This is a genomic window from Paenibacillus sp. FSL M8-0212 (genome assembly GCF_038004645.1).
Classification (GTDB): domain Bacteria; phylum Bacillota; class Bacilli; order Paenibacillales; family Paenibacillaceae; genus Paenibacillus.
The window spans coordinates 1,383,734-1,441,404 of sequence record NZ_JBBORP010000001.1 but is presented as its reverse complement, the minus strand read 5'-3'; the positions used below and the strand labels follow the sequence as shown (position 1 = coordinate 1,441,404).

Here is a 57,671-nt window from a genome sequence, read left to right as displayed (position 1 = left end):
CCACGCAAGACGGCAACCGCTGCCATTGCCGACCTTCATTTGCAGGTGAAACCTGGCATGGATGCTCTGCTGGCAGATAGCATGTTGAAGGTGATTATGGATGCCGGATTGGTGAAGCCTCATTTTATAGACCAACGAACGCATGGTTACGATCAATTGATACAAGGGTTGGCTGATCTGCAACTCGAACAGGCGGCACAAACGTGCGGGGTTGATCTGGCGCTGATTCGTCAGGCAGCGATGGCCTATGGTGAGGCAGAGACAGGCATGATCATGACAGCACGTGGTGTGGAGCAGCAGACGGATGGGCATATGGCCGTCAGGCACTTTCTGAACCTGGTGCTGGCGACTGGCAAAATTGGCCGAGAAGGCTGTGGATATGGTGCCATCACAGGTCAAGGCAATGGTCAGGGCGGACGGGAGCATGGGCAGAAGGCTGACCAGCTGCCGGGTTATCGATCCATTGAAAATGAAGCTGATCGTGCCTATGTGGCATCCGTCTGGGGTGTAGACCCTGCAAGTTTGCCAGGCAAAGGGGTATCCGCCTACGAGATGATGGAGAAGGTCCATGATCAGGAGATTCGGGCATTGCTTGTAATGGGCTCCAACCCGGTCGTATCCAATCCCAATGTGCGTTTGGTGGAAGAAGGTCTGCGCAAGCTGGACTTTCTGATCGTGGCAGACATGTTTCTATCCGAGACAGCGCGAATGGCTGATTTGGTTCTGCCGGTTACGTCTTACATGGAGAATGAAGGCACACTGACCAATCTGGAGGGGCGAGTTCTGCTTCGTGAACAGGGGCGGCCTGCGCCGGGAGAAACGCTCGATGATTGGGATATATTATGCCGGATTGCCGCGCAATTGGGTAAAGCTTCTTATTTTGAATATGACACTGCTGAGGATATCTTTAATGAGCTTCGGGTGGCGAGTCGTGGCGGAGTGGCTGATTACTATGGCATTACCTATGAGCGTTTGCGTAACGAGAAAGGGGTATACTGGCCGTGTTCTGCCCTGGATGATCAGGGAGAAGGACTGCTGTTCGGTGAACGATTCGCACACCCGGACGGCAAAGCGGCATTCACATTTGAATCCAGCCCGGGCTGGAATGATATATCTTCGGAGTTCCCCTTAATTCTCACCAATGGGCGTGTGTTGCCTCATTATCTTACAGGGGTGCAGACACATCGAAGTCCGGCATTGGCAGCTCGTGAATTGGAGAACTTTGTTGAACTTCACCCGGCTACCGCTGCCCGTTATCGTATTCACGATGGAGAGTGGGTGGAGATTCAATCGGTGTACGGAAGCTTCACGGTTCGTTCGCGCATCAAAGATTCGATTCGGGAGGATACCTTGTTCGTGCCGATGCATTGGGGCGGCATTCAGAATGTGAATCGGGCCACCAGACCAGAGCTAGATCCGTTCTGCCGGATGCCTGGGTTCAAGACAGCAGCTGTAACCATTCGACCTTTGCGCTTGGCCAGATGATTCATGCAGGTTTCAGTTTATAAAGGTTCTCAGGCGACATAAACTGTTCTAATGGTAGCTTAGCGGCTGCGCAGTCCATATTTATATGAGACTGTGCGGCTTTTTTTGCGTATATGTACGCAAGTAGGCCATAGTTCCGTGGTTCCACGTAAACATGAGGATTGGCTCATGAATATGGATTGAATTTTAGTTATGATGTTCATTAGGGGTACATATGTACGTATTTTTGATTTTATTTTGAGACAGATGGTCATTTTGAGTTTAGGTTATTTCGCATCGTGGTATAGATATCGGGGCTTATGGAAGCTTCTTCAAATAGGGCAGGACATAGGGGGGAACACGGTGAACGTATGGATAACGGTAAAAAGTCTGGGTAAGCGCAAGCCGGTACTTGCCAAGCAAGCTGCCGAACTTCCGGAAACAACTCATACGTTAAGGCAGCTCATTGAGAACATGGTGGCTCTGCAAGTGAAAGTCCTTCAGGACAAGAAGCAACAGGCAGAATTGCTCGCCTACCTGATGCCGGATGATATTAAGGCGCAAGGAGCGGCGGGGAAAGTCGGATTTGGCGCAGTATACAATGAGGGTGTTCCTGATCTGAATGTTGCGATGGAGACAGCTATAACCGCCTATGAGGATGGGTTATATAAAGTATTTCTCAACGATGATGAATTGCAGGAGCTGGATGAGTCACTTGTTGTAAAAGACGGAGATAACGTGGTATTTATTCGTTTTACAATGCTTGCCGGACGTCTGTGGTAGAGAGCGATGAAGGAGGAGAACAGGATGAATCAGGAAGATCAAGTACAGGTGTATATGGATGAATTGCAGGAAAGAGCCAAGTCATTAACAGGGGTACAGCTTGAGCTGGCAGGCTATGTTGTGGAGATCGCCGGGTCTACCTATTTGCGTGGAGATGAAAAGATGTTTTTGAATACTGATAAGCTGCTTGGAAGGCTGGCTGCAGAAACGCAGAAACCATTATTCCAGCCACTATTGGATGTACTCGAGCATCTGGCGAGCGAGTCATTGGTTGCACGATTCCGTTATATCGCAGAGCGTGCGACTCGTTTCCCATACAGTAACAACTATGAACGCCGGCCTTTCCGCACATCCGATCCGGAGCAGCATGTAGAACAAGTCATCCGTAAACTGATGGGATTGTTCCGTATGGAAATGAAAAATTTCTCCTTGGAAGAATATGTGTCACTACGTGAGTACAAGCTGGATTATCTGCATGAGATCCGTTGGGTCCTGGCCGATTGTATCGCTTATGAACTGGATCATCAGGGTGGAGATATGAAGCAGGCACTGCACGATATTATCTATGGTGACAATCAGACGGCGTTGTTAACCCATGAAATGATCAAAGGTATATTCATGAGCGATCAGGCAGATGCCTATCAGATGGTGGGTGAGTTGCTCGTTGCAGCAAGGTTGCAGGAAGGGCTGCGCCAAAGCATTGTGGAGCGGATGGATGAAGGAACACTGGAAGCCTATATTTACATATTAAAAATCATCATCGACAACAACCTGATCCGTTTCAGTTCGGTGGTAAGAGCACTCGCCGTATGGACGGGAATTGGTATAGAAGCAGCCAATCAGCGTGTTGCTGCACAGCTGATTGAACAGGCGTATGAGGCGCTTGTGCAACCAGAAGTGCGCGAATCCTGGCAGCAGGAAGCGAACGCCAACAAGCTCTTTATCAGCCTGTGGGCGACAGCGGTCATTGAAGAGAATGAACTGACGAGCAAGATCATCGAGATTATGGATCAAGGCCAATTATATCAGAAGATTGTTGCCCAATACGTACTGGCTAACAGCCAGAACAGAGAGCTTCGTTTGCACATTGCACGTCGTTATCTGGAGGCGCAGGATACCGAGTTGATGCACTGGATTGTGACCAACTATGATGCCATGTATATGTACAACTGGAGTTTCGAGAATGGAGAGAATCAGCGTAGTGTCTACGTGTGGCCATTGCCTGCGCTTGAAGATAAGGCATTGAGACGTCAGGACTTTGATAAATTCAAACAGATGTTGGCTGTCATTCCAAAAGGCGGATCAGGTGGACCATCGGGTGTACTTGAGTATGTTCACTACCGGATTGATACAGATGATGTAGTGAAGAAAATGTTATATCTGGCCGCTTATGATATGGACCCGGAATGGATCGGCGAAGTCATCGCAATCAAGGACCGTTTGAGCCCAGAACTGCGCGGGGAACTGTTGTCCCAGTTTGTTCAGCATCCCGATAATGAGGTGCAAAGACAGTTTGTGTTTGAGAGTTTGTCTGATAAAAGCATCAGTAATCGGGAAAGTGCGCTCTCCAAGGCGAAGCAGCTCACGTTGACGGTTGAAGAGATGAAACAGATGGAGGCGCTGATGAAGCTCAAGACAGGCTCACTTCGTCAGAAGGTCATCCATGTATTGTTACTACAACCCGTGGACCAATTGACGGTTTCACTGAAGCGACTTTTGCAGGCCAAGAGTGAGTTGCAGCGTCTAGGCGCGCTCGAATTGTTGACCGAGATTGCGGCAGATCCGGATCGGGCAGATCAGCAGGAGCAATTGCAGCCATTGGCACAGCTGATTGAGACGCCAACCGCGAAGGAACAGAAGTTGCTCGACAAGCTGACGGATCAGGGGAGTCGCTATACGGCCGCTAATGGGTTTAATTTATTCGATCCGAAGCGACGTGAGCCATTGCTGGAAGAGAAGCGTGACCTCAAAGGCCACAGTCCGAAGGATATCTTTACACTTTCTCTGGATAAGACCAGACCATTCCTGCAGGGGCTCGATGAATTAGTGCATGAACACAGGGATCATGAGTATGAAGTGGAGTACTATGCTGGCTACAAAGACACGTTGTTAGTCGGAGCGAGTCTTCGCTCCAAGGTTCCGTATGGAGAGCGGAATGAAATGAAGCAGATGGAACAGTTCCCGCTACATGACATATGGGAAAACTTTATTCAACATGCTGGGTTTAGCAGTGTGGAACTGATGCAGCTATACATGGTTATACAGCTCCGGGATTTCAATGGCAAATTGAGTGACCATTACAGTTACTTCCATGATCAGTATGACTATGAAGAACTGCAAAAGATTCCGTTATTGGAAGGCTGGCGCAAGTCGTTTGCCGACCAGATCTATCCTCTGGATGACATCGAAAAGCTACAGCAGATGCTGGATTCGTTAACGTATAAGGATCAGGTAGTGGCACTGATATCGGCGGCATTTCTGGATAGCGATCCGATCGACACGTTTGAAATAGCTGAGAAAACCTGGGCCTCCATCATCGCGAGTATGCCTGCTGATCGACTCGAGAAAGAGTCAGGCATGCTTCATATTCTGACTGGACCTTGGAATTATGTGGTTCGTGGCAAAATCCATGACGATAACAGCTTCAAACGTTTCTTCCAGACAGCCTACCAGTTCGCCAGTCTTGTAGAAAATAGTCAACCGTTGTCCTTGCTGTCACTTGAAGATTTCCTGCGTGCGTACCAGTTGAACCTGATTGATGAACAGGAGATATACCGACAGGTTCTGGTCGGTGGGAATCGTCTGATGTTTATTCGGGACTTAACATCCACTCGTACAGAAGTGATCGCAAGTGATCCCAAGCTGATTCATTTACGGGATACGGTCGTTAATCGGATTCTGGAGATCGAGCTGACCCGGGGAGAACTCTCTACAGAAGTAAGTACACTTGCCATGAAACTGGAACGAATTGAAGGCATGGAACACTGGGTACATCTGGTCTCGGCGATGGATCAGGATACATTTGTCCGTGGATATATCTACAGTTATGGGGACAACACAACACGTAAAGAGACGTTTAGCTATCTAATTCAGAATTGTCATCCACGGGATGGAGAAGATGAGAAGCGTCTTGGAGAATTGCTCCAGAAGTATCCGGTGAATGAGAAAAAATTGCTGGAAGCAGCTATGTACGCCCCGCAGTGGATGGAGATTGTTGCAAAACATCTGGAATGGGAAGGTCTCCGCAGTGCGGCATGGTACTTCCATGCTCATATCAATGAACGCTTTACTGCGGAGAAAGAAACCATCGTGGCCCACTATTCTCCAATCTCACCACAGGACTTTAATGAAGGTGCGTTTGATATCGCTTGGTTTGAAGAAGCCTATGCTGCTGTCGGTGAGGAACGGTTCAATCTGTTATACGATTGCGCCAAGTACATTTCCGGGGGAGCTAACCACCGCAGATCCCAATTGTTCGCAGATGCTGCACTGGGCAAGCTTCGATTGGACGATATGCGTGATTCCGTGTCAGACAAGCGAAACAAGGATCATTTGTTAACCTACAGTTTGATCCCATTCGCCGTAAATCGGGAACAGGATCTGCGTGAGCGATACGACTTCATTCAGAAGTTTCTGTTGCAGAGCAAGCAATTCGGTGCACAACGCCGTGCCAGTGAAGGTGTAGCATCACAGATTGCACTGGGCAATCTCGCTCGTAATGCAGGTTATGCTGATGTTACGCGGCTGATGTGGGACATGGAAGCACGTAAGTTGGATGAGATGAAATCCTTCTTTGAACCTCATGCATTAGATGCTGACACGACAGCACAATTGGTCATTGATGAGGAAGGCCAACCCGAAATGGTTATCGTTAGCAAAGGCAAGACACTCAAATCTGTACCTGCCCGGTTCAAAAAAGATGGATATATCGCTGAACTGAAAGAGCTCAAATCGGATCTGGTGGATCAGTATCGCCGGGCACGGCAGGAGCTGGAACGTTCGATGACTGCTGGAACATCCTTTACACGTGAGGAAATTACCAGTCTGATGCAAAATCCGGTTATACATCCGCTGGTAAGAACGCTTATATTCCAGTCAGGTGACAAGACGGGACGATTCGATGTATCATCCAATGGTTTGGTTGCTCCTGGGCCGGAGGGTACGAACCATGCACTATCGGAACAGGATCAACTGTTGATTGCTCATCCGCTTCATCTGTATCAGAGCGGAAGCTGGAGTGAATTCCAGCGGGATCTGTTCACCCGTCAGGAGCGTCAGCCCTTCAAGCAGGTATTCCGTGAGCTGTATCTTCCTAACGAGGACGAATTGGCTAATGGTACGGTGTCTCGTCGATACGCCGGATATCAGATTCAACCGAAAAAAGCAGTAGCTCTGCTTAAAGGACGCCAATGGACTGTCAGTTATGAGGAAGGTCTGCAGAAGGTAAGTTACGAGCACAATCTGATTGCGAATCTCTATGCCATGGCAGATTGGTTCTCACCTGCAGATACGGAGGCACCTACCTTGGAGACGGTGCAGTTCTACGATCGCAAGAGCTACAAACCTGTAGCGCTGCAAGATGTGCCGCTGACGTTCTTCTCGGAAGTTATGCGTGATATCGATCTGGTGGTCAGCGTTGCACATGTGGGAGGCGTAGATCCGGAAGCCAGCCTGACAACAATCGAGATGCGTCACGTCATTGTGAACGAGTCGTTGCGTCTGCTGAAGATCGACAATGTACGTTTGGACGGGAATTACGCACGAATTGATGGTGAATTGGGTGAGTATGCTGTTCATCTGGGGAGTGGTAATGTGTTCAAACAAGCTACAGGTGCACTTCATATTGTTCCGGTGCACAGTCAGCATCGGGGTCGAATCTTCCTGCCATTCCTGGATGAAGATCCGAGAACAGCTGAGATTTTGTCCAAGGTGATGTTGCTCGCCGAAGATAAAAAGATCAAGGACCCGCAGATTCTTGCACAATTACAGAACTAGAAGTGATTGAACAGAAGTGAGCCGCCCCTCTTGGGGCGGTTTTTTATTTGCTACTCCGATTTTAATGTAACTTCGAATCTCAATATAACGAGTGTAGAACAAGAATCATGGACGGAAAGTGGACAATATGGAGCAATTCCAACATAAAGGCAGCTGAAGAACCTGTTAAAAGGGACCTCAGTTGCTTTTATATTTTTGGATATTTCAATGGACCGGATTGGTTCCGTTTTCAAATAGACTTAGGACCCAGAGTGTGTCGACATATTCCTTAATCTGATAATTAATTGCATTAATTGGTTGATCGGGAGTGGGTCGAACCGACTGTTTTTAAAAGTAAAGAATTTGTTCGAAAGTAGTTACGGAAATGTAAATAATTCGTTTTCTTGTTTTGTTATCTGAATTGTTAATATGGTGATTCCAAAGAACTAGGCTTGTTCTAATCGGTCATTTACCAAATTTAAGGGGATGTAATTCATGATCATGTCGGCTATCGTTAGGAAGCGAAATCTGCTGACTTGCTTGCAGGCTGCAGTTTCAGAAGCCATGTGCAGGACAACCTGAATGCTTGAAAGACTGGGATCAAGCCAGTTTGCATTCCCTTGTATACATGTATTCAATATGTGCACAAGAAAAATGATCAAGAGAGAAGGAGAACTTACAACATGAACAGAAGACTCAATCTGATTTTCCTCAAACGATGGTTTATGTTATTAATCATCGTGGCGGTTGCGGCTATGCCGCTGCACGCCTTCGCCGCGGAGGCGGAATCTGGGGCCAATCGTCCTTGGATGAACAAATCCTTGTCTGCGGAGGAACGCACCGAGCTGCTGCTCAAGGAGATGACGCTGGAGGAGAAAGTTGGATTCGTAACCGGTAAAGTAAATAACTATTATGGTTTCTATAATGATGGATTGGAGCGCCTCGGCATTCCGGCATTACAGATGGCAGACGGACCTGCAGGGGTACGTGTGGCTAACCCGGATGTGCAGGACAAAAAGTCCACGGCACTGCCTGCACCCATCGCGCTTGCCGCTTCCTGGGATACCAATCTGGCCAAGAAATATGGCGATCTGATCGGTCAGGAAGCACATGATACAACACATAATGTAGTGCTTGGTCCTGGGCTTGATATTGCACGTACACCATGGGGTTCCCGGAACTTTGAATCGCTCGGGGAAGATCCATTGCTGGCTTCCGGCATGGGTGCAGCGTATGTGAACGGGATTCAAAGCAATCCGGTTATCGCTACAGCGAAGCACTACATCCTGAACAACCAGGAGACAGAGCGTTTTACCACCAATGCAACAGCCAGCGAACGTGCCATTCAGGAAGTCTATGCACGTCCATTCCAAGCGATTGTTGAAAAAGCGGATCTTGGTTCTGCAATGTGTTCATTTAACCAGGTGAACGGTACATACGCTTGTGAGAACAAGAAGATGCTGACCGATGTCCTTAAGGACCAGTTCGGCTTCGAAGGGTTCGTCATGAGTGACTACGGTGCAAACTTCAGCACAGCCAAATCCGCCAATGCGGGTCTGGATCTGGAGACACCTGGAGAGCCGTATGGCAAATGGGGAGACAAATTGCTGGAAGCCGTGAACAAAGGTGAAGTCAGCGAGCAAACCATTGATGAGAAGGTTAGACGTATTTTGCTTCAAATGTTCGATAAGGGGCTGTTCGATAACCCTGTAACGAATACACAAATCAATGCCAAGAAAGACGGCAAACAAGCACGTGAAATTGCAGAAGAGAGCATGGTTCTTTTGCAAAATAACGACAATGTGCTGCCGCTGTCCAAGAAAAACGTAAAATCCATCGCTGTCATCGGACCGGATGCAGATAACGCATCCGCAGCCGGTGGTGGTAGCAGTCTGGTTAATCCGACGTATACGGTGAGCCCGTTTGAAGGGATTCGTAACCGTGCAGGAAACGGTGTGGATGTAAAATATGCTGCCGGAACGGATCCTATCTCCGCAGGAGATGCATTTAATGGACCATCCGCCGTACCTTCTACTCTTTTATCACCAGCGGATGCTCAGGAGAGCGAAAGAGACTATGGTACAGATCGTGCGGAATATGGTCTGCGTGCTGAATACTGGACGAATAAAGATATGGAGGGTAATCCTTCTTTGGTCCGTACAGATAATCAGGTCAACATGAATCTTGGATTCTACAACTATGAAGGTTTTAACGCACAATCTTCCAAGCTTCCAGTGACACCAACGAAATTCAATGCCAAAATGTCTGCTCGTTGGACAGGGGCGATCACAGCACCTCAAACGGGTGAATATAAACTGTCCCTGACCAGTCTAGGTTCTGCGAAACTGTATGTGGATGATAAGTTACTCGTAGACAATCAAGGTGAAACATTGAGTACAACAAAGAAAGAGATCTCATTCAAAGAAGGCGAGTCCCACAATATTCGAATTGAGTATCGTACGGATTTCCCGGTACAGACCAATCATGATATGGGTGCACAGGTTCGTTTTGGCTGGGAAGCTCCAGAAGACGCTGTGGATATCAAAATGCAAAAAGCAGTTGATCTGGCGAAAAAATCCGATGTTGCCGTCGTGGTAACTCGTACGTATGACAGTGAAGGTTACGTCGACCGTTCCGACCTGGAGCTGCCGAATAACCAGGAGCAGCTGATCCGCAAGGTAGCAGCAGCCAATCCAAAAACGATCGTGGTGCAAATGAGTGGTCGCGCTGTTGAAATGGATTCCTGGCAAAAAGAAGTGCCATCCATCGTTCAGGCTTGGTATGCAGGTCAGGAACAAGGTAATGCAGTAGCACGTGTTCTGTTCGGCGATGTGAATCCATCCGGTAAGTTGCCGGTGACGTTCCCATCAGATGATTCCCAAACTCCGGTATCCACTGCGGAACAATTCCCGGGTGTGAATGGGGTGGGCAACTACTCCGAAGGTATCTTTGTAGGGTATAAAGGATATGACAAAGAAGGCATGACACCGGCGTTTGCCTTTGGACACGGACTGTCTTATACCGATTTTAATTATCGTAATCTGCATGTGAAAAACACAGGCAAAGGCGACAAAGCAACCGTAGAAGTATCCCTGAACTTACGTAACACCGGTAAAGTTTCCGGTGCAGAAGTTGTACAGGTCTATGTTGGCAATCTGCCAACTAAAGTTGAAACGCCAGAGAAGCAGCTTGCTGGTTGGGCGAAGGTAGATCTGAAAGCAGGCAAGCAGCAACGGGTCAACATTCAACTGGATCGCAGCGCATTGTCCTATTGGGATGAAACATCGCATGAATGGTTAATGCCTAAGGGTAAGGTTCAAGTGTATGTTGGTAGTGCATCCGATGATATTCGTCTGACAGGTAGTGTGAATATCGGAAGCAAGTCCGGTAAATAAAAGTGCAATAAGGGAGATCGAAAAGCTGTTCTTCCCATTGAATATATCTGTGTGAAATGCAGTTTGTTCTAATTTATATATATAGCGAAATGAGTCGTGGCCTAGTGGCCGCGGCTTTTTCCACAATGGAAGGAGAGTGAAACGTGATGAACATAGGCTGGCGAGAGCATCCCAAACGATGGATGATCCTGTTGATCGCAGCTGTTTGTAGTGTTGGTATAGGAATCTGGCTTATCTTCAACCGAGGTGAACAACCCGTACCGCCACCGGTTGCGGACAAGCAGAGAGCGGTCGAAGTCTGGTTAACCACGGGAGATCAGCGAAATCTGCTTACACCACAGAAGCCCATTCCAATTACAGATCACCATGATGCTGACCCAAGTTCTTCAGTTTTTTCAACGCAGGAGTCAGACACATCTTCGTCGGATTTCACCATACAGATTGACCCGGACAAGACGTATCAGACCATGGATGGATTTGGCGCAGCGATGACGGGTTCGTCGGTACATCTGATTAATCAGCTTCCAGAGGAGCAGCAAGAACAACTACTCAAGGAGATGTTCTCGACGGAAGGGCTAAACATGGATATGGTACGTCATACGATTGGTGCCTCCGATTATTCGGTAGATGAATCAGGCGCGGCTTCAAGTTATACCTATGATGATATCGAGTCCGGCACGGATTATGATATGGAACACTTTTCAATCGAAAAGGATCAGGAAGTCGTGAATATGCTGGAGCGTGTAGCTGGTTTGAAACCGGATCTTAACGTACTGGGCACACCGTGGACGGCCCCTGCCTGGATGAAGTATCGGGAGAAGACCACTAACGGTTGGTTTCTGGATTACAACGATCCCCAGGTGTATGAAGCGTACGCAAGATATTTTGTGAAATATATCAAAGCGTATCAGACAAAGGGCATTCCCATCTACGGGATCACGTTGCAAAATGAACCGGAGTTCACCTCGGATAAATATCCGAGTATGAGTATGGGGGCCGAAGAACAAGCCATGTTCATACGGGATTATCTCGGCCCGGCCCTACAGGATGCAGAACTGGACACGCGAATCATCGCGTATGATCATAACTGGGATCAGGCGGTTGAATATACCAGCAAGGTGCTTGGTGATGAGCAGGCTGCTGCACATATCGATGGATCTGCTTTTCACTGTTATGCAGGTGATCCATCTGCCATGTCGGAAGTGCATGAGCGCTTCCCAGACAAAAACATCTATTTTACCGAATGTAGTGGTGGGGAGTGGAGTCCTGATTTTGGCGAGAATCTGAGCTGGCAAATGTCCAATCTCATCATTGGTGCACCTCGCAACTGGGCGAAAAATGTGCTGCTCTGGAACATCGCACTCGATCCGCATGGTGGACCCACGAACGGTGGTTGTGAGAACTGTCGTGGGGTTGTGACGATTGACCCGGAGCGTGATGAAATCATCAGAAATGTCGAGTATTATGCGTTAGGCCACATCAGCCGTTATGTACGTCCGGGAGCCGTAAGAGTTGCTTCTACGCAAGAACAGGGCCAGCTCGAGAACGTAACCTTCCGTAATCCGGATGGAACGATGGTGCTGGTTGCAGCTAACACGGGTGAGGCAGAAGTTTCTTTTGATGTAGTCATGGACGGAGATTCGTTTCGATATGTACTGTCTTCCCAATCGGCAGTTACCTTCCGTTGGAATCCAAAAATGAGGTAGAACGTTAACTCAAGTTTGGCAATTATGGGTACAGATTGAATGATGGACATGGTAAAATAAACGAAGAGTTATTTCAAATTTGATCTATCAAACAAGTCCGATCCCAAGATCGGACTTTTACATAACCTTTTACTAGAAAAGGAGAATACGTTGGACATGTTAGTCGTTGCATATCGGGAACAGGATCATGACAAGTTGGTTGGAATCTGGGAGAGTGCTGTGCGGGCAACCCATACGTTTTTGGAAGAGCATCACATTCAGTTCTATAAAAAAGTGGTGAGTGATGTGTTGCAACAAAGACAAGTCGAGGTTTGGGAAGTTCTGAATATGGAGCAACAACCTGTGGGTTTTATTGGTGTGGATGATAGCTTTATCGAGATGTTGTTTGTGGATCCGAGCCAACACGGACAGGGTCTGGGACGTCTTCTAATAGAGCATGCCTTCAAAATCAAAGGCCGTCACCTCAAGGTGGATGTTAATGAGCAGAATACTGGAGCAGCCCGATTCTATCAAAAGATGGGATTTGTACAGATGGGTCGTTCCGAAATGGATAGTTCCGGTAATCCGTTCCCGCTGTTGCATCTGGAGATCAAACAGGAACAGGCTGAGAGATTGTCGTAATGGATAGACCACGTGATATAAATGACCAGGATGAGGAGTGTGCAGGATGACACAGATCAAGGTGACACCGGAACAACTGGAGACGGTCAGTGGGCAGTTCGCTCAGGCACATCAGCAATTATCGGGCTTCATGTCCACATTGGACGGCAAGATGAGTGTCATGCGCAGCAACTGGGATGGGATGGAACGGGAACGCTTCTATAACGATTATTCAACCGCTCAAGGCACGATGAAATCTGTTCTGGAACTGGTTCTGTCCATTCAATCGGAGCTTAAGAAGATTGCCGAGCGTTTCCGCACGACAGATGAAGAGGCGGTGAGCCAGGCAATTATGACGGCGCTGACCGCAGCGCGGGCGCTATCAACCATGGGCAAAATTAAAGGCGATGATCTGAACAAAACGCCAGGTCCACCAAAGAACATGGATGAATGGGCTGAGAAGGATGCCGAGAAATACCAGAACTATGAGGAAATGCTGAAGAAAGCCAAAGAGATGGGTGACGAAGAACTGGCACAGCAGATTCAGGCCAGCATGAACATCATTCGGCTTCAGTATGAAGATGTAATCTATCAGACTGACCCCGATACGGGCAAAACGGTGAAAATTACCGAGGATTCCATCGTAGGTACGTATCAGGTGAAAAGCGATAAAGGCGAAACAACCACCATCAGTCTGGATAAACAGGGCAATGTGGTGGACTATACCAAAGATACGGAAAAGTATAAGTATTCGGAGCAAACGCACACCACGAGTCAAGGCGAGCATCTCTTTGGCAAAGCAGCACAGACGGCTACAGCCTACGGCATTGGTCTGTTGCTCACAAGCAAGACGGGCTCTGCCTTCACGGAACATGCGACAGGACTAGGTTCATCCTTCGTCGCGGACAAATTCCTGTTCTCCGTGCCGGAGGAAGGCGAGACACGTACGATGATCTACCGTACCAATAAGGAAACGGGCAAAATGGAGAATATGATCGTGGTCACGCGTGGCGACAACGATATTGAATATACTCCGTGGCGGGATTACTTCTAAGCCACGGATGGGGTTGGCAAGCGGCTTATCCGTGAGCCTGCCCATAGAGAAACACCCCGGCAACCTTCTCGCTGAGATGGAAGGTTGCCGGGGTGTTTATGGTTTTGCTTACTGATTCGCCACGGTCAATGGACCGGGCCGGAAGGGACTCTTTTTTTGCCAGAGATTAATGGGTCTCTTCATCCAGAAACGGTTTGTTCACCGCATAATACATAAAGCCCATCAGCAGCACACCACCCACCAGATTACCCAAGGTCACGGGAACCAGGTTGTGAAGCACACCTTCAAATGAGATTGTCCCCGGGTGATTCAACACAAGTGCAATCGCGAACGTACACATATTGGCGATGCTGTGCTCATATCCCGAGATGAAGAAGCAGAACACAAAGAGCATCATGGCAAACATTTTGGCTCCATTCTCCTTCATGAACATCGGGACAAAGAACGCCATACATACAAGCCAGTTACACAGGATTCCCCGGAAAAAGAGCTGCATGGTCGGAACTTCCATTTTGTGTTCCACCACGCTTAGCAGAAAACCGTTCACCTGGGACGAGTCGAACAATCCGGTCAGGTAGATTAACAAGGCAAACACGGCTGCGCCCATCAGGTTACCGCTATAACTCGCAATCCACAGCTTGATCACTTCGAACCAGCGCAGTTTCTTGCGCAGCGCCGCATACGTGTAATAAAACGTATTGCCCGTGAACAGGTCACCTCCACCGTACGCGATCAGGATGATTGCCGCGCCAAACGTAATTGCCGCCATCGGATAGGTAAACGGGGACTGCTCCATATAAAAGAAGTTACCTGTCTTAAACGCCACGATGACGCCGAATCCGATAAACATACTGGCCAGCATGGAGCGTGCGAGGTACCTAATTAAGCTTTGTTTGTAAATCTTGTGTTTCTTCAAAGCTAGTTGTTCCACGTTGCGTAAAGCTTCCGTTTCCATAATTCTCCTCCAATAGCATGGTGTCTTGCTTACCATTATAACGAAATTATGGAAATTGGGGAGGGGGACTTGGTTTATTGATTATAACTTCCTTGATTCGAATGCAGTACCCGCATTGCAGAAGAGCCAAAATCAGGATCGGATTGAAGCGATTCTAACGCGGATGTTGCACCATTAACTTGTTGATGTGCAACAAGAATAGCAAAGGCAGCTCCTCTGACTAATATGTAGGCATTTCCCTCCAGCACTTCCTGAGCCAATTGGATCTCGGCTTCTGTGACGGGCAGTAGAGCGAGAGTTTGCAAGACGTAATTCTGTACATCCTCATCTTCTTCTGAGTCACGAACAAGTTGCGCCGCAGCATGAAGGATTTCACCCAGAAGAGCAGAGGAGCCTGCCATGCCTAAAGCTCGCCATGCTTCGATACGGATGAGATCTTCTTCATGTGTATCCATGCCAATAGCGAGAACTTGCTGAGTAAGGTGATCATCGGTTAGTTGGATCAGATCACGAAGTGCTTGTAGTTTTTCTTCTCCGCTAATTTCGTTAAAATCAAGGTGTTCATTGTTGTTATTATGATTTAAATCAGACATGTCAGACATATCCTACCGTTCACCTCCTGAAGAATATTAAGATTGGGGTGGAAGCAGGATGGGACGGGCAGCCAAGGCTTCTTCCACAATCTGTTCAGGCGTCAGGTCTCGATCATCCCAGAAAATCAAATTGCTGATTTCCGCATGTGGAACCTGCTGCTGTAGCTCCGTCAACATGTCATCCAACTCGGCTTCCGTTCCTTCGGCATCCATCAGTTTGCGAACCAATTCTACCAAATGTAATCGATTGTCCATATCGATACCTCCTGAATGATTCATAGTGTGAACCAACTAGTCTTTCATGGGCTGATTCAATGGATCATACGTGATGAGCACCGGAAAAAATTTGGGCTCAAGCATCAGACTAATGAGCTGTTCGTCTTGATCAGTATAAGAAATGAAATAGTTCCCGAAATGAGACTCGTAGTTGAAGTCTTGGAATTGAAATGAATGTTCGGGATATTTTATCTTCACATATAACGTAGTAACTCCTCGGGCTAAGGTTTCTTTTAACATAGGAATTTGGGCCACAATGATAGTAGCAATAAGAACAATTAGTATACGTTTAGCGAGACGGGTCAGATGGATTCACCCCATTATCGTAAATCAATTTTCAATAATTCATGAAAGCCCATCTCAAAATAGATGTCACTCCATAAGGATAGCCAGATTACCAAATTGCTCGCCGTTTTCCATACGTTCGAATGCTTTCACTGCGTCTTGCAACGGATATACCCCATCAATGACAGGATGTATGTCATGTTGCTCCACCCATTGCAGCATCTGGATAAACTCCTCACGGCTGCCCATAGAGGTGCCGATTAGACTGATCTGCGGGAAAAAGATAGAGCGAATTGGTACGGTCAGATCATCCCCCGAGCTTGCACCATACATCACGATACGTCCACCTGGTCTGATTATATCAAAATATTTGGGGAACATGGCTTGTCCGATGCTATCCAAGATGATGTCCACAGGTTCCAGATCGTTCTGCATACGCCAATCGGCATGACTATCCAATGCATGGGCAGCGCCCAAGCGCAGTGCCTCATTTCTTTTGGCTTCACTTCTGGAGGTGACGGTCACCTTGGCACCAGCCGCAACCGCCATAAGCAGGGCATAGGTCGCTACACCACCGCCAATACCGGGAATGAGCACATGTTCACCTTGCTTTAATGTGCCGCGAGTGAATAAGGCGCGATAGGCCGTCAGCGCTGAAAGGGGCAGCACGCCTGCTTCCTCCCAGGATAGGTGGGCTGGCTTAGGCAGGGCATTTGCAGCAGGCAACGTTATATATTGCGCGAGCGTTCCATCCGTAGGACCACCAATGATATCGGGTACGGTCGGCACTTCAGATGAATATTCCCAACCGAGTGTAGGATGGATAATGACTTTATCTCCTATCGCGAACCCTCTTACGCTTTCGCCAATCGCTACGATAATACCTGCTCCATCGGAACCGGGAATAAGCGGGATGTCCTGGGTTTCGCGTTCTGCCATGATGAATAGATCCCGATGGTTGATTCCAGCGGATTTTAATTGAATCTGCACTTCCCCGGCTTTTGGTGCCCGAGAGATTGAATCTGTATATTGAAGACCTGCAAGGCCGCTCTGGCCCGAATGGATAATAGCTTTCATGTTCAATATTCCTCCTGTCTGTGTAGCCAGATTTCACTACTGAGCCTCATTGTACAGACGGGGCAGATTCACGTAAAATGAACAAAAATGATTGTCAGTATCATTGAAAATAATAGATAAGCACTTTGCATGAATCGGATGATGCAGAATGCCGATATAACGACGAGCAGGTGATCAGGGTATGGATGCAGGTGATTTGAAAATATTTCAGGCGGTTGCCCGCGAAGGTAGTATCAGTAAAGCTGCGCTCTCACTTAATTATGTGCAGTCCAATGTAACAGCACGGATTAAACAGTTGGAGACTCAACTGCAAGTACCGCTATTTCATCGTTCCAATCGGGGGATGTCGCTTACACCAGCAGGCGAGAACCTGCTTGGGTATGCGGATAGAATATTGGAATTATTATATGAAGCAGAGCAGGCCACGCAAGTGGGTAACCCACCAGCTGGCATGCTTCGTCTAGGTGCCATAGAGACAGCAGCTTCCACTTTTCTGACGCCGCTCTTGGCTGAATATACTTCATGCTACCCGAAAGTACAGCATTCGCTTGTCACGGGTGGGACCCATGAACTGAACCAGAAGGTCATCCAACATGAATTGCATGGAGCCTTAATATATGGCCCGATTGATCATCCTGAGCTGAACTATATGAAGATGTATGACGAGGAATTGGTGTTGATCGCTGAACCTGGAGCGCATGAGATGTACACGTTATTGTCCAGGCCGATGTTGTTTTTTGAGATCGGATGCACACATCGTGATCAGGCAGAATCCTTTTTGAAAGATCAGGGTATCCACACGCTTAACATCATGGAATATGGAACACTGGACACGATTCTGAATGGTGTATCTGCCGGGCTCGGTGTATCATTGCTGCCACGTTCTTCGGTTACCAAAGCAGAATCAAGAGGTGAGATTGCAGTGTTATCTTTGCCTGATCCTTATTGTCGGTTGGAAGTAGGATTTGTGTATTCCCGTGGTGAACATATATCTAGTGCGCTCAACGCTTTGGTTGAGATTATTACAGAACCAGAACTATAAGAGGTTGTTCAAAATTCCGTTTATGAACATGCACTATAAAGGAGTGAGTGATCTTGAAAGAAACTCAGTTAACGTTGGCTGATGCATTTAATCAGGCAGACTTTATTGTAGGCGGTCACGGCAGTCGCCAAGTGAAGGTGCTTCAGAACGTACTGGAGCAGATCGATGGGGAGTTGTTTAGTGACCACTACGGCAACGGCCCCCTCATTGAAGAATTTCAGCAACAGATGGCTGACGTTCTCGGCAAGGAATCGGCGGTGTTTTTCCCAAGTGGAACGATGGCGCAGCAGATTGCATTACGGATCTGGTGTGATCGCAAAGGGATAAAGCGAGTAGCTTACCACCCTCTGTGTCATCTGGAAATCCATGAGGAAGACGGATTGAAAGAGTTACACCAGATTGAATCGATTTTGCTGGCGGACAAGGATCGTTTGATTCGTTTGGAAGATGTACAAGCGCTTGACCAGGACATTGCCTGCCTGCTGTTGGAACTGCCGCAACGCGAGATTGGTGGGCAATTGCCAGCATATGAAGAACTGGAAGCGATCTCGGCCTATTGCCGTGAACGCGGGATTAAGCTGCATCTGGACGGGGCACGCCTGTTTGAGATCACTCCCTATTATCAGAAGACGCCTGCGGAGATTTGCAGTCTGTTTGATACGGTGTATGTTTCCTTTTACAAAGGGATTGGAGGCATTGCGGGAGCCATATTGGCGGGTGATTCGGATGTGATGCAAGAATCGAAAGTATGGAAACGTCGGCACGGGGGCGATCTGATCGGCCTGTATCCCTATATTCTGAGTTCCCAATACTATTTCAATGAACGGATTGGCAAAATGGAGCTTTATTACGAGCAGGCTCAAGAACTCGCCTCCCTACTGAATGCGTGTCACGGGATACATACCTTACCCGAGGTCCCGGTATCGAATATGTTCCATGTTCACTTTGCGCTGGCTGCTGCCGAAGTCGAACCGATTCTTGTGCAAATGGCTCAGCAGCATGGCATAGCAGTAACTTCGTATTTGAACAAGACAAGTGGGAACAGCTGTGCCTTTGAATTGTCTACGGGTGATCGTTATGAGAAAATTCCCCAGGATAAACTGCGTGCAGCACTGGAATGGCTGGATCAAGAGTTGCGTAAACAAGTGAGATAAGAAGTTGATTTTAATGTTCGACTCTTTTTTGGGTAAGGTGTTGCGCTTTAAGCAGAACTATTGAATTCACAACGGCTGATCAGTGGGGAAAAGTACCTTAAGGGGGAGTTCAAGTGACGTCGATAGAATTGGAACCGATTCGTGATCTTTTGGTGAAAGCCTACGATACAACAATGGGAGAAGGATGTACTCCTGAGACGCAACAGAGCATTGAGGATTTTGAGCAAAAGCATAATGTAAAACTGCCCGCAGCGTATCGCGCACTTTTACTTGAGTTCGGTGCATGTAATTTCGGCGACCCTGCCTTGTATTCGGTGAAAGAACTGAGCTGGGCTTATCCGGATTTTTTGGAAGTATACCGTGAATATGAGAAAGAATACGAGCTGCCAGCTGACCTCCAACCTTTCCCGATTGGTGGATTTGGTGAAGGAAGTACGGCTATACTGGATCAAAATTCAGGCAAGGTGCTGATGTTGATCCACGATGCAGGGGAAACTCCTCTGCGGGAAATTGCTGTGGACTTTAATGAATTGATGACTATGCTGGCTGAGTCGGCAATCTGGGTTCAGGAACAGATGAATTAACAAGGTAGACGGAAGGATGCGCAATCGGCTTATGGATATTCGAAAGTTAAGATACTTTATCACCGTGGCAGAAGAACTTCATTTCCACCGTGCAGCGGAGAAATTAAATATGACGCAACCACCGCTGAGCCAGCAGATTCAGAATTTAGAGGATGAGCTTGGCGTGAAGTTGTTGGAGCGCACCAGAAAAATGGTTCGTCTCACCCCGGCAGGTGCCGTATTTCTGGAACAGGCCAGACTGATCATGGCCCAACTTGATCGATCTATTCAGCTTACACAAAAGGCAGATCAGGGCATCATCGGGCATATAACCATAGCCTTTGTGGATTCGGCTTCGGGGAGCATTATGGTGGATGTGCTTAGGAAATTTCGCGCTGCGTATCCGCAGATTGAATTGACGCTGCGTGAGATGACTTCATCCCAACAATTGCAGGCACTGGAAGATGGACAGATCCATATTGGATTTTTGCGATATCAGGAAGATACCCGCCATGTCTCGTTCCGCCCCTGCCAGATGGAAACGTTGATTGCCGTGTTGCCAGATCATCCCCCGTTGGCTTCTCAGACTCAAGTTTCAATTCGAGAACTGGCGGATGAAGATTTCATTTTATTCCCACGGCATCTGGGTTCTCCGTTCCATCGTCTCGTTCTGGATTATTGCAGGGAGCATGGCGTAGATCCTCGAATTACACAGGAAGCGATCCAAATGTATACGATTGTGAATCTCGTTGCGGCTGGCATGGGCATTTCCATTGTTCCGTCATCGGTGGATGTGTTCCAGCGGAAGGGTGTAGTCTTTCTTCCATTACAAGAAAATCCGCCCTCCGTACCGTTGTACACGGCATGGCGGACGGATATGAATCAGGAAGTGATATCCCGCTTTATGAGCATTGTTGAGGGGGAATATGAGTTGCACTAAAGGTTATTTACACTTACACTGCGATGACAGAACAACCTTCCAATCGCTGTTATCCCCAGATTTTTTCGATCCCTTTTCTCAAGGGGAAAATCTGGTGATAAAGGCGAGGTGTATGCTTCCGATGTAGCTTTCTTTCAGAAAGCTTTTAGCTCCGCTTTTGCAGGTTTTTTCTGTCCTCTCCGTTATCGTGTAAATGATTAGTTCAACTTAGTATGGTCTGAGTAGTAAAAAAGAAACTATCCCGTCTTGGCTGGATCACGCTCAATCCATGGATTCAATATTTCGTCGATGCGAGACATGATCTCAGAGTCCAGTTTCACACCGGAGGCTTTTACATTTTCAAGTACCTGCTCTGGTCGGGATGCACCGATAATAACGGAACTGACATAGGAATGTTGTAGAACCCATGCCACAGCGAGTTGAGGAAGCGTTAGACCAATCTCTTTTGCCAAAGGAACAAGCTGTTGCACAGCGGTAAGAACATCTTCACGTAACCACTGACCAGCCAGTTTATTGAAAAAGGGTGCTCCTGCCTCAGCAGCTGCACGTGATCCGGTGGGCAATGCTTCGTTAGGCGCATACTTGCCTGATAGTATACCCTGAGCCAGAGGAGACCATGTAATCTGCCCAAGTCCTGCTTGGTCGCTTGCAGGTACGACTTCTTGCTCAATCACACGCCATAACATTGAATACTGGGGCTGACTTGCAATGAAGGGGACATGAAGTTCCTTAGCCAAAGCGGCTCCTCGTGCAATCTGATCTGCGTTCCATTCACTTACGCCAATGTAATGAACTTTGCCTTGGCGCACCAGATCGGAGAATGCTAGAAACGTCTCTTCCAGCGGAGTGTTGTGGTCATAACGGTGAGCGTAATAGACATCGATATAATCGGTCTGTAGCCGCCGTAATGAACCATTGCAGGCTTCCATGATGTGTTTACGTGAAAGTCCGCGGTCATTATGACCTGAACCGGTTGGGTGACAGACTTTGGTGCATAGTTCAATACTTTCTCTTCGTATATCCTTAAGAGCCTGTCCTAACACGGATTCAGCCTTGGTATTTGAGTATACGTCTGCGGTATCAAATGTGGTAATACCTGCATCCAATGCGGTTCGCACACAAGCTTCTGCTATTCCATCCTCGACTTGCGCTCCATGCGTAATCCAGTTGCCCAGTGAAATCTCACTGACGGTTAATCCACTGTTTCCTAATTTGCGATATTCCATTCATGTCGCCTCCCTAAGTCATCTGGACTCCATTGTAACAATGGCAGATTAATAGGTGAAATATCTTTTAACCTCATCTTTGATACGAAAAAAGTATCAGTGAATCTACATTTTCTCCTGGAGATATTTGCGATAGAGAGCGGGCGTAATTTCCTCGAACTTTTTGAATATTTTGATAAAATATCCCGATTCATTAAATCCCAGCTCATCACTGATCTGTGAGACAGGCATGTCGGTGACCTCTAGCAATTGTTTAGCCCACTTAATCTTGAGTTTTGCCAAGTAGGTTGTGAAGTTCTCACCGGTTTCCTTGGCAAACAGTCTGCTGAAATAACTCGGACTCAGGTGGCATAGATCAGCCATTTGTTTGAGTGAAACTTGTTCGCTTTTGTGACTGTGAATGTATTCAAAAGCAGGCTGGAGCACCGGGCTGGAGCTTTCCGCATCACTTGGGCTGTTCTTCAGATAAGCATCCGCAATGGCATTGGTCATCTCTTTTTTGATTGACTCGATATTACGAATGGAGTAACCCGGCAGAATGGTGGAGAGGTTTAGAGTCTCCTGATTGCCTGAAGCTTTCTCGAACATTTCAACTAACAGATTTTTGTTAAGCGCTTCTTCCACAATGTAGTTGCAGAGCAGGGATAACATGTTGGAGATTTTCACAATCTCTTCATAAGTCATCACAGGCAGCTGGGCGTAATCATCCTTTAATTCCTCCAGCTTGGCTGCATGCATGGGTACGTTTTTGGACGTGACAATTTGCTCCAATTCGCTACCCTTTTCCGGATCGGCGAGTTTCACTTGTCCTGCCATGACGGCGCCGATATATTTGCCATCAATCGTGATCGGAATCGCGATATCAATAATATTGAAATGGCATAGATATACATAAGGCTCATTCAACCGAACGGCTTCCAGACCACCGCGTGAATCACATTTTTGACAATAGGGGAGAAGCTCAGGGTCTTTACGCACATTCTGGCAGAAGGCCTGACAGCTGCTGTGACTGGTTACGGGAATGCCTTTATAATCAACGGTGAGGATCGCCAGTTTGGTTACTGTTGCGAGAGAATCTTGTAGACGCTTCCATTTATTAAGGTCGAGAATTTTGTTGATATGCAGATATTCTTTGATCATTGGTGCAACCTCCATAGGCTAACCTGATTCATAATTTAGGCCGTTAAAAGTTAGCAAGTTGTACATATTAAGATGTAATGATGACGGGTAATGTATAATGGGAGGTCAAAATTCAACCATCTCATGACAATAAGATACCATGATTGTGCCAAAAAGCAAAAAATTACGATTGTAAATTATAATAATTTGTTATCAAAGTCCACTGTAAACCTGCTGCTCATGCGTTATATTAAGGTCAATTGTAAGAAATTAAAATTTGATGTAATCACTACACTATTTCATATCCTTAGGAGGCATATATTATTATGAGAAAAGCATTTATCAGCCCAACCAAATATGTACAAGGCGAAGACGAGTTGTTGAACCTGGGGTATTTTGTTAAATCTTTTGGAGAATCTGCCTTGCTGATTGCACATCCGGATGATGTACAGCGTGTCAAAGCAAAGCTTGATGCAACAGCGGAGAAATTTAATATTACGTTTGTTGAAAGCGGTTTTAAAGGGGAATGTTCCCGTGAGGAAGTTGCTCGTCTGCAAGCGATCGCAAAGGAAAAAGGATGTGACTCTACCATCGGTCTTGGTGGTGGTAAAGCCATTGATGCGGCTAAATGTGTAGCTGAAGGGGAAGCACTGATCATCTGCCCAACAATTGCGGCAACAGACGCACCGACAAGTCACTCCGCTGTATTGTATACACCGGATGGTTCTTTTGATGACTATGCTTATTTCAAACAAAGCCCAAGTGTGGTACTCGTTGATACAACGGTAATTGCTAATGCACCAACACGTTTCCTCGTATCCGGTATGGGAGATGCGCTCTCTACATACTTCGAAGCAAGAGCAACAGCGAAATCCTATTCCCGTGTAAACGCAAGTCTGCCAATGGGGTCCCGCGAAGGATATACCCCATCTGCAGTAGGTACCAATGCTGCACTTGCACTGGCAAAATTGTGTTATGAAATGCTGCTGACTGACGGTGCAAAAGCAAAAGTAGCGAGTGACAGCAACGTTGTGACCCAAGCGCTGGAAAACATCGTTGAGACCAACATTCTGTTGTCTGGTCTTGGATTCGAAAGTGGCGGACTGGCCGCAGCACATGCAATTCACAACGGTTTGACTGTTCTGGAAGGCACACATCACTTCTTCCACGGTGAAAAAGTATCCTTCGGTACAATCGCACAGCTCGTCCTTGAAAATGCACCAGCCGAAGAGCTGCATGAAGTCATGGACTTCTGTCTCGAAGTGGGACTGCCGATCAGTTTGGCGGATATCGGTGTAGACACGATTAGTCAGGAAGAGTTGTTGAAAGTTGCAGAGATCGCTTGTATTCCGGAAGAATCCATTCACGCCATGCCGTTCCCAATCACCGTTCCTGAAGTGGCTGCTGCCATTGCAGCGGCTGACCGCATGGGCCGTGAGTACAAAGCAGCTCGCCGGGAGGTAAAATAATGAAAAAAATTATTAACCAGGCCGAACATGTTGTTATGGAAATGTGCAACGGTATTGCCCTTGCACACCCGGAGCTGGAATTTCTGAAAAAATATAAAGTCATCAAACGCAGAGAGATTCAGGCCGATAAAGTCAGCTTGGTCAGTGGCGGCGGCAGCGGACATGAACCGGCTCACGCAGGTTATGTGGGTAAAGGTATGCTGGATGCAGCAGTATGTGGAGATGTATTCGCATCTCCTTCTCAAATCCAGGTGTATCAAGCGATTAAGGCAACAGCCAGCAACAAGGGTACACTTTTGATCATCAAAAACTACAGCGGCGACATGATGAACTTCAAGAATGCAGCACATCTCGCTGAAGAAGATGGCATCGACGTACAATATGTTCGTGTTGAGGATGACATCGCTGTACAAGACAGCTTGTATACCGTTGGACGTCGCGGCGTTGCGGGAACTGTACTGGTTCATAAGATTGCTGGAGCAGCAGCAGAAGAAGGTCGCAGTCTGGCAGATGTGAAATCCGTTGCCGAGAAAGCAGCTCAGAACGTTCGTAGTATTGGTTTTGGATTCACATCCTGTACCGTGCCCGCCAAAGGCACGCCTACATTCGAAATTGCTGAAGATGAGATGGAATTTGGCGTAGGGATTCATGGTGAGCCAGGGATTCGCAGGGAGAAAATCGTATCGGCTGATGAATTGGCAGGACGTATGGTCGAAGCATTGCTCGCAGATATGAAGTTGGATAAGGATGCATCCGCTGAGATTGCGGTGCTCGTGAATGGTTTTGGTGCAACGCCACTGCAAGAACTGTACCTGCTCAACAATTCCGTTCAGCGTGAGCTTGCAGGACATGCAGGTCTGAAGGTCGCTACTACGTTTGTAGGCAACTACATGACAAGTATTGATATGGCGGGTGCATCGGTTACGATCCTGAAACTGGATGAGGAACTAAAAACGCTGTTGTTCAAGGAAAGTGATACACCTGCATTTAAAGTGTCTGGCCCTCCAGTTGCACAAGTGGCGTATTCCGAAGCACTGGAAGCTGTTGTGGGTGAAGACGTTCCCGTATCTTATGAAGTGGAGACGGATGCATCAGCTGCGGTAATCGAAGGCAATCAATTTTCACTGGACAATGTCGTCTATCTGATCGATAAAATGGGTGAGATCATCATCAAGAATGAAGTACCTTTCTGTGAACTGGATTCCCATGCCGGTGATGGCGATTTTGGTATGAGTGTAGCAAAAGGCTTCCGCCAGTTGAAACGCGAATGGAACCACATCATTAACGAAGATAAAAAAGACATCGGATCGTTCCTGGATGCATGTTCCTTGGTCATCATGGAATATTGTGGCGGCGCATCCGGCCCGATCTGGGGTTCGGCATTCCGTGCGGCTGGCAAAGCAGTAGGGGATAAACAGCAATTAAACGTTGCTGAATTCGCTGAGATGATCCATGCAGCCGTGCAAGGGATTCAGTCTACAGGAGAACGTTCCTTCGGACGTGGTGCCGTTGTAGGTGATAAAACCTTGATTGATGCGCTCGTGCCGTGTGCCGATTCCTGGACACAAAGTGCGGAGTCTGGCGATGACTTCAAAACAGCATTTGCCAAAGGTGCAGCAGCAGCCGTTGAAGGCGCGAAGAAAACCGAAGATATCGTGGCACGTATGGGCCGCGCAGGTACCGTCGGCGATCGTAGTCTGGGCTACCCGGATGCTGGCGCGTATGCGCTGGGTGTTATTTTCACAGAGCTGTCCGAGTCCATGAAGTAAGGAAGCTTATCGTTCTAGATGAATTACTGATGTTTATTTTATATTATAATGTCGGTAACTTTTTAGTATTTTGTCGGTAGTTTTATTTTATGTTGTCAGCAAACACGCAAACTCCAATTATTCAATGAGTAATAAATAATTACGTAATGTTCTTTCAACAGAATGCAGTATCCACAGTGATACTGCATTTTCTGTTGTATAATGTGCTTTATGTATTTTGTTAACATGGTAGCAGCTATAAAACAAATAACATATTGCAACAGTGATACTTGTTTGTTACAAAAGTGATCTGCGTTAAAGGATGCCCTGATGGGTACAGGCTCTATTAGTGGTGTATCAGATTGTGGCGTGCAATGAAGAGGGATTTGCTGCGCTGGAACAGAGTGTCACCCAATCTTAATCTTTATTGTATTAAATTTAGATGGGACCTTCTATTATTATACAAGTTTCAAACTACTATTATACTTAAAAGAGAATACATAATGTGAATAAAATGGAAACATATGCTTTTGGATAAAGGAACAATACTTGTGCTGCTGCGATCCATGCTGGGCGCAATGGATGTGAAGCTCACGGCAGCAACAGATGATACGATTACGGCCATGGTTAACGGAAAGACGATAACTTTGAAAAGCAACTTTCGCGCCGATCCGTATTGTTGGAGATGCTGTAGGTTGTTATGAAATTGATTGGGATGCTGCGACGCGCATGGTATTGCTGGTTTCCAAAGGTGGGGAAACGGAAACCGTTCAAACGGGCGGACGCGGCGCAACAGAAAATGTTCTAGATATGGGACATACCAGGAATGGTACTACACTGAAAAGATCACACCTCCAACGAGACGTATACGCGAGTGGGAGACATTTTGAAGAAAAATAGATTGGAAGCGAATAACCTAAATACTTTTGAGAGTATGTTAGCCAGCCTGAAATTTATGAAAGTAGATATGATGTTTCTGCTGCAAGCCGGACGGAAGTCGTTATCGGCCACTGGAACAGCCGCTTCGCTCTTAAAGGTGAAGATTGCTCTCCCTGTTCGGAAGACGAATCGTAAGTGGGAGAACGTTGCAAATTATTCCTTGAAGAATATCCGATTCTCATCTATTTTGCTACATGCCTGATCAGATTTGATTTGTGCTGCTCACTAATGCCCCTTCAAAAACGAGAGAAAAATCAATCAAGCTAACTTAGTACCATATTTGAAAGACAACAAAATAATATGATTATTTATCATAATGTCATTATTACTAATTAAGTAATAGAAACTTATTTAGGAAATCAAATGATAAGTTTAAGTTTGCATTTGAAAAAAGTATTTATTTGGGATATATTATACTTTGTATTTATTTGCATCATTCTTTGGAAGGAGTATTTAAGTGTCAAACGATATTTTTCTTTCGCCTGAAAATCTACGAGAAATGAGAGTCGCAGTTGGTATAACCGTCCCTACTGTGCCTGAGGCTCATATTGTTAATCCACTAGTTTTTATGACAAAGAATGGTGGAGAGTTGGCAATTATGGATAAAAAACTTGCTCATAGTTTACTGGAAGTCATGGTTATTGAAAACAGTAAGAAAGAGAAGAGGACAATAAATCAACTTTCAGGAGAGGAAAATCTTCTATATTTTGATTTATTATCATCATTCATTGACTTTATTCATGAAGAAGAGGTCATTGAAAAATATGATCTAAACGATACAACAGCAAGAATTGTATTTAATCATGACCCCTGGACACTAGATCGCGATGGATTGCAACCTGTTAAACGATTTCATACCCATTTTTACATTGTAAATAACCAAGTTGAAGATCAGATACAAAAGAATTCTACCGTTTATGGAGAGTTAACAGATAAATATGAAAGAAGGAGAATTGTAGATCCTTTTAGTTTTCTAGGAGCGAGTATTTTATTTGATATACATAGTAACTTACTGAAGACAACTGATCTTTGTATTCAAGTTACGGAACCTGATCCTGAACAAACCATTGAAAAAGGACTGCCATTGGGGTTAAATGTAAAACTTTCTACTATAGGTGCTACAACAGACAAAGCAAGTTTGAGGAAGTACATAGTTAACTTGAATGCACTTATTGACCATTCGTATAACGAACTCTATCTGGCAATAACAGGTGAAACTTCGCCAGCGAAACTATTAAAGCGTCATGGTGTATTGAACAAAAAGACCGTTTTAGAAAACTTATCTAGAATAAGTTGGTTATCGGCAAAGAGTTTTCAGGGTCTCGAAGAAGCGATTATGAAACTAAGACCAGCTTCAGATAAGTTGTTTATGAGGAAGCACCACCTCGATATGCTCATTTCTCATAACATGTTAAATGGATTAGCGTATACTTTCTCTATTAGTAAATTAATATCTTCTGATCGCTCAAAAAGTGACATTCTTGATATAAATATATCCATTAGATTATTTGGAGATACAGGTGGAGCAGGTATGTTTGGTTACTCTGGTAAGAGCGCCATTGTATTAAAACGCGGAGATGGGGTTTATAGCAGGATAGAATTGGCTAAGAGGCATAACTTTCAAAAAGATTTTCAAACGTATTTAATAAAGCAGCTGAATTCTAATTATGCTTATAAGAGTATGAAGTCTGCACAAGCAAACAGACTATTGAATCCCTATTATAATAATAAAGTAAAGGCAAGTTCCGAAATATCCCAAGAATTAATTCTAAAAATCATTAACCATCATAGAAATAAATGATTTTTATGCGATGAATTGTAACATGAAGTACCCCACCTAATTGCAAGGGTATACAAATATTAATTAAATGAATTTAGAGCAGTTGTAGGATTTTTCAGGTTACTCAAAATAACATATTTCTTATGAAATTTTTATCAAAGATTCCTGATCTATTTTTGAAAACGTAATCAATGAACTATAGAATTGAACAGGTTTCCGAAATTTTTGTTGAGAAAGATAAATTAAATAATTTCTTGAAGAGGAGCGATTTTGATGGGTAATAATGAAACTGTTTTAGGTAAATTGGAAGTAGCATTAGGGAATCTATTAAATACTCAAGAAAAAATTATGGCGGAAGAGAGTCTATCAAAATGGGGACTCGATTCCTTAAAGACGATAGAACTCATCGTTATCTTAGAGAATGAATTTGATATTGTTTTTGATAATAATGATCTGTTGCTTGATAATTTTGGAACCATCAATACTATAGTTTCATTATTAACAAGAGTAAGATCAAGTTGATAATTTGCGGATGTAATTTGGAGGTAGAAGCTATGAATGATGTAAAATTGCCAATGATAAGACCTTCTGTACATGGCTACCTATGTAACGCCTATCCACTCTCAATTGTAATGCAGCACAGTCAATCTGAAGCTTGGTTTTACAGCAATTATATTCAATTGATTTGTGCTGGGAACTTTCCAGAAGGTAAATTCTTTTCGTTTTATACATCTAACTTGCCTTGGTACGATTTCTTTATGAGTTGTCCTCTCATTAATTATCAGAAAATTAATCAACGCTTTGTGGAAAAATATATAGGTGGGATTATAGGCTTTATTTGTGATTCTATTGATCAAAATCAATATGTTCATTTGTATGTAGATGAAAGTTATATAGCACACAAAAAGGCGTATAAAAATAATGCTTTGCCTCATGAGATGCTGATTTTTGGGTATAACAAAGAGACAATGAAATTTCATGTGTCAGGATATAATTCAAATGTCATATTTGGAGAATACGAGGTAGACTTTGAAGAATTTCTATTAGCTTTCAACAATTGTGATAAAACTAAAAATAGAGAATATTTATGTTTATTGTCTTATAACGAGGAGCATAACTACCACTTTGATCTAAACTTAGTTATTAGATCTTTAAAAGAACTTAGATTTAGTCTTAATTCATCCTATCATTATCGTTCGATGAGCACTCCTTCCAATTGGATATTTGGATTATCAATTTATGATCATATTATTAAATATCTAAATAATCAAATTAGTGTATTAAAGGAAAAGATCGATTTCCGAATCTTTCATACAATGTGGGAGCATAAGAGTGTGATGCTATCTAGATTAGATTATCTGAAAAAACATCATTATTTAGAAGATGATGACGAGCTTATAAAAATTTATTCTGAAATTAAATCGGATTCATTAATTTTAAGAAACATGGCTATGATGTACAACATAAATGAAAACCCCACTATTATAACTTCTATAATAGAAAAAATGACAATGATTAAAAGTGTAGAAGAGGATGCATTAAGTCACTTGATTTCACAGTTGGAAAGCGTGGAGATTAACGAGAAACTTCTGAGTCATTATTATCTATAATGTAAACGGGAGTATTGCCGAACAACAGGACAAGATATAAAGAAATGAGGTGCGGTATGAGTTATAGACAACTAGGTAAAACCGATCTTAAAGTAAAAAGAGTTGGATTTGGCGGTGCCGAAATTGGTTTTGAGAATAAAAGTGTAGATGAAGTGAGAGACTTACTTAATAGTGCTCTGGATGATGGTTTGAACGTTATCGATACAGCAGAATGTTATTTATCAAGCGAGGCTTTAATAGGGGAGGCGATCTCACACAGGAGGGAAGAATACTATCTATTTACGAAATGTGGGCATAAGAGCGGTTTGGATTATCCTGATTGGAGTTCAGAATTAATTAACCAAAGTGTATACAGAAGTCTTAACAATTTAAGAACGGATTATATTGATATATTGCATCTACATGGCTGTCCTAGAGATGTAATGGAGCAGACGAATATTATAGATTCATTGATAAAGATCAAAGAGTCTGGTGCGTGCAGATACATTGGTTACAGTGGTGATGGGGAAGATGCACTTTATGCAATACAGAGCGGAGTATTTGATACATTGCAAACTACGATTAATATTGCCGATCAGGAATCGGTTTCTTTCTTATTGCCTGCAGTTGAAGAACGGAATATTGGATTAATTGCCAAGAGACCAATAGCCAATGTTGCATGGATTAAAGGTGAAAATGAACATAAAAAATATCTGCAGATGTTAGATATGTCATCTAAGTTAGGTAAGAAACTAAATATTCCTCCGAAGGCAGTAGTCACATATTACGATAGATTAAACAAACTAAACTATGACTTTAGTCATCTTATGAAGCATGAAGTGGAATTATCCAATATAGCGCTTCGTTTCACGCTATCAATTCCGGCTGTTGATATTGCTATTATCGGAACCACTAATCCATCAAGATGGAAGGAAAATGAGGCATATCTACTAGAGGGGGCATTACCAGAAGAGATTTATCATTATATTAGAAACAGGTGGGAGGAGGTTGCAGATCCAACATGGAGAGCAATCAATTAATTAGCGCAAATGAAATTCAAGGATGGAGAAACAGTTTTTTTCAAGAGGGATTTGTACTTGTTAAAAATATTCTTGATGAAAACACTATTTCTCAACTAAAGAATTCATTTATTAGACTCATGAGCAAAGTAGACGATGATCCTATAAGTTATAAAACGAGATACACTCTGAATTCACAGACTGACAAGGATACTTGGGGAGTAAACAACATTTTTGATTTTAACTTATATGAGGAGTCATTCGGTGAAATCTATAACGTCAATACAGTCATGCAAATCCTCACGTCAATATTGGGTGATGAATTAAGGTTTTGGGGAGCTCATGCGTTATGGGCGCCAAAGAAGAGCGATTATGAACTTAGGTGGCATCGAGATTATGGGGACAACTCGTATTATAACCCGACTGGGGAGTCGAACCATGTACAGTTTAACATTCCTCTAGTGAAAGATAGTTGTTTTATTGCAATTGCAGGCTCTCACAAAAGACAATTAACTGTCGAAGAGCAACAAGAAGTAGACAACGATGGAACGAAGTATTTTGATAATCAGGTAAGGCTTACATGTGAGCCAGGAGATATTTTGTTTATGAACGCTCATACTCTGCACAGGGGAAGTTGTAGCGCTGGAACAGAACGTATGACTCTCCATTACAGTATTCAAGCGAAAGATCAGAACTATGGAGGACATACTTCGTTTGGAGAGATGAGATTAGATGGATACTTAGATCGTATGAATCCAAATGTGAGAGTCCTTATGGAGAATCTGATTGAATGGGATAATAATCATAAACTAAGTGTCAAGGATGCAATTAATCAAATGAGAATAAAAAAGGAAATTGAGTTGTATAACTCTCGGAAAAAGAGCGGTCAATAAAGCGAAGGAATTAGTGTTTAAGATATAAAAGTTGAAAGAATAACTAAACCGAACAGGTAATACAGGCCGGCTGTTCGGTTTTTTTTCTTTCAACTTACCCGGAAAACCAGGAAACAATGTAAGCGTCAACTCCGCACATCTAGAAAAGCGATGCGATTCAAGAGATCGTATGCGTAGCGAAATTTGTGCGCGAAGTAAATAGATGCGAGCTGTTTTTTGAGTATTAATTTGCTTAATTCACAAAGGAACTTCCACACTTGATTTTACAAATATTTAAAATAAAAAAAGCATATATTGACATTTAATACGCTTACATAATATAGTATTAGAGTTACTCAAAAGGAGGTCGTTACATGAAGAGAAAAATATTACCAATGGGTGACCCATTAATAAATACATATAACATATATGGAAGTATATTCTCAATTATTGCGGATGAGCAAAACATGCTGGATTGGGTTTATAACAATTTTATACAGATTCAGTATGTGCATGATTGGAATACGCTGTTCTTTGATAAGCATCACCAACTTTTGGATAATTGTCCATGGTTGGCTAAATACCGAATCCCTATAAATTTGGTTAATGAAAAATGGGACGAGAAAAAAGACTTCTTTATACAAACAATAGAAGAAGAATATTATATATATTGCTATGTCGACAGATTTTATTTACCTAGTTCAACTTCTTTCCATAAAGAACACAACTATCATGAGGTTTTAGTGTTTGGCTTTGATCTTGAAAAAAATGTATTTTATCTTGCAGACAACCTTGCGAATGGAAAGTATATAACTTTAGAGATAAATGTTACAGATTTTGTTGCTGCATTTGAAAACGTCTATTCTGATAATGACTTTTTTACGGGGATTCATATTATGAAAAAGCGAGCTGAGGACACTTCAATAGATGTTAAGCAGATTTTCAATTCCTTCCAAGATTTTATCGATTCTAGAAAAACCAACAATTTAGAATACAACGTGGATGTGGTTTACGGACAGGAGGCTTTGAATCAGGTTCGTCTTAACGTGATTGATCGAAAAGAGTCTAAAGTAAAACTTGATGTTAGAGCATTCCATCTACTTTGGGAACATAAAAAACTTATGTCTTTGCGATTAGAATTCTTATACCAGAAAAATCTTATCAGGGAACATTCATATGTAGAGGAATATAAAAAAATTGAAAAAGAAATGTTACTAATAAGAAATAATGCATTGAAATATAATTTGGTAAAGGATACAAAAATACTAGACTGGATTGATTCCAAGTTATTTAGCAGTACCGAAACTGAAAAAGAGATTCTTGAAGCTATAGTTGGAAGGGCCGAACGATAAAGAACCTAGTCTTTTTGTCATTAAAAGATAGAATGAAGATTTCTACAAATACTAATATGCCAAGTTTCACTGCTGTTCATCTAACAACACCATTAGCATTTTAAAACAAGCGTTAATCGTACAGTTTATGAACGGACTAAAAGGTTGTCGGAATCTGATTTTAATAACTATTTTTTGAGAACATTGAATGATTATGGAGTTGAAGTTTCGAGAGATTCATCATGTATTTACTGGAAATAAGGAGGATGTTCCTTTAAATCAGAGGCCAGCTCCATTTACAGAGTTGCAAAAGTAATAAGACCAACAAGTAAATCGTATTCAGAAGTCAAATAAACATCAAAAATTATTACTTCATCATACGAAGTTAAATGGTCTTGCTTACTTTTTCGCTTAATACAGACATAAGTATTAATAATTTTAATTCCATGAGACTAAACTTCTCGTTCAGACAGTTTGGAGGAGTGGGGGCTGGATTTCAAAGATCATAGTTTCAATCTAGCCTACAAAAATGGTTATTAGTTGATCTAAATAATTTCTATTAAACCACTCTGAAAAATGCTGCATCAGTAAATAAGCTACTTAACCCTTACTGTGAAAAAATTTGAATTAGATAAAAAACATCAAGAAAGCTTGTGGCGCTTCTTGCTCAAATAAAAGTGAAAACAAGAATTTTTAAACTATGGAGGGTAATTTAAGTGGAAATTTATGCCCAAACTCCGCATAGCCAAAGCACAGATAATTTTGAAGATTATATCTCTAGACTAACTACATTGGCAGAAAAGTATGGTTACAGAGGCGTTCTGGTTACTTACTCTACGACAAGCCTAAACCCTTGGATAATAATAAATTTCATAATAAATTCCTCGAAAGACATTGAGTTACTTATTGCTGTTCAGCCTGAAACACTTCCAGCCAGTACATTAGCTAATTTAATCCAAAGTGTAGAGGTTCTCTATAAGAGGAAAGTTGCAATAAATGTAATTCATGGAACTGCCAAAAGATTAGAAGAGAATATTGAAGTTGTTAAACAAACGAATAGATATGCCTGGCTCAAAGATTATATTAATAGTATAAAAGAAAATTTGTATAATAACCAACCTTCCTATGACTTTTCTAATTTTCAAAATCATTCATTTAAAACTGAACGAATTACAGCTGAATTTTTTATTTCAGGAACCTCACTGGATGGATTTAAGACGACTACAGAAGCTGCTGCTGATGCATATCTAACGATTCCAAAGCCTATTGATCTCTTTAAAAATGAATATAAAAATTTAGTTATAAGTTCTATGGGGGTATGCTTTGGTATTATTGCTCGTTCTACCAGTCAAGAAGCTTGGGAAATTGCTCGCTCACTCTATCCAACTAACAGGAAGAACGAAGTAGAACTTTTAATGAAAAAGAATTCTAAAATGAATTCGGTAAGTTTTTTAGCAGATTTAGCATTAGAACATGAAGTTTATGACAAAGTATACTGGCTTGGTGTGTTTAAGAGTGGAAAGAATATTTATCCTTATTTGGTAGGAGACTATGATGAAGTAGCATGTTACTTGAATGAGTATAAAAAATTAGGCGTGAATAAAATAATTCTAAATACCCCATTCACTGAAGAGGAATTTATTCATCGAAATGAGGTCTTTGAAAAATTAAAAAAACTGTAAAGGAGAGCATATTGGATGGACATAATACAAGTAGAAAATGTAAGTAAGTCATATTTAAGAAAAGATCAACGGGAGGGGACTTTAGGAGGGTTAAAAGACCTTTTTAAACCGGTTTGGGTACAAAAAGATGCTGTTAAAAATATAAATTTTTCGATTAAATTGGGAGATTCAGTTGGATATATTGGATCAAATGGATCTGGAAAATCAACTACAATTAAAATGCTCACAGGTATTTTAACTCCTACTGAAGGCAGAGTACTCGTCAACGGACTTGAACCCTATAAAGATAGGATGAAAAATGCAAAAAATATAGGTGTTGTATTTGGTCAGCGTACTCAACTATGGTGGGATTTAGCCATCCGTGAGTCATTTGAACTCTTTAAACATATATATAGGGTTCCTGATAATGTATTTAAACTGAATAAAGAAAAAATGATTGAATTATTGAGACTGGATGAATTTTATTCAACTCCAGTAAGACAATTAAGCTTGGGACAGAGAATGAGAGCTGAGGTAGCCGCTGCCTTTCTACATAGTCCTTCAATAGTTTTTTTAGACGAGCCAACTATTGGGCTTGACGTAGTGGCCAAAGAACAGATAAGGAAATTTCTGAGAGAAATAAATAAAGAACATAAAACAACTATTATACTAACTACGCATGACATGGATGATATTGAGCAGGTGTGTGAAAGATTGCTTTTAATCAATTCAGGAGAACTAATTTATGACGGTTTTGTCAGGGGATTTATGGATGATTTTGGAAATCAGCGAGTTATTACTGTTCATTTTGAAGAGCCTATACAAAATATTTATACTCCATTTGGTACAGTTCATTCTCAAGCTGGAAACATAGTGAAAATTATATTTGAAAAATCAGCAGTATCAGCACCAAAAATTCTGCAGGATTTATCCGCAAGGTACCCTGTAATTGATTTTCAATTAGAAGAACCTAAGATTGAACATTTAGTAAGACAAGTTTATGAAATTAGGAGTTGAAGAGATGAGGGAGATTTCAAAATCAGTAAAAAGTAATTTGATAATCGCCCGGCAAACTTTTTTGAATTCTATGGTCTTTAGAACAAACTATATTATTGATATTGTTGTAGACTTAATTTTTGTTTTATTGAGCATAATGCTTTGGACAACAATTTTCAAAGATAATCCTTCTCAGAATATCACTAGTCTAGCAACTTTAATTACTTATGTAGGGCTGACCAAAATTGTAGCACAGATCGATATGAAATTCGTTTGGGATATCCAGAGCAGAATTTTGAGCGGCGAAATAGCTATAGAATTGGTTAGACCCATTAAATTAAGGACGTACCTGTTTGCACAGGAACTGGGAAGGTATTTTAACAATCTGTTAATTAAAACGATTCCACTTTATGTGTTGATCTATTTCTTGTTTGGGATAGATCTGCCAAAAAGTTTTAGTGCGGTTTTATTATTTATTCTTAGTATCTTTCTTTCATATATTCTACTATTCAATCTCAACTATATAACTGCATTGGCTGCATTCTGGATCACTAAATTATTTAGTTTAAGTGTCTTTAAAGACCAGACCATTCGTTTGCTTTCAGGGGCGATTGTTCCATTATGGTTTTTCCCGGATTGGCTTTTTTCAATAACTAAGTATCTTCCGTTTGCGGGGATTGTTTTTTTACCATTGAATATTTATCTGGGGAAAGTTTCTACTACCGAAACCATTGAGGCATTTATGTTGCAAATCATTTGGATTCTGATTACTACATTTATCGGAAGTATGATGTGGAAAAAGATAGTTAGCAATTTAGCTATAAATGGAGGATGAGATGAGCGGGTTAAGATTATACATTAGATCAATGATCTTACAGGTAAGGTCTAGCCAACAGTACAGATTTAATTATTTTCTAACCATATTTACTGTTGTATTCCATTATGCAGTTCAACTTTTTGCCATTTGGCTTACTTTAAGTCACTATGATAACATCCGCGGATGGAATATATATGAGATAAGTTTCATTTATATGTTCTTTGTATTGTCTTATGGGATAATGATTACCTTTTTTGCAGGGTTCAGAGATTTTTCAGTTTTCGTCCGTAACGGAGATTTTGACATTCTCTTGGTTCGTCCACACAGTACATTATTTCAAGTATTATGTGGCAGATTAGAACTTACATCAATTGCTCAGATAGCAAGTGGAATCGTATTATTTGTTTGGTGCAATTATCATTTGCATATTGAGTGGAGTTTAAAGAATATCTTTTTATTGATTCAAGGTATAGTTGGTGCTTCTATTATACAAGCATCTTTATTGCTTTTTTGGTCTTCTTTAAGTTTTTGGATTGTTGATACTAGTGCTTTAGTGCGTTTTGGTTGGACACTAAATTCTAATTATCTTACTTATCCTATAGAGGTATTTAACAAAACGGCGAAATGGATATTCACTGTATTCCCTATAGCATTTATAAGTTATTACCCAGCAAATGCAATTCTAAATAAAGATGAGAACGGATTCGGATTTATTGGTCAATTTACAATATTACCATCAATTTTATTTTTTGCCCTAGTATTCTTGTTTTGGTTGTATTCTATACGTCATTACAATAGTACAGGGAATTGAAAAGGAGAGAATCAAGATTAGTAATCAATCTAAACAATTATTTACATTGTTATATGAAAAAAATATCAATAATTTGAATGCTTTCTACTCTGGTTTAGAATTCCAAATCTCTTATTCGGACTTTTTTGAGTCAGTAAATGAAACAATGAGCACATTAAAAGAAAAGAGAATACAAGAGGGGGATGTAGTGGCGCTTCAAATCCCTAGCTCCCTTTCGTTTATCAAACTTATATTCGCAATATGGGGAGTTGGGGCTAGCGTTCTCATTGTAGACGCCAGGATAAAAGATAAAGAGAGGGCGAATTTATTTGATGAAATTCGACCAAATTCACACATATATGCAGTAGGGACTAACTTCTTGACTTTCGAACATGAATTTAACGTCATGTTTGATACTATTAGTGATACGAATCATAATGAATGGCCTCCCTTGATATTATCTACATCAGGATCTACTGGTAAACCTAAAATTATTGGGAGGTCTTTTGATTCCATAAAAGAAGAATTGATACGTTATACTGCTCCTTCCATTAGTGTGAGAAAAGATGATGTAGTTATGATACTTTCGCCTATTACTTTTTCTTTTGGATTAATGAGTGGGTTATTACCTTCCATATTTACTGGTGCAAAGATAGTGTTAACTTCTTACAAAACCAGAGAAATTGTTGAAAATATCAAAATTCATAAAGTATCTATTGTATATGGGGTGCCTTATCATTTTTCACTAATTGAATCGACCATAAACTATAGTGATGTGATTTTTGTGAAGAAAATAAGAATGGCTATATCAGCTGGAGAAACTCTATCAAACATTACAAAAGAAAAGTTTCATGAGAAGTTTGGTGTTAACATAGGTCAACTCTATGGTATGTCTGAAGCTGGAGTAATTGCAGTAGATTTTTTAGGTGAAGACATTTCTAGTGTTGGTAAACCACTGCTCCCAATAAAAATAGTAGATAATGCAATAATGGTCAAATTGAAGGAAAATCCTTATTTAACAAGTGTAGAAACCGGGGTTTTTACTGACTGTTGGCTAAAAACCGGTGATGTGGGAGAAATAAATGAGCACTCAGGTCTACTTTTCCTTAAAGGAAGATCAGATTCATTGATAATTAAGGGAGGGATAAAATACTATTTGATTGATATCGAAAATCAAATTAAAACTATTAATGGAGTGGAAGAAGTTTTAGTTATGATAAATCCTGACCAGAAGATCACAGCATATATTGCCAAAACCCAAGATGGAAATAACTTGAATATACTAAGTGGCTGTAAATTAGAAATTGCAGATTATAAGTTACCGAACAAACTAGTCTTCATTTCTAATTTTCCGAGAACACTAAGCGGGAAAATAGATAAGAAAAGCTTGTTTAATATCTCTGATGCAGAAGTCATTAATCTTTAGGAGGATGTTTTATCATGCTTAACAATATCAAAATTAACCTATTTGAATATCCGAATTTCACACAATTTTATATTACATTAGATTTAAATCATGCACTTAATGAATCAATGGTTCATGAAGAATACTCAAATTTGAATAAGTATTTAACGGAGAATGGTATCCAGGTAGTTTACGAAAAATGTTTTGGACAGTTATCTTTCAAGGACAAAGTGCTTGATATTAAAAGAAGCGTAGAAAGAGAAAAATTTCCCCAGTGGCCTTTGTCCTACATAGAAGGAAATCCTGCCCTTAACTCTTTTATGTCCAGTATAACTATCATGGGGATACGTAGTCTCAATAAAGAAGTTAAAATTGAGTATATTGAGTTTGAAGACCGTATAATTGGGACAAAAATGATAGATTTAAACGAAGAATATTTATATCTAATGGGGTTAGCATCTGATGCAAGGTATGGAACGAATGAATTTAATGTAATGTTTGAGCAGTTAAAAGGTATATTAAATATTTCTCAATTTTCAGAAGGTGACATAGTAAGGACTTGGATCTACTTAAATGATATTAAAGATAATTATGTTAATTTTAATGAAGCACGCAGGATTTTCTTTGAACAAAGTAACATAGATTACAGTTCATCTTCTAATGTACTACCGGCAAGTACATGTATACATGGTATAACAGATAATAGGTCAACTGCTATGATTGATGTAATGTGCATTAAGAAAATGAGCACATATGCTAAAATTGATAGAATATACACACCACTTTTAAATGAGGCAGAAGGTGATAGCTACTTGTTCAAACCCACTTTCTCCCGAGCCTTAAGTATTGACTCAGATAATCATATTGAAATCCAACTTTCAGGTACGGCAAGCGTAGATCAAAACGGAGAGACTGTATTTAAAGATGACCCATATAAACAGATCCAAAAAACTTTAACAAATATTGAAAGTTTATTAAGTGTTCATGATCTTACATTTAAAGATTTTGTTCAATCGACGTGTTTCTTTAAATCGGAAGAATACTACATAATCTTCCAACAAGTAATGCAGGAAATGAACATACCTCATTTTAGCAGCACCTTCGTGATAGGAGACATATGCAGACAGGATTTATTGTGTGAAATCGATGGAGTGATCAAAAAGAATAAAAAACAAGAAAGAATTGATGAAATTCAAAATGGATATAGTAATGAAGTAACGGATATAATTAGAAAACTTCTTCAAACCCATGAAGAAATTTCACTAGAGGAGAATTTAAGATCAAAAGGGATGGATTCGTTAAAGACAATTGAATTAATAGTTAACTTAGAAAGCACCTTTGACATTAATTTTAATAATGATGAACTTTTACTAGAGAATTTTGAGTCGATACGTTTGATTTGTGATTTGATAAACATTAAAAAATAAAAAATGTTCAGATCCAACAGCATTTTTTTCTTTATATAGGTTAAAAAAGAATTATTAATTAATGATGAAAAACGACATTACACTAAACGTGGATATAAGTAAGGAGACCGCTCTGTAGCTTGGCTAACAGAGCGGTCTTTTTGATATGGAGGAGCGATCTCTTGCGCCTAAAAATTGGATTAGCGGTTCCAGATAGTGTAATCTGGAGGTTAGATACGAATCGGTAAAAAACCATTAGAACGAGAAGGGATCGGGATCATCAATGACACAAAAAATCTATTATGACTCTGCTTATACAAGAGAGTGGCATACAACAATTACAGGCAAAGTGGACAAGGAAGATGGTATATATGTCACGCTGGCGGAGACTGCTTTTTACCCGCATGGGGGTGGACAGCCTTGTGATCTGGGACAAATTGGCGGCATCGCTGTGCTGGATGTGAACATCGAAGACGGAGAGGTGTGGCATAAGCTGGAACGCGCCCCTGAACAGAACGAGGTACATTGTGAGCTGGATTGGGAGCGAAGATTCGATCATATGCAGCAGCATACGGGTCAGCATTTGTTATCGGCAATCACGCTGAAGCTGACAGAAGCGATGACGCTCAGTTTCCATCTTGGAACGGAGTATGACACGATTGATGTGGCTGCGGCTGAACTGGGAGCGGATCAATTAACTGCCATTGAACAAGAAGTGAATCGTCAGATCTATCGTAACGCTCGCATCAACACTTCCTGGGTTACAGCAGAAGAGGCGGCACAATTGCCACTGGTGAAGCAACCTACGGTAACGGAAGACATTCGCATCGTCGAGATCGAGGGTGTGGAGTATAACGCCTGCGGCGGAACCCATGTGTCGGCGACAGGTGAGATCGGCATCATCAAACTGTTGAAAACCGAAAAGGTGAAGGGCGGCACTCGCATTTATTTTAAATGTGGCACAAGGGCTCTGAATGAATTCACAGCTACACAAAACGTGCTCAATAGCATCATGGTTAAATTAAAGACCAGCAAGGACGAATTATTGGAGCGTATTGAAAAAATGGAGTTGGAGCAAAAACAGCTGCAAACCGAGCTGAATGCAGTGAAAACAACGAACGATGCCTATTATGCGGAGGAACTTTTGGCCGCTCGGCAAGGGATTGTGATCGCTCAGGTTTTTGAAGACAAATCGCTCAAGGATATGCAGAGCCTGGCTACCAAGCTGACGGCAGACCATGAAGGCCTTGTACTCTTTGCCAGTATCTCAGAGGCCAAGGTTGTTCTGGCGCAGAACGGACAGCCGCCTGAATGGGCTTGTGGACCTTTCTTCAAAGGCAATCTTGGAGCCTACAATGGCAAAGGTGGCGGCAGTGAAAAGATCGCTCAGGCAGGCTTTGCCAGCAGTGAAGATGCGCTTGCTTTTTATGAATTCACCAAGGACCAGTTGGGACATCACTGATTGCGTTTTACTTTACGAGACAGGCAATATTGAAAAAGGAGTAAGGACAAGCACGTCACATTGTGGCGTGTTTTCCATTGCCAATAGTTGAAGGAGGTTGGAATATGACAGAACGAATTCCGTGTATACGGGAGGGGTGTGCAAATACTATTTTGCCAGCAACAGCTGCCAGAACAGGCGGGTATTGCATGCCTTGCAAGCAGGAGATGGAGCGTGTGGAGCGCCAGAGATACATTGAAGAGAATCGACGTGACGTGAACTTGTATGCAGGTATCACAGACCCGGTCGAAGTTCTGAAAATCATGCACGAACCTCAGGTTCGCGATCCTCTAATTGGTTATGTGCCATATGAACAATCTAAGGAACAAGTATATCTATCCTTGTCTGTAGAGCAACAAGATCAGATGAAGGATTACGCGATGCAACGGATTCGTACAGGTGATGAAGATACGGGCAAAGACATTCTGGTATATCTGGTCTGCTACCATGATATATCGTTGACTGCCGAAATTCCTGAGCTGCTGGAACAGGAGATCTATTATCCTGCCGTTTTGTATAAAAGCGCCTCGCCAGCAGTGCGAGATCATCTCTTGCAGCAGGTGAACACCGATGATGAGAATCGGAACCACATATTGATCATACTGGCTCATATTGGGGATGATGTTGTCGTGCAGCAGTTCCGGCATTGGAGACAGTCTCCGCCATCTTGGGCGAGCGAATTATACGTGGCACCTGAGCATTACACCACTGAAGCTGGTTGGGAGCTTACGAAAGACGGGCAGTGCAGAGAATTATTCACCACCCCAAGTTATTCACTCTATAAAGTAACAGAAAATGAATCAACTAACGTGGCAATATCCGGAGCTTCACTCTCGATGCTGACCCCGAGCACCAATTGCTGTCCATGGTGTGGTGGTGCGTTAACGACATTAATTAATCTGGATGTTAAGCATCCAGCTCTGAAGAACGTGTCTTGGCACGCTCAGCGACTTCAGATACAGACTTGCGTGATATGCAGCAGTTACGGTGTGGTTTACATGGAGCTGGACGCAGCAGGGGAACCGTTATGGAGTTCATATAATGTCATGCCTCTAGGAATGGACGAGATTGACCTGGACGACTATGGTAAATTTGCACCGGATGTTGGCCGGCTGTTTCGGATTGCGAATGCATCACGTAATGCATTCCATGCCAGTGAGTGGGCGATGGAGCCATCGCTATCTCAGATTGGAGGCCATCCGGGTTGGGTTCAGGATGCGGATTATCCACCATGTCCACGCTGTTCCGCGAGAATGAAGGCTGTCGCACAACTGGATTGGGGCGAGGTTGAGGAATATGGTGAGGGTATGTATTACATGTTCATATGTGAGCCGTGTCAGATGACCGCCGTATCGTATCAGCAATCTTGATGGTGGAAGCTAGTAGAAGCTATTATAAGCAGTCATTTTATTATAATATTACACCGCTGTTAAGGTGGTTGGAATGACAGTAGTAGACAGACTATAACAAAGGGGCATCCCGTAAGTTCTTGGAACTTCATGGGATGCCCCTTTGCCCTGCGCAGGATGGATGGGAGATATCTTTTACAGTTAGCCGGTTAAGTTATTTATTTAGCCACCAGTGAGAATGGGGTGTTTTTCTACATGCAGAAGCAGCTTGTCGTACTCACACAATCTAACGAACCTAGCACATCTTATTGGGTGAATTTGCAGCACTGTAGAATTCTAACGAATCGTAGCCACGTTATTGCTTCTATTGGCAAGGATTTTTGAAGCAAATCAGAGGTTTGGTCTGTAATAAGACTGCTGAGATTCGTTAGAATTTCATATGCCTGTAAAACTGCGACATAAGGTGTGTTCGATTCGTTAGCGCTTGGCCAAAACCCAAACTCACCTTATACATACCACCCGCACATTACGGCCCACACCATACGTTCGGCACATTACCACCTAAGTTACTACTGGGGCGTATGTGCCTCTTCACTACATCCGTCTACAATTCCGCAGATGCCTGCTTTAACAAACCAGCCAACCATTCATAATCGGGTGTATCTTTTTCCTTGAGCTTGATCGTTTTGCGTTCTTCCGGGCCTTCGAAGATCCCATCGGGTAGATCAAGTCCGGATGCATGGAAGATGGTGAAAGACACGGCCTGTTTGGATGGCGAGATGACCGCAGCATACTTTCCGTTTTTCAAAAAATGAGGTTTCTTGTATTGCACGCGTTCTTCTACATCTGGGATGGTATCATGCACTAACTCGCGCAATTGTTCAGAGACTTGTATTTGCCAGGGGATCTGAATCTGTTCAATAAACGCAGTAACTTCTGCATTCTTGGTCATGCTTGTTCACCCTCCGTATGGATCTGATTGTGTGTTTCCCATTCTGGTCTTAGGATTCCCATCATCAAGCGGTCATAACGCTTACCATCACGAAATACAGCTGAGCGTGCCCGACCTTCCAACTGAAAACCAACCTTCTCATAGGAACGGATTGCTTTGGCATTGTAGGCGATGACATCAAGGCCAACCCGGTCCAGATTCATCTCGTGGAACGCATATCGTAAAATAAGATTCAACGCTTCCGTGCCATATCCCTTGTTGCGATGTTTGGCAAGTCCGATGCCAATGGCGAGCTGTCCGCAGCGGTTGTTCCATTCAATGCTATGAATGACGACAAAACCAATCAGCATATCCTCTTTATGCGTGCGAAGTCTGAAGTAAACTTCCTTGTTCTTCGTTTCGCCCTCATCTTCTAACTGTTTCTCTGAATAGGGAATGGCCAGATCAGTATCCACATTCCGAAGGTACTCCGGGTCTTCGTTCCATTGCAGCATGGTCTGCACGTCTTCAGAGCGTGGTGGCGTCATCTTTAATCGTTTGCTATAAAACAGGTTGTCCGTTGTTAGTGTCATAGGGGTCTCCTTTAAATTAAGTTAAGCTTGCTTCACCTTAGTTCCACGTTTAACTCTATGTATATTTCGCAATAGACCTCGCCCCTTTGGCATATGATAGCCTCATCATACTGGAAATTACAGGTGAATCACAATAGCGTATTTTAGTGGATAAAAGTAACCTCTTGTCATAAAACCTGACACGGTAGTAAGATGAAATGATTGATATACATTCAGTGATAGAACCAATAAAATGTCGGTGGGAGTGGTACGTTTTGGAGATTAAAGTGGATGATTTGAGTGGAGTACAGGTTAAGGCATTAATCGCTGAGCACTTGCAAGGGATGGCAGCCGATTCGCCTCCAGAGAGTATTCATGCGTTGAATCTGGATGGACTCAAGAAGCCCGAAATTACAATCTGGTGTGCTTGGGAAGGAGACGACTTGCTCGGCTGCGGGGCCATCAAAGAACTTGATCCAGAGCATGCAGAGTTGAAATCGATGCGTACCGCTTCGGCTCATCTGAGAAAAGGCGTAGCGAGAAAAATTTTGGCTCATATTATGGACGTTGCAGTAGATCGTGGTTATAAGCGAATCAGTCTGGAGACGGGCTCGATGGATTCATTTATCCCGGCACGGAAGCTGTACGAAGACTTCGGATTCGAATATTGCGAACCATTCGCAGATTATATATTGGACCCGAACAGCACGTTTATGACAAAAACAATCTAAGTGGAATCGAATGAGAAACCAGAATTCTGTTTTTTTACAGGATGCTGGTTTTTTTATTTTGCAACATATCGTACATTTTAAAAGTTGGAAAAAGAGTAGAATAAACTCAATAATGCAGCATTAAAGCAACGTGGCCTTGTGACGAAGAATGTGGAGGGAGTCGTGCATGATATATTGGTGGTTCGATCATATGAATCCGCTGTTTGCTGTCTTGGTGTTATGTCCAATAATTGCTGTGGTGCTTGGAGTATGCAGTTATTTTGCCAATTGGTTTAGACTCTTGGGAGCGCTGGTTATATCTTTTATGCTGCCTTTGTTGTATATCGCGAGTGATCTTTCAACAATGGGTAGTAACATAGGGGCTTGGTTCATCTATGGGGCAGTGTACAGTTTGCTAACCTGGATTGTACACAGATTGCTCCGTGCCATTGTGGGGTATAAAACATAGGTTATGTTCATAAATGTTTGGGATGAATTGGCCATAAGGAACTTCTGGGCTGATTGATGGACAATAGGGTATACTGGACATTATGTCTATGAAACAAGACAGCATTACAGACGTTTTTTACATCAGGAGGACTTGAATTGGCTCAGACAGAAGGAACACTACAGAAGAAGCTTAAACCAAGACACATCAGTTTTATGGCTATGGGTGGTGTCATTGGAACAGGAATTTTCAAAGGCAGTGCAGAGACGATCGGACTCGCAGGTCCGGGCGTTATTGTCACGTACATTTTTGCCGGATTATTGCTGCTGGTTGTTATGGCCGCGATGGCGGAGATGGCTACGGTGTACAAGAACAAAAATATGAAAGACTTCGTGCAGGAAGCATTTGGTAGCCGAGTATCCTTTATTATGGGATGGATGTATTGCTTTCTATGGTTATCGGTATGTGTCATTGAGGTGATTGCTGCCGGGAGCTTTTTGCAGTATTGGTTCACAGAAGTACCGCTGTGGATGCTGAGTCTGGCTTGTGCGGCGTTCATTATACTGGTTAACCTGCTCAGTGTAGGTGTGTTCGGGGAATTTGAGTTTTGGCTGGCCGGGATCAAAATTGCCATGATCATTATTTTTATCTTCCTGGGTGCAGGGTTGATCTTTGGCATTATCCCAAGTGACAACACGCCATATCTGCAAAATTACACGCAAGCGGGAGGGTTCTTCCCGAACGGTTGGTCATCGATCTTCTCGGCACTGCTTGTGGTCATGTTCTCTTATGGGGGATCGGAGCTGATTGGTCTGACCCTGACCGAGACGGAAAATGCAGAAAAAGTGATGCCCAAAATCGTGGGCAATTTCATGCTCAGAATTATTCTGTTCTTCACCTTGCCGATTCTCATCATCTGTGGTCTTATCCCGTGGAATGAGATTGGGCCGGAAAGCAGTCCGTTTGTACAAGTGCTTGCCTCCACGGGACTGCCGGGAGCAGCACACATAATGAACTTTATTTTGGTGACGGCAGTTCTGTCTGCTGCGAATTCAGGGATCTATGGTGCATCCCGGATGATGCACTCCATGGCAGTGGGCGGGGAAGCTCCGAAGGCATTGTCAAAGACAAATCGCAGCGGTAGCCCGGTAAATACCTTGCTGGTATGCGCGGTTGTATTGCTCGGAGGTTCCATGCTTGGCCTGTTCGCGCAGGATCAACTGTTCCGCGTATTGCTCGCCGTTCCGGGGTTTGTCGTAATCCTTGTGTGGATCTGTATTGCCTCATCACAGTTGAAATTGCGGAAGAGATATCCGGTTCAACCGACCTTTAAAGTTTGGGGATTCCCTTACATAACCGGAGTCGTGGTATTATGTCTCAGTGTGATTGCGGTGATGTTTGTGTTTGATGAAGGCAATCGGTTCAGCATTAGCATCTGTCTTGCCGTACTTGCGTTGCTAATTATCTGGTCCCTGATTCGATTCAGGAAGACGAATAAACAAACAGTTTAATATGAATGGGTAGTATGCAAATTTAGAACAACATGACATCTCGGCGCTTGCGCCGGGGTGTTTTTTGTATTTAGTAAGGTAATGGTTTTATTTTGGAACTAGAACCTCTGTTTTTGTTATAACTGGGACAAATTAGGGGTAATACGAACTAGATAAATAAACCGGCAGTCTCTACGAAATGATCTGTGTTCACTTTATAATAAAAGCCCATCTGTACATATGAATCTTATAGCATTCTAAACAACAAATGTTCGTATAACAACGAAATATATTTAGAACGAGGTCTCCCATGACAACGATAAAAGTCACACCTGAACAGTTGATATCTGTTTCGAAACAATTTACAACAGCCCAGAATCAGGTTTTTCAGATGAATAACATCTTGAAACAACATTTATTCGAAATCGAAAGACAGTGGGATGGTAGTACGAAGGAAAGGTTTTATGTTGATTTTATGGTTGCGCAGCGGGTTATGGATGACTTTGTCTCACTATCCTTATCCATTGCGAAGGAGCTTGAAGGGCATGCGGAGAAATTCAGACTTGCTGATCAGCAAGCTGTACAATCCTATGATGTGAGTTGTGTACCACCACCGCCAGATGAATGCAGGGCACCAGCAACCGACACCCGTAATGCTTTTCAGAAGTCTGCTGATAGTTTAGTCGAATTGGGACAAGCCTTTATGCAATCTGCGAATGATCGATATCAAAAGCGTTATGATAGTGTAGGTGGTTTTCTGGATTATTGGACATTTGGTATTCCAAGTGGTCTTGTTCAGGGGTATGTAGACAGGGCGGATAAAGCATTCAACTCCCCGAATGATGCTGCCAACTGGCTCACGTTTGGTATCCATGGAACGATACGGGAAGCCACCTTTCCCACCAATGCCTGGTCCAGTGAACACTGGGCGAATATGATTGGGTTGGGAGGTCTAATGGTTGGAGGGGGTTATGCTTCCACGATGATCAAGCCGCATAATCTTCTGACTTCGTCAGGAGGCGGTGCGAAGATTAATTCATTCAATCGTCCGCCTGGTACAGGGCAGTTAACAGGTGGCTTTAATGGACTTCAAGATCAACGCCTTCGAGTTCTAGATAACATTGCTGAGAGTAAAAAGGTGAGAGAAACCTCTAAGTTTTCCGAGTATCTGGGCAAGGAAAAAGAGGTTGGGACACGCTTAGATAATAGTAAAGATATGTTCAGAAAAGGTATAGATGATCCATTAAAAGAAGTTCTTGGCCCTGGTAGGGAATCTCATCCCGAGAAATGGAAAGAAATTATTGATAACTTGGAATCAAACGGTGTCGAAGTCATTCATAGAGGCGAGGATATGGCGTATTCTCCAAAAAAAGGGGGACCTGGACAGTTAATTATAAATGAGGATGCATCCATAGGGGCGCTTTTACACGAATACACACATTATCTAGACGATATGAACAAAGGTTTTCCGGGAATGAGTTATCATTTTCAGACTATGAATCGTGTTAAAATGGAATTAAATGCATACATGAGAGAAATAAAAATAGCTGATGAATTAGGTCGAAATGATATTGCAAATGCTCTGTTTGAAAATTATGTAAGAGAAAGGCAGACCCTTACGAGTCATTTGAAATAAAATTTAATGGAGGGTAGAAATATGAATTTAATAAAGAAAATTGAAGAAGGACAATGTTCAATTGATGAGTTGCAACTTTTATTAAATGAATCAAATCCAATAGTCTTGTATCATGTAATGACTTATATAGGCAAAGAAAAATTGGGATCAACTGGTATAAATGAAAAACTGGAGGAACTTACATCGAGAAGAGGGCCATCAGATAAATTATTAGGTTATTATAAAGTCGGAGATTTAGCCATAGCTACTCTCATCAAATTGGACAAAAAAACAGATGAAATAGCTATTTTTAAATCAATGGATGATTTTGATAAAAAAATGATATTTAACTTGATTGAAGAGTTAGAATGGTAAATCAAGTTACAGAATAAAGATAATTATCAATCTTTGAACATACTCTAATGCTTGCATTGGAGTTTTTATGTTCCAATGAACAAAGCTACCACGGCCATGATAGCGTTTTTATGTAAACCCAATATTTTCTTGCCTAATTCGACATATTCGTTTACTATTTTCCCATACATAGTGCTTCAAGCATGCGTTTTTTGGGTAGCGCCTAGTCAAAAAGGCTTGGGTTCACGGGAGAGGAAGAGGAGCGGATGATTGGTTTTTTTAGAAAACGTTTGGTGGTGCGCATTGTTGCAGTAGTTACGCTGGTCATTATGATTATAGCCGTTGGAAGCATGCTGTTACAGGTGGCCAATATGAAACTAGCTGCGCAGGAGGCCATTTCGAGTTACAACATCCAGATTGCTCAGAGTTATGTGAATCAGCTGGATACAGCATCTTATGCCGAGTTTGCCAAGGACCCCAAGGAGAATGACGAATTCTTGAAGATTCGTGATGAACTGGATGACTTTCGCGTAAGCATTGGTGCAATGTATGTGTATTTCGTCAAAATAGATGACAAAGGTACGCCACTTATTATGGTGGATGGTATGAAGGATGCAGATAAAGCCTCACCGATTAATGAAGTTACGGATGTCCCTCAGGAGGCTGTGCAGAAGCTGTTGCAGGGGCAAACAGCCAGTTCTTCGATTATTAACAATGAGGAGTACGGCGACTATATTTCCTCTTACGCTCCCATGCTGGATAGTAATGGCGCTGTAACAGGTGTAATTGGTATCGATACGGCGGTATCGGTCATCGGAAGCATTGAATCGGATATTATGAAATCGAGTATTCCCTTCTATGCCTTATTGCTACTAATTACACTTATAGGCATTGCTGTTGTCATGTGGTTTATCGTAAGGGGACTGCGACCACTTCAACCGCTGAAGGCGAGTGTGGAAAAAATGGCACAGGGTGAGCTTGCAGAAGCGAACCAAATTTTGACGTCGTATCGTTTGCGCAGCCAAGATGAGATTGGAACAACATATCAAGCGATGATACATATGTCCGGTAACTTGAATAAGATTGTGAGTAACATGGTTGAAGGCGTAGCAGTAACCACAGATATTTTATCCGAATCAACGAAGGAATTTAATCGCAGTACCGAAGAGATGCTTGAGATGGGCAAGACGGTTGATCAATCTGTCGAACAGATTAGGCAAGGTGCACATACGCAGAAGCAGGGTGCAAGCGATAGCGCGCATGCGATGGAAGAGATTGCAAAAGGCATAACGGATATATCCGAATCCTCGATGATTGTATCGGATGCAGCAACAAGTGCGCTTTCTACGGCGGAGTCCGGTAAACAGAGCATGACATTAATGAAAACACAGATGGAGAGTATCTCAAATGTCTCAAGTGAAGTTGTAGCGATGGTTCAGGTGCTGAACAACTACTCCCAGGAAATTGGTGGTGCCCTGCACACGGTTCGTGATTTTGCGAGTCAGACCAAGCTGCTTGCGCTTAATGCATCCATAGAGGCAGCACATGCAGGAGAACACGGCAAAGGTTTTGCGGTTGTGGCGGATGAAGTTCGGAAGCTTGCTGAGGCCTCAAGCACATCCATGGAACGGATCTCCGACTTGTTGCTTCGTATTCAACAAGAATCACAGCAGATTGGCTCACAGATGGGGGTTACTGCAACCGAGATTGGACAAGGTGTTACAATTACCGCAGAAGCGGAGCAAGCTTTCGCTCATGTAGTTGATGCGTTCCAACTGGTGACCAGCCGCATTCAGGAAGTGTCCGCTGCGGCAGAGGAAATCTCGGCAGGATCGGAAGAGGCTGCAGCCTCCGTCAATACGATCTCGCAGATATCAGCTGGTGTGTCGGATCATTCGGATGAGATTTATCGCTTGATGCGTGAACAATCGGCCATGTTCAACAGGGTGGCGCAGACCTCCACAATGCTGGAGCAGCAGACGAACGAGATGAGTGAAGCCGTACGTAAAGTTAAAGTATAGTTTGAGTAAGGTGTAGTAATAGTAACGCAAGAGATAGTCAGAAAAGTGTTCCGCTCTTGGAGAAGTTGGTGTTCATCCCAAACTTCCTTCAAAGGGTGGAGCACTTTTTTAGATTTAAACTTTTAAATGATCCAGCTCTATCGCCTGTCTGAAGCGTTGGGCGAATCGTTCCGCGGCTACGGCGCACTCCTTGGATTCTGTCTGCACGAAGCCAATTTGCATTTTCGGTTGATCAATTCCAGCGATCTCAACCATCTTCACCAGACCTTCTTTCCATAATTGATTTTGGTGAAAGGAAAAGTCGTGACCAATCGTGGCGGCAATATCGTTTCTTAATACCATGTTGATCGCTTCAGAGTTATTTGTTTTGAACAGAATGGACAGAGGTCCATGATCATAGGTGAATTCCTTGATGAAGTCTTCGATGAAACCATCTCGATAGAGTGCCAGCTTGTGTTCTTTTAATTGATCCGGTGTAACGCGGCTGTGCTTGGCAAGTTCAGACAGGTGATGCGTACCGACTACTAGCTTACCCGAGTACATGGGACTGAAGTGAAGTCCATCGAATTCCCGCAGCTGTTTGGCGTAGATCGCGATAAAGCCCAGATGGGTCTTGTTATTGCGAATATCCTCGATAATTTCCATGGACCCTTTCTCTTCAATGGAGATGTTAAGTTGCGGGTGCTCACGCTTCATATCCGCAGCAGACTGGACAAGATAGGGCATGACACTTGGAAAAGTAGCCACATGAAGCTCTCCGCTAAGAGAGGAGGCTTCTGCGTTCAGGGATTTTAATTCATCAATCCGCTGTAAAATGTCCAGTGCCTTGGCAATGAATTGTTTGCCTTCAGGAGTGGGATGAGTTCCCTGGCGCGAGCGTTCGAACAGGATGATACCCAATTCTTTCTCCAGACGATGAACCGATTGGCTGATCGCCGATTGTGTGACATGCAGATGCTCTGAGGCGGCGGAGAATGATTGCGTCTTCGCAATTTCAACGACATATTCGAGTTGTTCCAGATTCATGATTTCATCTCCGTTTAGCATTAATACAACTAATGTTAACATTAGTATCTATAAATATGAATAATACATGAACAGCGATATAATATATAGACAAGCGTTATAGTTCTTTACTATATAAGTAGAACCTTTCTTTTACACCAGAAACGCAGAGTGCAGAACCAATCTGAAGAAGCAGAGCGTGCGCCTTTATCACCGGATTTTTCCCTTGGATCAAGGGAATGAAGAAAATCTGGGGATAAGAGCGATCGAAAGATGGTACTGCAATCAGCGTAATTAGGTGTAACATTTCTAGTTCAACTTATATAGACAATCATATAAAGGGGATGAACTTTATGAAAGCAGCAGTATGGTATGCCCATAAAGACGTGCGTGTGGAAGAGCGGGAGGTTCCGGTTGCTCAAGCGGGTCAGGTCAAAATCAAAGTGGAATATGCGGGGATCTGCGGCAGTGACTTGCATGCCTATCATCATGGTGTAGGAATCCAAGAAGGCGAGAATCATCCGCTCTCAGGACAGAAAGCACCGTTGACATTGGGTCATGAATTTGCAGGAACCGTGAGTGAATTGGGAAGTAATGTAAGCGGTATCAGTGTAGGGGATCGAGTTGTGGTAGAGCCGTTGTACCATTGCGGAAAATGCGAGTACTGTATCCAGGGGCGCTATAACCAATGTACTCAATTTGGATTCGTTGGACTGAATGGTGATGGTGGTTTTGCGGAGTATGTTGTTGTTGAAGCATACATGGTTCATCCCATACCGGATAACGTATCTTTCGAAGAAGGTGCGCTCGTAGAGCCTACGGCAGTAGCCTTTCACGCGGTTCGTCACAGCAAGCTGAAAGTGGGGAACAAAGTAGCCGTATATGGAGCAGGTCCAATTGGATTATTGACCATCCTGTCTGCCAAAGCTGCAGGAGCCTCTGAGATCTATGCAGTTGATGTATTTGAGGAACGTTTGGACTTGGCAGCCAAGCTGGGAGCGATTCCGGTGAACAGTGCCAAAGTTAATGCAACAGAGGTGATCTTGCAACAATCGGGTGGCATTGATGTGGCTTATGAAGCAGCGGGTGTACAACCAACGATGGATAGCGCCATTGCGGTTGTCAAAAAAGGTGGAGAAGTTGTTGTCATCGCAGCCATTCCGAATCCGCTTCAAGTGAACTTCTTCGATCTTCTGGTCAAAGAAGCGAATCTAACGGCAACGCTGGCATATCGCCACATTTTCCCTGAAGTGATTTCATTGATTGCAGAAGGGTCGCTCGATGTGAAACAGGTCATCACCAAGAAAATTAAACTGGACGACATCGTGCAGGAAGGACTTGAGCTGTTGATGAGCGACAAGAGCCATGCGAAGATTTTGGTGGAGATTGGCGGCTAAAAAAATCAATAGCGATGTATCATTTCAAATGTTATATAAGTTGAACTAAAATTTATTTACACTGACACTACGATGACAGAATAACCTTCCAATCGCTGTTATCCCCAGATTTTTTTCCATTCCCTTTTCTCGAGGGGAAATCCGGGGATAGCGTATGCTTTCGAAGCAGCTTTCTTTCAGAAAGCTTTTAGGCGAACGCTTCGCTTTTTCAGGTTTTTTCTGTCCTCTCCGTTATCGTGTAAATGATTAGTGCAACTTATATAGTTGACATTTATAAACGTAAAACAGACCGTTCATGAAGATGATCGGTCTGTTTTTCCATTTCATTCTCTGTTCCCTAATCCCGTGTTGGTGTTAGCCAACACTAGGAATCATAACGGTAGCAGATCGCCTTGCCCCCGCCACTCTCGGAGCTGAATTCCTCATCCTCTGTAAATCCGAAACGCTCATATAAACGGATGGCATTGACCATCTGACCGCCCGTATATAAGTACACCGTATTTTTGCCCATTTCTTTGGCAGAATCTACGCATTGCTGGAGCAATACTCTGGCAATCCCGTGACCTCTCCATTTTGGATCAACACCCAGCAGCCGAATAAACGGATAATCAATTGGCAATTCAAAGTTTGGATAAGCCTTGCGTGCTGTTTCGAATAATTGGACTGTACCGACAATCTGATCATCAATCTTTGCGATCCATAATTGTGTCAGGTACGGATTAACCACAGACTCTCGAATATCTTTCAGGTAGGCTTCCCATCGTTCATTTTGTTCAAAAGTCTCACGATACTCGGCATAACTTGCAACAAGGATATCTACAATCTCTGGATGGTCTGCTTCTGTGGCAGGGTGAATCGTAACGGCAGCCGTTGTCATCTTATAATTCCCCTTCTCTTATGGGTTAAGTATGGAATATAGTTTTCTTGCATTTTACCATAACGGATTCAATCCGATTCATTCAAATTTTCTATAGGTAACTCAGTCATTTCTATAGATCAAAACGCATCAGCGATTGAGCTGTGTGGAATACAGATGATTGCGATATTCGGTTGGCGTATTGCCTTCGTATTGCTTGAACATGCGCAGGAACAGCTTGTAGTCGGAGAAGCCGCACTGTCCGGCAATTTCTTTTACACTGGCATTGGTGTTGAGCAGCAATTGTTTTGCCCGGCGAATACGTTCTGTGAGGATATAGGTTTTGAGTCCAGTACCTTTCTCGCGTTTCACCATTTTGGAGATATAGTCTTTGTTAAAATTAAAATTTTCCGCAATCTGACTCACCGTGATGTTTGTATGCAGATGAATATCCACCCACTTGCAGATATGGTCGACAATCGCATTGTGCGGGCGATAATCCGTCTCTATATTGCGCTCCAGCTCCTTGAACAACAGTAACAAAGCAGCATTGGCTTCTTCTGGTGAGAAGGATGACACATGCAGCAACTGCTTGAATAACTGATTGGCCATGGAAGGTACCTGAATGGTGGCATGTGTCCTAAACTGGTTGAATTCTGCCGAAATGGAATCATAGTGAACCCAGTAAAAGCTGACGGGTGTGTCGCTAATCTGGTAGCCGTAATGGGTGCGACCGGCGCGCAGAAACAACAGATCGTTGGCACGAACTACATATTGTTCCTCTTCTTCCGCGATGTACATCTCACCTTCCAGCATCAAAATAATCTCATGCACAGGCATGCTGCGTCTCATGTGGCTCCAGTTGCCTTCGGATATGAACTTGCCGCACAGGTAGTGTTCCAGTGGCTTTTGCATAGGACGGATTTATCCACCTTTTCTTGGATTATGAGTCTGATGTAATTGTATTTTATTTGATAATATGAGGATATTCAAGCTCTGAAGTGGATTGATGAGTATTAGTCCTATAGCTAATAAAACGGATTTTACCCCTCAAGAATGAATGGATATCTATTACATCCCGAGAAGGAGTGAGTGTCATGATTGATACGAAAAAAGGATTTCTGGGACCGGAACATGTAGATCTGTTAAATGGTGTGTTCCAAACATCACAAGAGGTGGGGGAGCGTTACCTATTATCGCTGGATATTGATCGATTCCTGGCTCCATGCTTCGAAGCTCATGATTTACCTGCCCGAAAAGAGCGCTACGCGGGTTGGGAGGCACGTACCATCAGCGGACATTCCCTTGGACATTATCTGTCTGCCCTGGCTGTGACGTATCAGGCAACCGGGAATATCACGTTAAAAGAAAGATTGGATTATGCGGTTACCGAACTGGAGAGAATCCAGCAGACCACGGGGAGCGGATATATCGGTGGTTTGTCCGAAGAACCTTTTCACATGGCTTTTCGAGCAGAGAATATCGGTGGATTCAATATCGGTGAATACTGGGTTCCCTGGTACAGTGTGCACAAAATCTATCGCGGCCTGATTGATGCCCATAAACTCACTGGCAATAGACAGGCACTTGAGGTAGTTACTCGATTTGCAGATTGGGCGGTAGAAGGTTTGCTCCCGATGACAGAAGAACAGATGCAGACGATGCTTCAAAGTGAACACGGGGGCATGAATGAAGTATTTGCACACTTGTACGGGATCACGGGCAAAGCCTTATATCTTGAGATCGCTAACAAGTTCACCCATCAATTGATCCTGAGACCCTTGGAGCACAAGCAAGACGATCTTCAAGGCAAACACGCCAATACGCAGATTCCCAAAGTAATCGGTGCAGCCGAAATCTACAATCAGGACCATACCCATGATAGTTATCGGACAGCGGCAGAGTTTTTCTGGAACACCACAGTGCATCATCGTTCTTACGTATTTGGAGCGACGAGTATTTCGGAGCATTACGAAGCAAAGGGCATGGAGAGTCTTGGCATCAAAACAGGAGAGAGCTGTTGTACTCACAACATGTTGCATCTAACGAAGCAACTCTTCGCCTGGAATCACGATAGCGCTTATATGGACTATTATGAAAACGCCATCTATAATCACATCCTTGGCACGCAGGACCCGGATACGGGGAACAAAACGTATTTTGCATCAACGCTGCAAGGCCACTACAAAATCTATGGGACTCACGACACCGCCTGGTGGTGCTGCACAGGATCAGGTATGGAGAACCCGGGCAAATATGCCGAGGCGATCTATTTTGAGGATGAACAGGACCTGTACGTCAACCTGTATATCGCTTCCCAATTGGATTGGGCGTCACAGGGATTATCCCTGAAGCTTGAAACCAACTTTCCTTATTCGGAAAAGGTGACCCTGA

48 protein-coding genes (2 of these 48 running past the window's edge) are annotated in these 57,671 nt (G+C 43.1%); 37 read left to right on the top strand and 11 right to left on the bottom strand.

The window, feature by feature from the left end; genetic code table 11:
• From nasC to MKX68_RS06455, 7 genes are all read left to right on the top strand, one after another.
• Window positions 1–1,485 carry the 3' portion of an assimilatory nitrate reductase catalytic subunit NasC gene (gene nasC / locus MKX68_RS06485; RefSeq protein ID WP_340915311.1) on the top strand. 648 nt of this gene lie to the left of the window's left edge, so 1,485 of the gene's 2,133 nt are visible here — the last part of the coding sequence; the start codon falls outside the window, past its left edge; it ends in the stop codon at window positions 1,483–1,485.
• Between the two features lie 342 nt (window positions 1,486–1,827).
• Window positions 1,828–2,247, top strand: a complete 420-nt coding sequence (locus MKX68_RS06480) for a hypothetical protein (RefSeq protein ID WP_340910162.1) — start codon at window positions 1,828–1,830, stop codon at window positions 2,245–2,247.
• Between the two features lie 24 nt (window positions 2,248–2,271).
• The gene (locus MKX68_RS06475; protein ID WP_340910159.1) at window positions 2,272–7,242 is read left to right on the top strand and encodes a DUF4132 domain-containing protein; all 4,971 of its coding nucleotides are present in this window, start codon (window positions 2,272–2,274) and stop codon (window positions 7,240–7,242) included.
• Window positions 7,243–7,904: 662 nt separating this feature from the next.
• Window positions 7,905–10,616 carry a beta-glucosidase gene (locus MKX68_RS06470; RefSeq protein ID WP_340910157.1) on the top strand — a complete coding sequence of 904 codons (2,712 nt, stop codon included), beginning with the start codon at window positions 7,905–7,907 and terminating at the stop codon, window positions 10,614–10,616.
• Between the two features lie 146 nt (window positions 10,617–10,762).
• Window positions 10,763–12,322 carry a glycoside hydrolase family 30 protein gene (locus MKX68_RS06465; RefSeq protein WP_340910154.1) on the top strand — a complete coding sequence of 520 codons (1,560 nt, stop codon included), beginning with the start codon at window positions 10,763–10,765 and terminating at the stop codon, window positions 12,320–12,322.
• A gap of 156 nt (window positions 12,323–12,478) precedes the next feature.
• A complete protein-coding gene (locus MKX68_RS06460) occupies window positions 12,479–12,943 on the top strand; it encodes an acetyltransferase (RefSeq protein ID WP_445671063.1) in 465 nt (154 codons plus the stop codon).
• Window positions 12,944–12,989: 46 nt separating this feature from the next.
• Complete coding sequence (locus tag MKX68_RS06455; protein WP_340910148.1) at window positions 12,990–13,976, top strand: WXG100 family type VII secretion target; 987 nt, start codon at window positions 12,990–12,992, stop codon at window positions 13,974–13,976.
• A 166-nt stretch (window positions 13,977–14,142) separates the two neighbouring features.
• On the opposite strand, the gene MKX68_RS06450 is transcribed toward MKX68_RS06455, so the two are convergent.
• The 4 genes from MKX68_RS06450 to MKX68_RS06435 all read right to left on the bottom strand — a co-directional run bounded on the left by MKX68_RS06450 (window position 14,143) and on the right by MKX68_RS06435 (window position 17,162).
• Window positions 14,143–14,931: a formate/nitrite transporter family protein gene (locus MKX68_RS06450; protein ID WP_017690511.1), complete on the bottom strand. Its 789-nt coding sequence runs from the start codon at window positions 14,929–14,931 to the stop codon at window positions 14,143–14,145.
• A 74-nt stretch (window positions 14,932–15,005) separates the two neighbouring features.
• Window positions 15,006–15,533, bottom strand: coding sequence for a hypothetical protein (locus MKX68_RS06445; protein WP_340910145.1), 528 nt, complete (start codon window positions 15,531–15,533; stop codon window positions 15,006–15,008).
• 27 nt (window positions 15,534–15,560) lie between these two features.
• Window positions 15,561–15,779, bottom strand: coding sequence for a hypothetical protein (locus MKX68_RS06440; RefSeq protein ID WP_339786093.1), 219 nt, complete (start codon window positions 15,777–15,779; stop codon window positions 15,561–15,563).
• A gap of 393 nt (window positions 15,780–16,172) precedes the next feature.
• A complete protein-coding gene (locus MKX68_RS06435) occupies window positions 16,173–17,162 on the bottom strand; it encodes a zinc-binding dehydrogenase (RefSeq protein ID WP_340910142.1) in 990 nt (329 codons plus the stop codon).
• Between the two features lie 181 nt (window positions 17,163–17,343).
• Here MKX68_RS06435 and MKX68_RS06430 point away from each other — a divergent pair, with 181 nt between their 5' ends.
• The 4 genes from MKX68_RS06430 to MKX68_RS06415 all read left to right on the top strand — a co-directional run bounded on the left by MKX68_RS06430 (window position 17,344) and on the right by MKX68_RS06415 (window position 20,861).
• Window positions 17,344–18,204 (top strand): LysR family transcriptional regulator, encoded by an 861-nt coding sequence (locus MKX68_RS06430; RefSeq protein ID WP_340910139.1) that lies wholly within the window; start codon window positions 17,344–17,346, stop codon window positions 18,202–18,204.
• Between the two features lie 53 nt (window positions 18,205–18,257).
• Window positions 18,258–19,358, top strand: coding sequence for a threonine aldolase family protein (locus MKX68_RS06425; protein ID WP_340910136.1), 1,101 nt, complete (start codon window positions 18,258–18,260; stop codon window positions 19,356–19,358).
• A gap of 113 nt (window positions 19,359–19,471) precedes the next feature.
• A complete protein-coding gene (locus MKX68_RS06420; RefSeq protein ID WP_340910133.1) occupies window positions 19,472–19,942 on the top strand; it encodes an SMI1/KNR4 family protein in 471 nt (156 codons plus the stop codon).
• Between the two features lie 31 nt (window positions 19,943–19,973).
• Window positions 19,974–20,861 (top strand): LysR substrate-binding domain-containing protein, encoded by an 888-nt coding sequence (locus MKX68_RS06415; RefSeq protein WP_340910130.1) that lies wholly within the window; start codon window positions 19,974–19,976, stop codon window positions 20,859–20,861.
• A 236-nt stretch (window positions 20,862–21,097) separates the two neighbouring features.
• Here the strand turns inward: MKX68_RS06415 and MKX68_RS06410 are convergent, their stop codons facing one another.
• Together MKX68_RS06410 and MKX68_RS06405 are read right to left on the bottom strand one after the other, a co-directional pair.
• Window positions 21,098–22,087, bottom strand: coding sequence for an aldo/keto reductase family protein (locus MKX68_RS06410; protein WP_340910128.1), 990 nt, complete (start codon window positions 22,085–22,087; stop codon window positions 21,098–21,100).
• 105 nt (window positions 22,088–22,192) lie between these two features.
• Complete coding sequence (locus tag MKX68_RS06405) at window positions 22,193–23,227, bottom strand: PocR ligand-binding domain-containing protein (protein ID WP_340910125.1); 1,035 nt, start codon at window positions 23,225–23,227, stop codon at window positions 22,193–22,195.
• Window positions 23,228–23,532: 305 nt separating this feature from the next.
• On the opposite strand from MKX68_RS06405, the gene MKX68_RS06400 reads away from it, so the two are divergent.
• From MKX68_RS06400 to MKX68_RS06310, 18 genes are all read left to right on the top strand, one after another.
• Window positions 23,533–24,675, top strand: coding sequence for a glycerol dehydrogenase (locus MKX68_RS06400; protein ID WP_340910123.1), 1,143 nt, complete (start codon window positions 23,533–23,535; stop codon window positions 24,673–24,675).
• Window positions 24,675–26,444, top strand: a complete 1,770-nt coding sequence (gene dhaK, locus MKX68_RS06395) for a dihydroxyacetone kinase subunit DhaK (RefSeq protein WP_340910119.1) — start codon at window positions 24,675–24,677, stop codon at window positions 26,442–26,444. The genes MKX68_RS06400 and dhaK overlap by 1 nt, the downstream gene beginning before the upstream one ends.
• A gap of 509 nt (window positions 26,445–26,953) precedes the next feature.
• Window positions 26,954–27,127, top strand: a complete 174-nt coding sequence (locus MKX68_RS06390) for a hypothetical protein (RefSeq protein WP_340910116.1) — start codon at window positions 26,954–26,956, stop codon at window positions 27,125–27,127.
• Between the two features lie 230 nt (window positions 27,128–27,357).
• Window positions 27,358–27,564 (top strand): hypothetical protein, encoded by a 207-nt coding sequence (locus MKX68_RS06380; RefSeq protein WP_340910113.1) that lies wholly within the window; start codon window positions 27,358–27,360, stop codon window positions 27,562–27,564.
• Between the two features lie 255 nt (window positions 27,565–27,819).
• Window positions 27,820–29,163 (top strand): hypothetical protein, encoded by a 1,344-nt coding sequence (locus MKX68_RS06375; RefSeq protein ID WP_340910110.1) that lies wholly within the window; start codon window positions 27,820–27,822, stop codon window positions 29,161–29,163.
• 252 nt (window positions 29,164–29,415) lie between these two features.
• Window positions 29,416–29,664 (top strand): acyl carrier protein, encoded by a 249-nt coding sequence (locus MKX68_RS06370; protein ID WP_340910108.1) that lies wholly within the window; start codon window positions 29,416–29,418, stop codon window positions 29,662–29,664.
• Between the two features lie 32 nt (window positions 29,665–29,696).
• Entirely contained in the window at window positions 29,697–30,752 is a 1,056-nt protein-coding gene (locus MKX68_RS06365) for a hypothetical protein (protein ID WP_340910106.1), read from the top strand.
• A 56-nt stretch (window positions 30,753–30,808) separates the two neighbouring features.
• Window positions 30,809–31,771: an aldo/keto reductase gene (locus MKX68_RS06360; RefSeq protein WP_340910104.1), complete on the top strand. Its 963-nt coding sequence runs from the start codon at window positions 30,809–30,811 to the stop codon at window positions 31,769–31,771.
• Entirely contained in the window at window positions 31,753–32,643 is an 891-nt protein-coding gene (locus tag MKX68_RS06355) for a phytanoyl-CoA dioxygenase family protein (RefSeq protein WP_340910101.1), read from the top strand. Before MKX68_RS06360 ends, MKX68_RS06355 begins: the two co-directional genes overlap by 19 nt.
• A gap of 353 nt (window positions 32,644–32,996) precedes the next feature.
• Complete coding sequence (locus MKX68_RS06350) at window positions 32,997–33,974, top strand: hypothetical protein (RefSeq protein ID WP_340910098.1); 978 nt, start codon at window positions 32,997–32,999, stop codon at window positions 33,972–33,974.
• Between the two features lie 695 nt (window positions 33,975–34,669).
• Window positions 34,670–35,635: an LLM class flavin-dependent oxidoreductase gene (locus MKX68_RS06345; RefSeq protein WP_340910096.1), complete on the top strand. Its 966-nt coding sequence runs from the start codon at window positions 34,670–34,672 to the stop codon at window positions 35,633–35,635.
• A gap of 15 nt (window positions 35,636–35,650) precedes the next feature.
• Window positions 35,651–36,631 carry an ABC transporter ATP-binding protein gene (locus MKX68_RS06340; protein WP_340910094.1) on the top strand — a complete coding sequence of 327 codons (981 nt, stop codon included), beginning with the start codon at window positions 35,651–35,653 and terminating at the stop codon, window positions 36,629–36,631.
• Window positions 36,615–37,445 (top strand): ABC transporter permease, encoded by an 831-nt coding sequence (locus tag MKX68_RS06335; RefSeq protein WP_340910093.1) that lies wholly within the window; start codon window positions 36,615–36,617, stop codon window positions 37,443–37,445. The genes MKX68_RS06340 and MKX68_RS06335 overlap by 17 nt, the downstream gene beginning before the upstream one ends.
• The gene (locus MKX68_RS06330; RefSeq protein WP_340910091.1) at window positions 37,435–38,238 is read left to right on the top strand and encodes an ABC transporter permease; all 804 of its coding nucleotides are present in this window, start codon (window positions 37,435–37,437) and stop codon (window positions 38,236–38,238) included. Before MKX68_RS06335 ends, MKX68_RS06330 begins: the two co-directional genes overlap by 11 nt.
• Window positions 38,239–38,284: 46 nt before the next feature.
• Window positions 38,285–39,643 carry a class I adenylate-forming enzyme family protein gene (locus MKX68_RS06325; RefSeq protein ID WP_340910089.1) on the top strand — a complete coding sequence of 453 codons (1,359 nt, stop codon included), beginning with the start codon at window positions 38,285–38,287 and terminating at the stop codon, window positions 39,641–39,643.
• A gap of 14 nt (window positions 39,644–39,657) precedes the next feature.
• Window positions 39,658–41,049 carry a Rid family hydrolase gene (locus MKX68_RS06320; protein WP_340910087.1) on the top strand — a complete coding sequence of 464 codons (1,392 nt, stop codon included), beginning with the start codon at window positions 39,658–39,660 and terminating at the stop codon, window positions 41,047–41,049.
• Window positions 41,050–41,311: 262 nt separating this feature from the next.
• A complete protein-coding gene (locus MKX68_RS06315) occupies window positions 41,312–42,490 on the top strand; it encodes an alanyl-tRNA editing protein (protein WP_338591153.1) in 1,179 nt (392 codons plus the stop codon).
• 104 nt (window positions 42,491–42,594) lie between these two features.
• Window positions 42,595–43,899, top strand: a complete 1,305-nt coding sequence (locus tag MKX68_RS06310) for a DUF1963 domain-containing protein (protein WP_338591155.1) — start codon at window positions 42,595–42,597, stop codon at window positions 43,897–43,899.
• A gap of 583 nt (window positions 43,900–44,482) precedes the next feature.
• On the opposite strand, the gene MKX68_RS06305 is transcribed toward MKX68_RS06310, so the two are convergent.
• Together MKX68_RS06305 and MKX68_RS06300 are read right to left on the bottom strand one after the other, a co-directional pair.
• On the bottom strand, window positions 44,483–44,830 hold the full coding sequence (locus tag MKX68_RS06305) for a DUF1801 domain-containing protein (protein WP_338591158.1): 348 nt from the start codon (window positions 44,828–44,830) through the stop codon (window positions 44,483–44,485).
• On the bottom strand, window positions 44,827–45,402 hold the full coding sequence (locus MKX68_RS06300; protein ID WP_340910084.1) for a GNAT family N-acetyltransferase: 576 nt from the start codon (window positions 45,400–45,402) through the stop codon (window positions 44,827–44,829). Before MKX68_RS06300 ends, MKX68_RS06305 begins: the two co-directional genes overlap by 4 nt.
• Window positions 45,403–45,656: 254 nt before the next feature.
• Here MKX68_RS06300 and MKX68_RS06295 point away from each other — a divergent pair, with 254 nt between their 5' ends.
• The 6 genes from MKX68_RS06295 to MKX68_RS06270 all read left to right on the top strand — a co-directional run bounded on the left by MKX68_RS06295 (window position 45,657) and on the right by MKX68_RS06270 (window position 52,019).
• Complete coding sequence (locus MKX68_RS06295) at window positions 45,657–46,112, top strand: GNAT family N-acetyltransferase (RefSeq protein WP_340910082.1); 456 nt, start codon at window positions 45,657–45,659, stop codon at window positions 46,110–46,112.
• Window positions 46,113–46,278: 166 nt separating this feature from the next.
• The gene (locus tag MKX68_RS06290) at window positions 46,279–46,560 is read left to right on the top strand and encodes a hypothetical protein (protein ID WP_338591167.1); all 282 of its coding nucleotides are present in this window, start codon (window positions 46,279–46,281) and stop codon (window positions 46,558–46,560) included.
• A 137-nt stretch (window positions 46,561–46,697) separates the two neighbouring features.
• Window positions 46,698–48,050, top strand: a complete 1,353-nt coding sequence (locus MKX68_RS06285) for an amino acid permease (RefSeq protein WP_340910077.1) — start codon at window positions 46,698–46,700, stop codon at window positions 48,048–48,050.
• A 289-nt stretch (window positions 48,051–48,339) separates the two neighbouring features.
• The gene (locus tag MKX68_RS06280; protein ID WP_340910075.1) at window positions 48,340–49,665 is read left to right on the top strand and encodes a WXG100 family type VII secretion target; all 1,326 of its coding nucleotides are present in this window, start codon (window positions 48,340–48,342) and stop codon (window positions 49,663–49,665) included.
• A 21-nt stretch (window positions 49,666–49,686) separates the two neighbouring features.
• Complete coding sequence (locus MKX68_RS06275) at window positions 49,687–50,019, top strand: hypothetical protein (protein ID WP_091034589.1); 333 nt, start codon at window positions 49,687–49,689, stop codon at window positions 50,017–50,019.
• 245 nt (window positions 50,020–50,264) lie between these two features.
• Complete coding sequence (locus MKX68_RS06270) at window positions 50,265–52,019, top strand: methyl-accepting chemotaxis protein (RefSeq protein WP_340910073.1); 1,755 nt, start codon at window positions 50,265–50,267, stop codon at window positions 52,017–52,019.
• A gap of 114 nt (window positions 52,020–52,133) precedes the next feature.
• Here MKX68_RS06270 and MKX68_RS06265 read toward each other — a convergent pair whose 3' ends face one another.
• A complete protein-coding gene (locus MKX68_RS06265; RefSeq protein ID WP_340910071.1) occupies window positions 52,134–53,045 on the bottom strand; it encodes a LysR family transcriptional regulator in 912 nt (303 codons plus the stop codon).
• Between the two features lie 332 nt (window positions 53,046–53,377).
• Between MKX68_RS06265 and MKX68_RS06260 the strand changes: the two genes are divergently transcribed.
• Entirely contained in the window at window positions 53,378–54,421 is a 1,044-nt protein-coding gene (locus MKX68_RS06260) for a 2,3-butanediol dehydrogenase (protein ID WP_310337782.1), read from the top strand.
• 364 nt (window positions 54,422–54,785) lie between these two features.
• Here the strand turns inward: MKX68_RS06260 and MKX68_RS06255 are convergent, their stop codons facing one another.
• Window positions 54,786–55,298: a GNAT family N-acetyltransferase gene (locus MKX68_RS06255; protein WP_091034581.1), complete on the bottom strand. Its 513-nt coding sequence runs from the start codon at window positions 55,296–55,298 to the stop codon at window positions 54,786–54,788.
• Between the two features lie 129 nt (window positions 55,299–55,427).
• Entirely contained in the window at window positions 55,428–56,192 is a 765-nt protein-coding gene (locus tag MKX68_RS06250; RefSeq protein WP_340910068.1) for a helix-turn-helix transcriptional regulator, read from the bottom strand.
• A 182-nt stretch (window positions 56,193–56,374) separates the two neighbouring features.
• On the opposite strand from MKX68_RS06250, the gene MKX68_RS06245 reads away from it, so the two are divergent.
• Window positions 56,375–57,671: the 5' portion of a beta-L-arabinofuranosidase domain-containing protein gene (locus MKX68_RS06245; RefSeq protein ID WP_340910066.1), read on the top strand. The gene runs 1,025 nt beyond the window's last position; only the first 1,297 of its 2,322 coding nucleotides appear in the window; it begins with the start codon at window positions 56,375–56,377; the stop codon falls past the right edge of the window.

Excerpts from the sequence above, each read along its gene's own strand:
- MKX68_RS06475 (WP_340910159.1), top strand. The coding sequence starts at position 2,272 with ATGAATCAGGAAGATCAAGTACAGGTGTATATGGATGAATTGCAGGAA.
- MKX68_RS06470 (WP_340910157.1), top strand. The coding sequence starts at position 7,905 with ATGAACAGAAGACTCAATCTGATTTTCCTCAAACGATGGTTTATGTTA.
- MKX68_RS06465 (WP_340910154.1), top strand. The coding sequence starts at position 10,763 with ATGAACATAGGCTGGCGAGAGCATCCCAAACGATGGATGATCCTGTTG.
- MKX68_RS06460 (WP_445671063.1), top strand. The coding sequence starts at position 12,479 with ATGTTAGTCGTTGCATATCGGGAACAGGATCATGACAAGTTGGTTGGA.
- MKX68_RS06455 (WP_340910148.1), top strand. The coding sequence starts at position 12,990 with ATGACACAGATCAAGGTGACACCGGAACAACTGGAGACGGTCAGTGGG.
- MKX68_RS06450 (WP_017690511.1), bottom strand. The coding sequence starts at position 14,931 with ATGGAAACGGAAGCTTTACGCAACGTGGAACAACTAGCTTTGAAGAAA.
- MKX68_RS06445 (WP_340910145.1), bottom strand. The coding sequence starts at position 15,533 with ATGTCTGACATGTCTGATTTAAATCATAATAACAACAATGAACACCTT.
- MKX68_RS06440 (WP_339786093.1), bottom strand. The coding sequence starts at position 15,779 with ATGGACAATCGATTACATTTGGTAGAATTGGTTCGCAAACTGATGGAT.
- MKX68_RS06435 (WP_340910142.1), bottom strand. The coding sequence starts at position 17,162 with ATGAAAGCTATTATCCATTCGGGCCAGAGCGGCCTTGCAGGTCTTCAA.
- MKX68_RS06430 (WP_340910139.1), top strand. The coding sequence starts at position 17,344 with ATGGATGCAGGTGATTTGAAAATATTTCAGGCGGTTGCCCGCGAAGGT.
- MKX68_RS06415 (WP_340910130.1), top strand. The coding sequence starts at position 19,974 with ATGGATATTCGAAAGTTAAGATACTTTATCACCGTGGCAGAAGAACTT.
- MKX68_RS06410 (WP_340910128.1), bottom strand. The coding sequence starts at position 22,087 with ATGGAATATCGCAAATTAGGAAACAGTGGATTAACCGTCAGTGAGATT.
- MKX68_RS06405 (WP_340910125.1), bottom strand. The coding sequence starts at position 23,227 with ATGATCAAAGAATATCTGCATATCAACAAAATTCTCGACCTTAATAAA.
- MKX68_RS06400 (WP_340910123.1), top strand. The coding sequence starts at position 23,533 with ATGAGAAAAGCATTTATCAGCCCAACCAAATATGTACAAGGCGAAGAC.
- dhaK (WP_340910119.1), top strand. The coding sequence starts at position 24,675 with ATGAAAAAAATTATTAACCAGGCCGAACATGTTGTTATGGAAATGTGC.
- MKX68_RS06380 (WP_340910113.1), top strand. The coding sequence starts at position 27,358 with ATGTTAGCCAGCCTGAAATTTATGAAAGTAGATATGATGTTTCTGCTG.
- MKX68_RS06370 (WP_340910108.1), top strand. The coding sequence starts at position 29,416 with ATGGGTAATAATGAAACTGTTTTAGGTAAATTGGAAGTAGCATTAGGG.
- MKX68_RS06365 (WP_340910106.1), top strand. The coding sequence starts at position 29,697 with ATGAATGATGTAAAATTGCCAATGATAAGACCTTCTGTACATGGCTAC.
- MKX68_RS06360 (WP_340910104.1), top strand. The coding sequence starts at position 30,809 with ATGAGTTATAGACAACTAGGTAAAACCGATCTTAAAGTAAAAAGAGTT.
- MKX68_RS06355 (WP_340910101.1), top strand. The coding sequence starts at position 31,753 with ATGGAGAGCAATCAATTAATTAGCGCAAATGAAATTCAAGGATGGAGA.
- MKX68_RS06350 (WP_340910098.1), top strand. The coding sequence starts at position 32,997 with ATGAAGAGAAAAATATTACCAATGGGTGACCCATTAATAAATACATAT.
- MKX68_RS06340 (WP_340910094.1), top strand. The coding sequence starts at position 35,651 with ATGGACATAATACAAGTAGAAAATGTAAGTAAGTCATATTTAAGAAAA.
- MKX68_RS06335 (WP_340910093.1), top strand. The coding sequence starts at position 36,615 with ATGAAATTAGGAGTTGAAGAGATGAGGGAGATTTCAAAATCAGTAAAA.
- MKX68_RS06330 (WP_340910091.1), top strand. The coding sequence starts at position 37,435 with ATGGAGGATGAGATGAGCGGGTTAAGATTATACATTAGATCAATGATC.
- MKX68_RS06320 (WP_340910087.1), top strand. The coding sequence starts at position 39,658 with ATGCTTAACAATATCAAAATTAACCTATTTGAATATCCGAATTTCACA.
- MKX68_RS06315 (WP_338591153.1), top strand. The coding sequence starts at position 41,312 with ATGACACAAAAAATCTATTATGACTCTGCTTATACAAGAGAGTGGCAT.
- MKX68_RS06310 (WP_338591155.1), top strand. The coding sequence starts at position 42,595 with ATGACAGAACGAATTCCGTGTATACGGGAGGGGTGTGCAAATACTATT.
- MKX68_RS06305 (WP_338591158.1), bottom strand. The coding sequence starts at position 44,830 with ATGACCAAGAATGCAGAAGTTACTGCGTTTATTGAACAGATTCAGATC.
- MKX68_RS06300 (WP_340910084.1), bottom strand. The coding sequence starts at position 45,402 with ATGACACTAACAACGGACAACCTGTTTTATAGCAAACGATTAAAGATG.
- MKX68_RS06290 (WP_338591167.1), top strand. The coding sequence starts at position 46,279 with ATGATATATTGGTGGTTCGATCATATGAATCCGCTGTTTGCTGTCTTG.
- MKX68_RS06280 (WP_340910075.1), top strand. The coding sequence starts at position 48,340 with ATGACAACGATAAAAGTCACACCTGAACAGTTGATATCTGTTTCGAAA.
- MKX68_RS06275 (WP_091034589.1), top strand. The coding sequence starts at position 49,687 with ATGAATTTAATAAAGAAAATTGAAGAAGGACAATGTTCAATTGATGAG.
- MKX68_RS06270 (WP_340910073.1), top strand. The coding sequence starts at position 50,265 with ATGATTGGTTTTTTTAGAAAACGTTTGGTGGTGCGCATTGTTGCAGTA.
- MKX68_RS06265 (WP_340910071.1), bottom strand. The coding sequence starts at position 53,045 with ATGAATCTGGAACAACTCGAATATGTCGTTGAAATTGCGAAGACGCAA.
- MKX68_RS06260 (WP_310337782.1), top strand. The coding sequence starts at position 53,378 with ATGAAAGCAGCAGTATGGTATGCCCATAAAGACGTGCGTGTGGAAGAG.
- MKX68_RS06255 (WP_091034581.1), bottom strand. The coding sequence starts at position 55,298 with ATGACAACGGCTGCCGTTACGATTCACCCTGCCACAGAAGCAGACCAT.
- MKX68_RS06250 (WP_340910068.1), bottom strand. The coding sequence starts at position 56,192 with ATGCAAAAGCCACTGGAACACTACCTGTGCGGCAAGTTCATATCCGAA.